A 50,165-nucleotide genomic window follows, 5' to 3' on the forward strand; every position below is an offset into this window, starting at 1 on the left:
GATGATCAGCAAGACCCTGCGCATCCCCAAGCCATGAGCCAGCCCTGCGGAGGCCTGCGATGACCAGCTCGGCCCACGACCCCGGCAGCAGTGATTTCGAGACCCTGGCCCGGCAGTACTTCGGCGCCTGGGGCGACGCGCTGCGTCACGCGTCCACCCCGGGTGCACCGGCCGGTGACGACCCCGGCAGCTGGCGGCGCCTGTTCGACTGGTGGGGCCAGCTGCTGCCCGAGCAGGGACCGGGTGCACCGGAAGATGCCGTGCGCCGCTTCCGCGAACAGGCGGGCAGCTGGTACGGCACCATGCAGGAAGTGGCTGCGCGCTTCGCCGGCCGCGATGCCAGCAGCGCCGAAGTGGCCCAGGCCTGGCGCGAGGCGGTGCAGGGGCAGGGCGATGGCATGCTGCAGTGGATGCTGCAGGGCGCCCGTGGCAGCACCCACGCCGGCGCCGCCGTGCCCGAGTTCGCCGCGTGGCTGCAGCAGTTCCAGTTGCAGGCCGGCCCGTGGCTGCAGAGCCCGGCGTTCGGCCCCGGCCGCGAGCACCAGGCGCGCTGGCAGTCCCTGCTGCGTGCGCAGGATGAATACCAGCAGCATTCACGCGCCTACGTCGATCAGATCAAGCAGGCACTGGACGAGGCCTTTGCGCTGTTCGAGCAGCGCTTGGCCGAGCACGAGCAGCCGGGCAGCCAGCTGACCAGCGCCCGGGCGATGTTCGACCTGTGGATCGAAGTGGCCGAGGAGGCCTACGCCAAGGTCGCCATGTCCGAACCGTTCCAGCAGGTGTATGCCGCGCTGGGCAATGCACAGATGCGCCTGCGCGCCGGCCTGCAGCGCGAGGTGGAACAGATGAGTGAACGAATCGGCCTGCCGACCCGCAGCGAGATGGACGCCGCACACCGCCGTATCGCCGAGCTGGAGCGCAGCCTGCGCCGCCTGCAGGCACAGGTGGCGGTGCTGGCCGGTACCGCCGAGGTGGATCCGGTGGCGCAACCGGCGCCGGCGAAGGTGAAGCCGGCCGCGCGCAAGGCTGCGAAGAAGACGGTGCCCGCAAAGAAGGCGCCTGCGAAAAAGTCGTCTGCGAAGAAGGCCGCACCTCGTACTTCCACTCGGGCGCGTGACCGATGAAGGGGCCGCTGGGTTTCAACGCCGATGACCTGATGCAGGAAACCTTGGCCATGCAGCGCAAGCTGATGGAAGGGCTGAAGCTGCTGCCGCAGGTCGAAGATGTTGATTACGGCGTGACAGCCCGCGAGGAGGTCTGGCGCGATGGCAAGGTGGTGCTGTACCGCTTCGTCGGCGAACAGGCGCCGACCCGGCGCACGCCGCTGCTGATCGTCTACGCGTTGGTCAATCGGCCGTACATGGTCGATCTGCAGGCCGACCGTTCGCTGGTGCAGAAGCTGCTGGCGCTGGGCCAGGACGTGTACGTGCTGGACTGGGGCTACCCGGACCGCTCCGAGCGCTTCCAGACCCTGGAGGACTACCTGCTGCGCTACATCGATGGCGCGGTGGATGCGCTGCGTGCGCGCAGCGGCGGTCCGGTGGACATGCTGGGCATCTGCCAGGGCGGCGTGTTCGCACTCTGCTACGCCGCGCTGCGCCGGCAGAAGCTGGGCAAGCTGATCACCATGGTCACCCCGGTCGATTTCCACACCGCCGACAACATGCTTTCGCATTGGGCACGGCAGGTGGATGTAGACCTGCTGGTGGATACGCTTGGCAACATCCCGGCTGATCTGATGAATGCCAGTTACCTGATGCTCAAGCCGTTCCGCCTGAACGTGCAGAAGTACGTCGGCCTGCTCGACATCCTCGATGACAAGGCGGCGCTGGAGGATTTCCTGCGCATGGAGAAGTGGATCTTCGATTCACCAGATCTGGCGGGCGAAGCGTTCCGCGACTTCATCAAGCAGTTCTACCAGGGCAACGGGCTGGTGAACGGCACGGTGCGGATTGGCGAGGAGGCGGTGGATCTGTCGAAGGTGACCCTGCCGGTACTGAACATCTACGCCGAGCAGGACCATCTGGTGCCGCCGGATGCCTCGCGTGCGATGCGTGGGCGCTTGGGCACTGACGATTACACCGAGTCCAGTTTCCGCGGCGGGCACATCGGTATCTATGTTTCCGGGCGTGCACAACGCGAAGTGCCGGCGACGATCGATGGCTGGCTGAAAGCGCGCGACGTGTAAGGCTTGCTTCGCTTTTGTAGAGTCGAGCTTGCTCGACTGCCTGGAGAATGATGATGTCGCAACGGATTTCGATGATGCTTGCTGCGCTGCTGCTGGCAGCGCCTGTCGCCCATGCCGCTCCCGGCCCGCAGGCGCAACGGGAGATCGCGCAGCTGATCTCCAGCCTGGACGGCTCCCAATGCCGCTTCCAGCGCAATGGCAGCTGGCACGATGGCAGCGATGCGCGCGCGCACCTGCAGCGCAAGTACGACTACCTGCTGAAGAAGGGCATGGTGGACAGCGCCGAGCAGTTCATCGAGCGTGCGGCCAGCCAGAGCAGCATGAGCGGCAAGCCCTACCGCATCCAGTGCCCGGGGCAGCCTGAACAGACCGCGGCCGCCTGGTTCGGCGCACGCCTGCAGGCCCTGCGCCACCGCACGCCGTAGACATAGGGGCGGTGTAAAGTCGAGCCGTGCTCGACTGCTTTTTCCCGTAGCCCAGGAGAACCGCCATGAACACCACGCCGCGCACGCTGTCGCGTTCATTGAACGACCGCATGATTGCCGGCGTGATGGGCGGCATCGCCCACCGCTTCGGCTGGAACCCCACGCTCGTGCGGATCGTGTTCGTGCTGGTCTCGATCGGCTCGGCGGCCTTCCCTGGCATCCTGGTCTACCTGATCCTGTGGCTGCTGATTCCCAACGAGGCAGATTGAAGACTCCCGTGACGCCCTGGCCGATCTGGCTGCGCGCGCTGCAGGTGCTGGGCGCGGTCTGGACGTCCCCCAATTCCCTGCTCGGCGTGATCGGTGGCCTGGCCGGCATGCTCGGTGGCGCGACATTACGCTGGAGCGGCCGTGACTGCGCACTGGTGTTCGACCGCTGGCCGTGGGGACCAGGCGGGGCGATCACCCTGGGCAACGTGATCCTGCATACCGGTCATGACCTGGGCATCTCCTGCCGCACCTATGCGCATCAGGCGGGGTGGGGCGTGGAGCCGCTGATCCGGCTGGATGACCACGAACGCGCGCACGTCTACCAGTACATGGTGCTGGGGCCGCTGTACCTGCCGGTATACCTGCTGTGCGGCGGGGTGAGTGCGCGCAACCCGTTCGAGCGCGCGGCCGATCATTTCGCCCGGTTCGGGCACGGCTGGTGGCCGTAGTTTCCAGCCAACGGCGCAGCCCCTCGTGGGCGGTGATGCTCGGTCGTCAAATACAAAACCCTCGCGCTGGTCGGTCGGGTTGGGTTCACGGCGTCCCCGCCAGCCCCACCCACCCGGCCAGCTCACAGGAAACCGGCTTTCCGCGATCATCCCAAACCAACCACGAGGGGCTGCGCCGTTGGCTGGAAACCCCCGATTCGTTAGTCGGAAGTTAAAGATCCGTAAGCATTCTGCTGCGATCCCGCAGTCATCTGCATGCAACCGATCGTCATTAGCCTTCGTGACGTTCCAGTCAGGTTCGACGCGGTAAGCTCTCTCTCGATGAGCTCGCAGCATCGCTCATCGAGCGCAGTACGCAGTAGCAATTTGGAGGAAGACATCACATGGCAATCGTTCTTTATGTCGGTGGTAGCAAGGATGGCGAGAAGGGCGTGGTGCCCTACGGCTTCAGCAAATCCCGCGCCGACACCGCGCTGGGGCCGGAGTTCTACACGGAGCGGTTCATGGAACTGCAGGGTGTCGGCAAGGTCCGCCTGATGGCCCTGGAAAGCATGCGTGACGAGATCGTCATGCAGCGTGCCGCCCGCCACTACCGCTGACCTTCGCAACATGCGGCAGGGCGCGCCCACCATCGTGCGCCCGCGCCGGCATCCCAGCCCAGGGCCAGTCCGAGCCCTCTCTTTGCCAGGATGCCGGCGTCCAATCCGGTCCCGCCGCTGAACCTCGCCCCCTGTCAATGCCTTGTCCGGCTCCGTCGTGGATTGCCAGAATGGGGTCTTCCCGTATCGCGGCACAGACCTGAAGCAATGCACGACGCCAAGAACGCCCAGAGCGCGCTCGCCCAGCAGATCGCCCAGACCATCGCCGACGAGATCGGTGCCCAGTCCACCCAGGTACACGCCGCTGTCGGCCTGCTCGACGAGGGCGCCAGCGTCCCGTTCATCGCGCGCTACCGCAAGGAAGTGACCGGAGGCCTGGACGACACCCAGCTGCGCAACCTGGAAACCCGCCTCACCTACCTGCGTGAGCTGGAAGACCGCCGCGCCGCCGTGTTGTCCAGCATCGGCGAGCAGGGCAAGCTCAGCGACGAGCTGCGCAACGACATCCTGGCCGCCGATACCAAGAGCCGGCTGGAAGACCTGTACCTGCCGTACAAGCCCAAGCGCCGTACCCGTGCACAGATTGCCCGCGAGGCCGGCCTGGAACCGCTGGCCGATGGCCTGCTGACCGACCCGACGCAGGACCCGCAGGTTTTCGCCGCCACCTTTGTCGACGCCGACAAGGGCGTGGCCGACACCAAGGCCGCGCTGGAAGGCGCGCGCGCGATCCTGATGGAGCGCTGGGGCGAAGACGCCGCGCTGGTCGGTGAACTGCGTACCTGGCTCGGCGAAACCGGGGTGATCCGTGCCCGCGTGGCCGAGGGCAAGGAAACCGAAGGCGCCAAGTACCGCGATTATTTCGAACATGCCGAAGCGCTGGCGAAGATTCCGTCGCACCGCCTGCTGGCACTGTTCCGCGCACGCCGCGAGGAAATCCTGTTCCTGGAGCTGGACCCGGGCAGCGATGCCGAGGCTGGCCACCAGTACGCGGAAGGCCGCGTGGCGCGCAAGGCCGGCATTGCCGACCAGGGGCGCGCTGGCGACCGCTGGCTGCTGGATGCCTGTCGCCTGACCTGGCGCGCCAAGCTGCATACCCATCTGCTGCTGGACCTGTTCAACCAGGCCCGCGAAAAGGCCGAGGCCGAAGCCATCGCGGTGTTCGGCGACAACCTGAAGGACCTGCTGCTGGCGGCTCCGGCTGGCCCGAAGACCGTGCTCGGGCTGGACCCGGGCATCCGTACCGGCTGCAAGATCGCCGTGGTCGATGCCACCGGCAAGCTGGTCGCCACCGACACCATCTACCCGCACGAACCCCGCCGTCAGTGGGAGCAGTCGCTGCAGACCATCAAGCAGCTGTGCGCCAAGCACAACGTGGAACTGATCGCGATCGGCAACGGCACCGCCAGCCGTGAGACCGACAAGCTGGCCGGAGAGGCGATCAAGGCCGCGGCCAACCCGAAGCTGCAGAAGGTGGTGGTCAGCGAGGCCGGTGCTTCGGTGTACTCGGCCTCGGAGTTCGCGGCCAAGGAATTCCCGGGCCTGGACGTGTCGCTGCGCGGTGCGGTGTCGATCGCCCGGCGCCTGCAGGATCCGCTGGCCGAGCTGGTGAAGATCGAGCCCAAGGCGATCGGCGTTGGCCAGTACCAGCACGACGTGGATCAGTACCGCCTGGCACGGGCGCTGGACGCACGCGTGGAGGACTGCGTGAACGCGGTTGGCGTGTACGTGAACACCGCTTCGGCCGCGCTGCTGTCGCGCGTGTCCGGCTTGTCAGCGACGGTGGCCGAGAACATCGTGCGCCATCGTGACGACAACGGCCCGTTCAAGCGTCGCAAGGACCTGCTGAAGGTCGCGCGGTTGGGCGAGAAGACCTTCGAGCAGTGCGCCGGCTTCCTGCGCATCGCCGATGGTGACCAGCCGCTGGATGCCTCGGCGGTGCACCCGGAAGCCTACCCGGTGGTCGAGCGCATCGTTGCCAGCACCGCGCGCCCGATCAAGGCGCTGATCGGTGATGGCAGCTTCCTGCGCGGCCTGAAGGCAGAACAGTTCACTGACGACACCTTCGGCGTGCCGACCGTGCGCGACATCCTCAAGGAACTGGAAAAGCCGGGCCGCGATCCGCGTCCGGAGTTCAAGGCCGCCCGCTTCGCCGAGGGCGTCGAGGACATCAAGGATCTGCGCGAAGGCATGGTGCTGGAGGGCGTGGTCAGCAACGTTGCGGCCTTCGGCGCCTTTGTCGATATCGGCGTGCACCAGGATGGCCTGATCCACATTTCGGCGCTCTCCGATACGTTCGTGAAGGATCCGCGCGACGTGGTCAAGGCCGGCGATATCGTCAAGGTGAAGGTGCTGGAGGTGGACGTGGCGCGCAAGCGCATCGCCCTGACCCGGCGCTTGGACGACACCCCCGGCCAGGCCACCAGCCGCCCGGGCCAGCGCGATGAGCGCAATCAGGGCCAGGGGCCACGTCGTGACGCGGGTGGCCAGAACCGTGGCCCCAACCGCAGCCCGGGCAATGGCGGCCGTGGTGGCCAGTCGGCGGCGCCGGCCAACAATGCCCTGGCAGACGCCTTCGCCCGCGCCAAGCGCAGCTGAGGAGCGTGTCCCCCGTCACGGTTGATCCGGGGCGGGGGACTTGTCGATTTTCCCCGTGATTGCGCACACTTGCGCCTGAGGGGGGCGTGTGGCCTCCCCGCTGTCTCTGGGGAGGGCCATGACGCCAGCACGACCCGTCGTCTTCATTGACGTCTGCAGCGCCCTGCTGCGGCCGGAGGCTGCCTGCGCGTCCCGGGGAACGGGTTGATGGCCGGCCAGGGAAGCAACGGCAACGGGCTGCTGGAGCGGCGCCTGCAGGAGCTGGCTGAAGAACGCCGCCGGCTGGCGATGATCATCGACGGCACCGCCGCCGGCACCTGGGAATGGAACGTGCAGACCGGCGAGATGCGGGTCAACGCGCGCTGGGCCGAGATCGTCGGTTACCGGCTGGAAGAATTGGAGCCGGTGTGCCAGAAGACCTTCCTGACATTGGTCCATCCCGACGATATCGCCCTGTCCGATGCGGCGCTCGAGGACCATTTCGAGGGCCGCAGCGACAATTACGTCTGCCTGTTGCGCATGCGCCACAAGAACGGCCAGTGGATGTGGATCCACGACCGTGGCCGCGTGTTCGAATGGGACGGGCAGGGGCGGCCACTGTGGATGGCCGGTGCGCATGCTGATGTGACCGAACTGCAGCAGGCACGCCAGGATGCGGCCGAGACCCGGCAGCGACTGCAGGCGGTGGTCGACGCCTCCGACGAGGTTGCGGTGATCGCCACCGATATCGACGGCACCATCACCCTGTTCAATACCGGCGCACAGCGCCTGCTCGGCTACGCCGCCGAGGAGGTGGTTGGCCATCGGCGCCTGGATGCGTTCCATGACCCGGACGAGCTGAGCGCCTGGCTGCAGCCGCTGGCGGGCGACGACGGCGAGGTACCTGGCGTGTTCGAGGCGCTCAGTGCCCGTGCCGATGGGCAGACCTATTCGCGGCAATGGACGCTGCGCCGCAAGGACGGCCAGTCACGCCAGGTCCGCCTGTCGATCAGCCGCATGGATGGCGCCGACGGCACGCGGATCGGCTACGTCGGCATGGCGATCGACATCACCGAGATCCTGCAGGCGCGCGCCGAAGCACGGCTGTCGGCGGAGAAGTTCGCCGGTGCGTTCACCTCGGCTGCATTGGGCATGGCACTGGTGTCGCTGGAAGGGCGCTGGCTGGACGTCAATGACGCGCTGTGCCGGATCCTCGGCTATCCACGCGAAGAACTGCTGCAGGTTGATTTCCAGCGCCTGACCCACCCCGATGACCTGCAGACCGACCTGGCTCTGGTGCAGGATCTGCTGGCCGGGCGGCGCAGCCACTACCACCTGGAGAAGCGTTACCTCGATCGCGACGGCAAGGTGATCTGGGCGCGGCTGTCGGTTTCGCTGGTGCGCAGCGAGCGTGGTGAGCCTGTGCATTTCGTGTCGCAGATCCAGGACATCAGCGCCCAGCGCAGCAGCGAGCAGCGCTTGTTCGAAAGTGAGCAGCGCAGCCGCATTACTCTTGATGCGGTCGCCGACCTGGTGCTCAGTGTCAGCCTCGATGGCCGCATCGACTATGCCAATGCGGCCGCGGTGCGTACCTTGGCCGGTGATGGTGCGCTGTCGCTGGCCGGGCACAAGGTGCAGGACGTGCTGGCGTTGACCACCGAGTACGCGCCTGGATCGGTGCTGGATGTCTCGGTGCTGCTGGATCCGGAAAGCAACGCAGTGGACCTGCATGCCGACCTGCTGTTGCGGCTGGGCACGGCGACCATACCGGTGGACCTGACCCGCGCCTGGCTTCGCGATGACGAAGGCCATGTACGCGGTGCGGTGTGGGTGCTGCGCGACGATACCCAGCAGCGTGCACGCCAGCGCGAGGCGCGACACCTGGCCGAAATCGACCCGTTGACCGAGCTGAGCAACCGCCGCGGCTTCGAGGTGCACCTGCAGCAGGCGATCACCCGTGTCGAGCGCACGGGCCAGGCCGCGTCGTTGATGTACATCGACCTGGATCGCTTCAAGCCGGTCAACGACACCTGGGGCCATCTGGCCGGTGATGCGGTGCTGTGGGCGGTGGCCAGCGTGCTGCGCCATGGCGTGCGTGATTCGGATGTGGTGGCACGGCTGGGGGGGGATGAGTTCGCGGTGATCCTGTCCGGCTGTACGCCGCGGCGTGCCGCGCGTATCGGCGGCGAACTGCTGCATACCCTTGCGTCGCTGTCGATTCCGTGGGACCAGGACCGCCTGCATGTCGGGGCCAGCATCGGCATCGCGCCGCTGGCGGGCGGCATGAGCGTGGACCAGGCGGTGGCCGCCGCCGACGCCCAGTGCTACCGGGCCAAGGCGATGGGACGCAACAACGTGCAGGTGCAGGGTGAGGCCAGTGAGCTGCCCGGCGACGACGCGGATGCGGCCGAAGGCTGATCTCAGCCTGTGAGAGGACACGCGCGAATACTGCGCGCACATCCACTCATGCAGGTGATCCCATGAAGGTCTGGAACCCGGTTGCGATGCGGGCCTACGCCCCGGCGATGGTTGGCTGGTGCCTTGCGCTGGCGGCCTGCCTGCGTCTGGAAGAAGTGCGCGACGATCTGCACGCGCAGGCATTGCTGCCGGTGCTGCAGGGCGGTGCCATCGCCCTGCTGGTGTTCACGCTGTCCTGTATCGGCGGGGCCAGCATCGTGTTGTGGCGGGCGGGCCGGAAGGAGGTACCGCCTCATACTCTTGATGCTCAGGCCCATGCTTCACGGGAAGGCGCAGAGATCACCTGAAGGCAAAGAGATGTTACCTGTCGATAGAACGCCTGCAACACCACCCTTTGCATTGATGCCGTTGCAGTTTCCAACACCCAAGCGACGATTCTGAATGAACCGGTTGGAGCGGAATGTGGCCGTGGTACCGCCCGATGTCTCAAACACCGCCCCACCATAGTTCGCACCGCTTACAGCATTGTTTTCTGCAAGAAAGCGCTGTGAACCCTGTACGACGTCGATACCCCATTCACCAGGGCGTTCGATCACCGAGTTCTTGATGGTGCAGTCGACGCAGTTCACCAGATAGATGGCGCTGGCGCCGGAGTCGATGACGCGGGCGCCATCAATCATGACGTTGCTCGAGTTGTAGATGGCCATCTCGCCATCGCCCCCCGGGCCATCCTTTCGGCCGGTCAGCTGCCCATAGAGAATGGTGACGTCGCGGGAATCTGTGATCCACAGATTTGGGTCCGCCACATTGTTGCCTGCTATGCCGTTGGCACGCATGAAGGTGTCCCATATATCCACACCTTTCCCGCCCACGACACCAGTGCTGATCTGGAAGCCGACGATATCGAGGCTCCAGATGATGATGCGGTCCTGATGATAGGCCAGTACACCGAAGTTTCCGCCTGCACCGGTGGACAACGTGAAATTGTGCAGCATGGTGCCGCTGCCGAGCCCGATCGCCTTCTGTGGGGAGCCATGGGCGGAGATCAAGACGTCGGCCATGCTCGCACCCAATCCCTCGATGGTCGTGCCAGAGGGAACTTCCAGTGGTGCAGGGCCAGTGACGTAGGTGCCAGGCCGCAGGCAGATTTTCTTGCCAGGTGCGGTGGCCACTGCGGCAGCAAGGTTACCACCACTGTCGAGAGTGAGATCGCATGCCGAGGCCTGCGCGGCACCGGCCAGGCCTATGGCAAAGAGTACGGCGGAAATGCGTTGTTTCATTATGGGTTCCTTCCGTGGAGTGGTTGAAGTTGCATCCAAGATACCGCAGCCGACCGGCTTGACGTCAACGCAGCACTTCATCCGAACTGATCAGCTGTACGTCGTGCATCAGGTTGAGATAGGCCTCGTAGTAGCCCTTGTGCGAGGCACCGACGATGGTCAGCATGCGGGTACCCGGCTGTTGGCCGAGTACGTCGCGCATGTTGGCGACCATGCGCAGGTTGCGGGTTTCCCAGTAGCCTACGTAGTTGCGGCCGAAGCCTTCTGGCGAGGGCTCGACCAGCGTCGCGCCGAAGTCGCTGTTGTAGGCCACCATCGCGGTCTCGGGTGTGTTGTAGGCGCGATACATCGCGAGCAGTCCGTCCGGTTGGGCAAGATTGGCTTCGAGCCGTTCATCAGCCGCCCTGCGTGCCTTGACGACGGGATTATCCCAGGCGCCCCGGATGGCCGCTGCATAGGCCTTCTGCTGGGATGCCGGCGTCGGCGAATCCGCAGTGTGGTCGTCGACCGACCACACGCGCTCCAGCCCCAGGCGTGCGGCAAGGACCCCGGCCACCAGGCCGGCCTCGTTGCGGCGGGCCATGCGCGTGTCGAGGAACTGCACCAGCTCCGGTGTCAGGCTGTCGGAGGCACGTCGCTCTTCCTTGGGCAGCCGCAGCCATTGGACGACTGCCGAACTGCTTTCGCCCGCGGCCAGGAACACTGCAGCCAATCGGCGCCGCTGGGCAGCGGTTGGCGCCTTCGGCCAATCTGCAAGCAGGCGTTCCATTTCCACGTTGGCGCTGGGAACGTCCAGGCCGGTGGCGGCCTGTGCCGGCGCCGGATCGACGCAGTAGTCCGCTACGCTCTCTGCGTATCGGGCCGGATTGCGGCGCATGAAATCGCACTGCAGGCCGGAGAGGTTCTCAACCGCGATCGCGGTGGGCTGCCAGGCCTCCAGCCGCTTCAGCAGTGGCTCCAGCATCGCCGGTTCGAAGGTCTTCGGCAGGCTGGACAGATGCGGGCTGCCCAACACCAGCACCTCGTTCGGGCGCCCGGCGGGTGGGCCCTTCAGCTGGTCGGGATGGAAGGTCGGCCGGTAGCTGGCATCGGCAGCCAGGGCGCCGGTACTGCACAGGCCCAGGAAGAGGTAGCTGGCCAAGCGTGGAAGCATGTTGATCTCCGTGTCCGTGAACGTCCTGCAGGTCACTGCATGCTGGCCGTTTCCCTGTATCCGGGGACCTCCCGTTGGTCATGTAAACCCTTTTGCCTTGCGCTGCATCAGTCTGCTGGGCGAGGCTGTGCTCAATGGACAGGTGGTGCATGACATGACATCCGGCAACTGGATGATAGATAGCGCGCGGTTGCGCCTTCGGCCTTTCACGGCCGCGGATGCGGATGAGGCATTCGCAGCGATCACGCCGGGGCTGACCCGTTACATGGCGTTCGAGCCGCCGCCGTCGAAGGAGGCCTTCGCTGTGGTCTGGCAGGCGTGGTTGCCAACCATCGCCTCGGGCACGGACATCACCTTCGTCATCCGCCGGCGTGACGATGGCGCCTTCCTTGGCTTGGCCGGCCTTCATCGCAGCAGAGACGCCGAGCCCGAACTCGGCATCTGGATCAGCGAGGCGATGCATGGGCAGGGCTACGGCCGGGAAGCCGTCTCGGCGGTGTGGTCGCGGGCCTCCGCGCATCTGCGATGCGCGGCATTCCGCTACCCGGTGGCGGAGCAGAACGCGCCGAGCCGGCGCCTGGTCGAATCGCTTGGCGGCGTGCCTGCCGGGCGTGAGCAGGGCGTGAAGTACACGGCGATTGTCTACCGCATTCCTGCGGCAAAGCATGGAGATGCGACGGGCGTCGCGGAATCCGGTTAAAGCCGCCGACTGCATCGCCGATATCCCCTCTGGATCCCGCTCCAGTCACCCGCTGCAGGACCCCCGGCTGCCCCCGATGGGCGGCCTGCGCCGTGTGTTCCGCCGCTCCCAGATGCTGATCGCGCCCGCACCAGACGTTCTTGCCAGCCGCTCGAGGGGTGCCAGCCGGCACCTGTAGTCCCAGGCAACTGATGTTGCCGCCGGGCATCCCGCCCGTCGGATCGCAACCGCTTACCGGACACCGAGGATCAGACAATGCTCATTCCAGGCTTCACGGCGGGCGCGCAGGCGCCGGCCGAGCTGCATACCCGTTGGTCTCCCTGGCGCGCGCTGTTGGGTGCGTTGGCTCCCCGGCATCGGCCCAGTACCGAGCTGGCGGCGAACGACCGCGCCGAGCTTGAGGCGCAGGTCGCGGCGCTGCACCGCGTGCAGGCGGTCATCGAGTTCGGGCTCGACGGCACCATCCTGCAGGCCAACGACAACTTCCTGCAGGCAATGGGGTATCGGCTGGAAGAGATCCAGGGCAAGCATCATTCGTTGTTCGTCGATCCAGAGCACGCCGGCAGCACCGAGTACCGCGACTTCTGGGCGCGGCTGGGGCGCGGCGAGTATGACGCCGGGCAATACCGGCGCTTCGGCAAGGGCCAGCGTGAGATCTGGATCCAGGCCTCGTACAACCCGGTGCTGGACCGTCAGGGACGCCCCTACAAGGTGGTCAAGTTCGCCACCGACATCACCGCGCAGAAGCTGCAGGCGGCGGACTCCGCTGGGCAGCTGGCGGCGATCGGCAAGTCGCAGGCAGTGATCGAGTTCAGCATGGATGGTCGCATCCTCTCGGCCAACGACAATTTCCTCGCCACCACCGGTTACAGCCTGGACGAGGTGCGTGGGCAACATCACTCGTTGTTCGTCGAGCCCGACCACCGCAGCAGTGAAGCGTACCGGCAGTTCTGGCAGAAGCTCGGACGAGGCGAATACGATGCCGGGCAGTACCGGCGCCTGGGCAAGGGCGGGCGCGAGGTCTGGATCCAGGCGTCCTACAACCCGATCCTTGACCTCAACGGGAAGCCGTTCAAGGTCGTCAAATACGCTACGGACATCACCGCGCAGGTACATGAAAACCAGGCCATGCAGCGGGCGGTGGCGCAGACCCGTGAAGTGGTGGCGGCGGCCAAAGGCGGCGATCTGACCCAGCGCGTGGCCACGGCCGACAAGCGTGGCCCGATCGCTGAGCTGTGCGAGGGCGTGAACTCGCTGGTCGAGGCAATGGCGGCCATCATCGGCCAGATCAAGTTCGCCGCCGACACCATCGCGGTGGGCGCGACCGAGATCGCGCAGGGCAACAGCGACCTGTCGCAGCGTACCGAGCAGCAGGCGGCCTCGCTGGAGGAAACCGCGGTGTCGATGAAGGGGCTGGCCGAGACCGTGCAGCGCACTGCCACCAATGCGCGGCAGGCCAGCCAGCTTGCCGGTGGTGCTGCCGATGTCGCGGCGAAGGGCGGCAGCGTGGTGCATGAAGTAGTCGAGACCATGGCGGTGATCAACACCTCGTCGCGGCGCATCGTCGATATCATCGGCGTGATCGACGGGATCGCCTTCCAGACCAACATCCTGGCGCTCAATGCAGCGGTGGAGGCTGCACGTGCTGGCGAGCACGGCCGTGGCTTTGCCGTGGTCGCCACCGAGATCCGCGAGCTGTCGCAGCGTTCGGCCAGCGCGGCCAAGGAGATCAAGCACCTGATCGACGAGTCGGTCGCCAACGTCGGCGCTGGTACCGCCCAGGTCGAGAGTGCCGGCCGGACCATGGACGAGATCGTGGTCAACGTGCGTCGGGTCAGCGATCTGATGACCGAGATCAGTACCGCCGCGCAGCAGCAGAGCGACGACATCCAGCAGATGAACCATGCGGTCGACCTGATTGATCAGGGCACCCAGCAGAACGCAGCGCTGGTCGAGGAGGCGTCGGCGGCGGCGCGCAGCATGGAGGAGCAGTCGGCGCAGCTGCTGCACACCGTGGCCGGTTTCCGCGTGCAGGGCGCGGCCGGGCATCTGCACGGGGCAGCGGTGCTGCGCGCGGTCTAGGCGCGCCGGTCGGGCCGTTCGCTCCCGGCCGTGGCGGCCGGGGCGCCGTGCACACGGTTGCGCCCGGCGTGCTTGGCCCGGTACAGGGCCTGGTCGGCGCGGTCGACCAGGTCGCGCGGATCGCCGTTCTCGCCGGCGGCCTGCCAGGCCACGCCGATGCTGATGGTGACGACGGCTTCGGCCGCCGGCAGGCCAGCGGCTTCGACTGCCGCGCGCAACCGTTCACCCAGGCTCAGGGCATGAGCGATATCGGGCGAGGGCAGGGCGGCGATGAACTCTTCGCCGCCATAACGGGCCAGCAGGTCGTCACCGCGTTGCAGGCAGCCATCAAGGATCCCGGCCACCGCGCGCAGCCGGCGGTCACCTTCCGGGTGGCCATAGGTGTCATTGAGCCGCTTGAAATGGTCGATGTCGATCATCAGCACGGCCAGGCCCAGCCCTTGGCGGCGTGCGCGGCGATGGGCACTGCCGAGGGATTCGTCGAAGTTGCGCCGATTGCCCAACCCGGTCAATGGATCGCGCCGGGCCAGTGCTTCCAGTTCGTCACGCTGGCGCTGGATCTCGACCTGGGTCAGCACGCTGCGCAACGCGTAACCCAACATGGCGCCGATGAAGCCGACGATCGCCAGTGTTGGATGCAGGCGTGAGACCAGCAGTGCCACCATCATCAGCAACAGGGGCAGCATCAATGGAACACCAGCATCGACGACGCGGCGCAGATTGCGCGACACCACTACCGCAGGCGGCCGCCATGGGCTGCCTGCCATCACTGCCAGCAGTACGAACAGGCCACTGATCAGCAGGTCGCCCCAACCGCCGTCGGGCACCTGGGGCTGGTAGTGATTGATGTAGAACGCGAGCAGAAAATAGCCCAGCGCATAGGTCGTCAGGGTACGGAAGAAGTCACGCCGATCGGCATTGTCTTCGGCCAGGAAGCGGATCAGCGCGAAGCAGAATACGAGACCGTTCTGCACGGTGCTCATCGCGTTCAGACCCTGCATCCACAGGGCTGCATCCAGGTGCGCCAGCGCCCGCGTGTGTACGTAGTACAGCAGCCAGAGCAGGGCAATGATCGACAGGTCCACGGCGCGCACGTAGCGGTTGCCGCCCCCAGGGCTGGCCGCCACGTAGGTCAGCGGTATCCGGTAGAACACGTAGAGGATCAGCGACGACAGTGGCATCTGTGCCTGCCCGCCGCCATCCGCGATGCGATACAGCTGGGCCAGCAAGGCGATCGAGAACAGGCCGACGGCGAAGCCGAGCAGCCGCCACTTGCAGGCGGCCCGGCTGTCGCGGGCACGCCGCACACATGCCAGTGCCGCCAGCAGGGGAGCAGCCATCAACAGCAGGAAGGAACCTATCGGGTCCTGAGGGCCGATCAGAGCAATGACAAGCGCGTGCGTGACCAGAAAAAACAGTGCAGCACGCAACGTCATGCATTCCCCCGCCCCCAGGTCCGGCTGCCCTCAAGATAGGCAGATGCACGTGAGGCTTGCAAGAAAAGTGTGCGCTGCGTCCATTGGCAACGTTGTCAGTGGTTGCTGTTGTGTTTCAGCACGATGACGCGGTGTTCTCGATGTGCGCGTACATCCAGAAGTCAGCGGCCTGGCCGCGGACCTGGCGATAAGCGCGGAGCAGTCCCTCGCGCTGCATGCAGATGCGTTCCAGCACGGCGATCGAACGGGTATTGCTGTCCAGCACCGTGGCCTGGATGCGGACGAGCGCCAGTGTAGTGCGTCCCCAGGCCAGCACGGCACGCGCCGCGTTCGTGGCCAGTCCCTGGCCCTGCCAGCGGGGATCGAGATCGTACGCGAGCTCGGCGCGGCGATGCTGAAGATCGATTCCGTTCAGGCCTACGGTGCCGATCAGCAGGTTGTCTGCATCGACCAGTGCCCAGCGCCGGTCGACCGGCGAGGCTGCGTAGCTGTTGATCAGGTGGCGTAGTGCTTCTGGAGAAACGTCACCCCAGCTGGTGTGTTCGGTCACGCCTGGCAGCGAAAGATAGCGCGACCAGGCGACAGCATCATCCGGCTGCAACGAGCGCAGGCGCGTGGGCGGGGTGTCGGGAGGCGAGGGGTGCAAAGGGGCGGGCATGGCTGCCAGTGTCGGCGTTCCAAACCCGGAAATGCAAAAAGGCCAGGTCGGAGACCTGGCCTTTGATGCAGTGGTGCCGGTGAAAGGCACTACGCAACATTTCCCGCTCAATCCCGGTAAGACCCGAACAGAGACTATATCCAACGGATTCAGTGGCTTGCGCGCGCTGCGCGGATTGCTCTAATCACGTGTTGGCCCGTGCCTTCCCGATAGCGTTACGCCTGAATTACGCCGAACATTGGCGGCATGGCATCTATCCAACGACGCGGCACCTCCTGGCGTGCCGAGATCTACAAGGACGGTCGACGCGAGTCGAACACCCTCCCCACGAAGGCGCAGGCGGTCCAGTGGGCGCTAATGCGCGAGGCCGAGCTGACGGGTGCGCGCCTCCCAGAGAATACCGTGAAGGACGCCCTGCGCCGCTATGCCGATGAGGTGGCGCCGAAGCACAAGGGTGCGCGGTGGGAGCTGGCCCGGCTGGGATTGCTGGAGCGGGATCCCCTGGCGCTCGTGCGCCTGCCCGCTCTGCGGCCGATCCACCTGGCCGAATGGCGCGAGCGCCGCTTGGGCCAGGTCGCACCCGCCTCCGTGCGGCGCGAGATGAACCTGCTGCAGTCGGTGTTCAAATCCTGCCGGAAGGATTGGGGGTGGCTGAATGGTGACCCGATCAAGGACGTGGACCGGCCGCAGGCGCCGGCCAGCCGGAAACGCAGAGTGGCTCAGGAAGAGATCGACCGGCTGACGCTGGCGCTGGGATATGACGGTGGCGCGCCGAAGACGGCTCAGCACCGGGTCGCGTTGTGCTTCATGTTCGCCCTGGAGACGGCCATGCGCGCTGGCGAGATCTTGGGCATGAAGTGGACCGATGTGTCCGCCAAATCCGTGACCTTGCCGAAGACCAAGAATGGCGACGTTCGCCGTGTGCCAATGTCAGCCCGCGCGCGGGAGATAATCAGCCTTCTGCCGCAGGACGCAGATAGCGTCTTCGATCTGGATCCCGGCACGCGAGACACCCTGTTCCGCCGTGCGCGGGACGCCGCTCAGATCGAGAACCTGCACTTCCACGACAGTCGCGCTGAGGCGATCTGGCGGCTGTCGAAGAAGCTGGACGTGATGGAGCTGGCCCGAGTTATTGGCCACCGGGACCTGAAGAGCCTCTTGATTTACTACCAGACCGACGCCGACGAGCTGGCTGACCGGCTCGGTTAGCTTGGCGCCAGGCCAGCACCTCGCCGGCAATCCATGTCGCAGGACGCATGCTGATCCGGACGGGGAAGTCCGGCCTGCAAGCGACGGTCTCCAGCACGGTTCGCGCAGCCAGGCCGAGCAGGGTGCCGACTTCTTCGGCACCGATGGCTCGCAGCTCGAATGGGATGTTCTCGGCAGCTCCCATAATTCCTCCTTCAGATCGACGCCAGCGCCGCGCGCTGGGTCTTGGGTTTGCGCTCGGCCAGGCCGAGCTGGAACTGCAGGACGTTGTCGACCGATGCAGGCACCGCTGCCGGCCGCGCGCTGCGCGCGGGACGGTTGAGCCTGCGCCATGCAGCAATGGCCGCGTCGGACTCCGCGTGCTTGCTGGTCGACCTACAGGCGCACTCGACCAGGTGACCACCGCCGGCGGACGCGCAGCGCTTGTCGTGGATGTGGCGCGCGCGGTGGCCGGCGGCGCAGTTCGGCAACCCTTCCGGGTGGCTGATATGTTCCTGGGTCATGGCTTGTTGCACTCCTCGATGTGGGCTTCGAGCTTTTCGATGAGGAAGGTTGCTTCGGTGGCCCGTCGGCGGCGTTCGTGCGTGCTGACCGGCGCGGGACCGGCGTCCCGGATCCACCTCAGCGGTTCAAGGAGCCAGCTCGCCTCAACCGGGAGCCTGGTGCGCGGGTCGACTTTCTGGATCAGCGGCTCACAATCCGGCCCGGCCCAATCCTCGCTGTCACCGCAGCGGACGCACACGCGCCCCCGGAACTCGTGCAGCTTCTCCGGCTGGATTACGCGAGGTGTCTCGAATAGGGCGCGGACAACGAGCCCACGCCGGTGGGCGGCGTACACGTGCCCTGCATCGGCCTGGACCCAACAGCCTGGCGCGAAGTCGTCCTTGCGCCGGTACTCCCAGCGCACAGGCTGCGCGCTGTAGAGCGCTTTCAGGAGGGTGTCGGCCCAAGCGTGCACCTGGTTGGCGGCAACGGCGCCGCCGGCGGGATCGACACGCCGCATGGCAGCGACGACCGCAGCGACAGGCGACGACGCTTTGGTGGCCTCGACAACGGTGGCCGGGGAAATGGGAAGTGGTGCGGTCATACGAACAGGTCCAGTTGGGCCGGCAGTGCCGGCGGTGGCGCGGGTTCACCACGCAGTAGGTCTGCCATGCGGAACGTCACGGCCCACGCGTCGGTATGTCGGATCAGGTACTGGTTTTCCTGGCACACCGAGATCTTTCCAGCGGAAATCAGGTAGCCGGCGTGCGCAGGCCCCGTGAATCCTTCGTACTCGATTCGCAGGATTTGGTCCCGACGCCACCCGGCGCGCAGCTTGCGGTCCAAGATCGAACGGGCGAAGGCTCGAAGCTGATCAGGGCTCATCGCGGCTTTCCTTGGGCGGAATCGGCCCGGTGTGGCGGTAATCGCGCAGCGGGTCGACGACGAACTTGCCGTTGTCCTGGCGCCGCACGGTGTATTCGGGGAATGCATCTGCTGGCAGGTGCGAGTGCGCCTCTTTCATCAGCGCCACGAACTGCTGCTGCCATTCCAGTGGCATGGATTGCAGAGTTCGGCGAGGGACGACGAGATAAGACGCACGGGTGAGCCCGAAAGCGTCCCACACTGGGCCGTGGTAGTAGGGGCACTCGACGGGCTCGGATGGGTCCTGTGCAGCGGTGAGCAGCTGGTCAGCCATTGCGCACCGCCGTGTCGGTGGTGATCGCCTTGATGGACGCCACGCCCACGATGCGAACGCCTTCCTTTTCCAAGACGCGACTCAGCTTGCCGAGCGCGCTTGCGGCCGCCTGCCGATACACCTGGTCCAGCTGGCAGCCCTCGCCCCACGAACCGGCGCGAACCTCCACGGTCACCTGTACGAGGGCGGATGTGGACGTGCGGATGGTCGGTTTAGCCATTGCCCACCGCCTTTGCTTCGCGAGCGGCGAGTCGTCCATGCAGTTCCTTGACGAACCTTGCGGACACGTCAGCCCACCCGCAGGTAGCGATAGCAGACAGCGCCGCCATGGCCAGGTCGTCGGAACTGGCCAGCGGCGCGCCCGGCACCACAGTGACCACGCTGGCGGGATCATCCGCCTCGACAGCGACGATCCCGGCCTCGGCCATGCGTTTGCGGTCTGCGGCGGTCAGCTGCCCGCGCGGGAAGACGATGATCTGGCTCATTTGCCCACCGCCTGGCTGTCGAGAACGCGCCGCGCAGCCTGCAGGTCCACGTCGTTTGCTTCCATCACATCGACCGGATCGCAGGTGCCGCCAAGGTCGATGATGCGATCCCGGCCAGATTCCAACAGGCGGACGTAGGCGCGATATAGGGCCTTGAAGTCGCCCAGGTCCACGGCCTGCACTGTCTGGCCGATCAATGCCACCGCTTCTTCCATGACGGCGATCCCCTCGCGGTAGATACGCACATCGTTGTTATAGTCGTGCTCGCCATTGGTCTCGATCTCACGGGTTCCAGGTGCGCCCGGATCGGCGGGCAGGTGCGAGCGCCAATGCTCAATCCGTCGCTGCAACAGTGCATGCACCGCACCCAGGTCCACGGCCTGCGCGGGCGGGGCGGCGTAGAGCTTGGAGCCAGGACGTAGGCCGTTCCGCTCCACCAGCGGAGCAATCGGACCGGAGCCGATCCAGAACAGGTCGAAGTCGGCGCCGACGACGGCCACCGGCTCCCCCACCGGCTGGCGGTCGGCGAGTGCGGCGTTCCATGCCTCCATCCAGTGAGCCAGCTTGGTCGCCTTTTCACGTTCAAGCGCGACTTCTTCATCGCGTGCCAGCTTGACGCCTTCGACGTTGGCCGTGTACTTGGCCCAGAACACCTCGAACTGCGCACGCGCATCCTGACCACCCGGGGAGGGCTGGGCGGAGAGGGCGGCGCGGGCGTAGTCCCGCATCTGCTGGGCGGTGTAGCCCTGAACCCGTACGCTGGCGTGGTTTGTAGTGTTGATGCCAAACTCAGGCAGCAGCGGTAGCCCATCCCCCAGCCTCACCCTCCCACCGGGCTTCACGTCGGCCAGGGTCTTGTCAGTGCTCATGCTGATTCTCCTTTGACGCGGGATACTGCCGAACCAAGTCGATCCCACATATCGGATCGGTCTATCAGCGACGTATCGTTATGGTCTACTGCCACGTAGTCGCTGAACTCCATCGCGATCTGGATCAGCTCGGCGACTGCGGCGCGGGCAGCCTGAGCATCTTCAATGTCAAGAAGGTGGTCTTCTTCCGACCGGGCTTCTCGATTGAGGCTCATGTAGGTTTCAATCGCACTATCCATAACCGCCAGCACATCGACAGCCAGGGTCTTGTTGTCGGTGGTCATGCGTGTTGCTCCTTGCGTTCGGTGGTGGCGCGCGCGCTGTGCGCGGCGAGGTTGTCCCAGCGTTCGGCCTCGCCGAGGTAGTGAGCGGCACGGGCCTCTCGCTCTGCCTCGGTGAACTGCACGTCGTGCAGCGCGTGGTCAGCAGCGGCTCGATTGGCCGCTGCCATGCGAGCTGGGTCGTGATCGAAGCTGTCGAGCTGGTTACGCACGCTGGACTCCTGGAATGGGTTACCGGCGAGTGGAAGTCCGGCCGGCGCGGAGCCCGGTCACCCGGGCGGGCGGTTGCTCAGTGGGTGTCGTCAGCGGCCAGCGGTACGCGCTGCCGCTCATCGCGGCGGCGCTGCATCTCGGCCTTGAAGGCTGGCCAGCTGGTCTGGAGGTCTTCCCAGCAGCGCCATGCGAAGAACACGGCGCCGATGGCGCAGGCGAGGGCGACGGGTTCGACCTGGTTGCGCAGCGCCCAAGAGAGCGTGGCGAGGAGCAGGCCGACGACGACGGCGCAGAAGAAGGGCAGGGCCAGGTGGCGCATCAGGCGGCTCCGTGTTGCTTCAGGGCGTGCTCGACTGCTTCGCAGTCGTCGCATACCTGGTGGTTTTCGTGATCGCACTCGCAGCGGTGCGCTGCTGGCGCCTGGGGCGGGGTGATGGTCGGGATGCCGACGGCCATGGCGGCGAAGAAGTCGTTGTCGGTCACGCGGAACCGCCTTTGATGCGGAGGAGCGCGGCATCAAGTTCGGCAGAACGTGCGTGGATGATCGAATCCGGTCCACGCATGTGCTGCAGGGACGTGCGTGTTGCCTGAGCCGCCTCGATCAGATCGGCAAGCGCGTCCGCGACCTCCCGCAGCTCCTCAGTGCCGAAGCCTTCCTCTTCCAGGTCTGAAATCGCGACCCGGATCGCCTGTTGTGCGTCTACGAAGAAGCTCATTCGGCACCACCTTTGACGCGGATGCTGGGCTTGCCGTCGACTTCGACCGAGGGATAGAAAACTCGGTACTTGCCGGTTTTCAGGTTCTTCGTGCGCACATTGATTGACGCCCAGGGCTTTCCGTTGACGGTGAGGTGCAGGTGGACAGTGGTGCCAACGATCAATGCCTCGCGCTCGACCGCTGGGTGGCCATAGCGCTGCGAGCGAACGATGCAGTGCGCACCTGGCGGGTATGCGTCCCAGCCGGCGTCAAACGCGTCCATTGCCGCGCCTTCCAGAGCCGAGAGACGAGCGTCCAGAGCCGGGTGATCGTCGCGATACTGACGGCTCATGCAGCACCGCCTTTGGTGCGCATGTGGCGTGCGGCCTCGTTCAACGCCTCGACCATGTCGCTGATGGCGCGTGCAGCGCTGCAACGGCCCTGGAGGAAGTCGCGGCGGGCGATGATTGCTACGAAGTCGGCGTTGTGCGGGTGAAATCCTAGGCGAAGGGCGGCCAGGCGGACGGCCTGGGCGACAGCGGCGGCACGCACACGGCGGGTAGGGAAGTAGAGGATGACGGCGCTCACGCGGCCACCGCCTGCTGGAGGGCCAGCGGCTTGCTTCGACCGATGGTGGCGACTTCGGTCGCGCCTTCGTCGATTGCGTCGGCGCATTCGGCCAAGTGTTCGGACAGTTCGCGCGCCTCGGCCGAGGTCAGGCTGAGTAGGGAGGCTTCGCCTACCTGGACGACGATAGTTCCGGCGCGGGGCCGGGATTCGACGCGGGCAGCGCCGCGGCTGGTGGTGGTGATCGCGGCCATGGCTCAGGCCTTCCTGCTGCTGACGCAGCTGCTGAAGGCCTCGCCGAACGCGGCAGCGAAGGCGGCGGCGATCGGGCGGAGGGTGGCCCAGAGGGGCCGGGTCGAGGTGCGCATGCTGGTCTCCGGCGCCCTGCCTCTGCAGGGAGGCTTCGTGGGCGGCTGACCACAGTAAAGCGGCGCTTTAGTCCAATGTCAAGCGATGCTTTAGGTCAATTTTCACGCTCCCACGAAAAAGCCCCGCGAAGCGGGGCTTATCTGCAGTGACGGGAGGAGGCGACTCAGGGGTTCTTGAGGCGGTTTGGATCAAATCCGCTTACGTCGAACTCCCATGCCGGAGAGCCTTGTCTAAACACATTTGCCTGGATCCGGACAACGTCCACGTCCTTCATGCGCCTTGCGAAATCTGAATAGCCTTGGATGAAGATCGTCTCACTTGAGTTATCCGCTGGCCCAAGAGCGTGGTATCGCTTTGGCTCGCCATCGCCGAACCGTACTAGTACATCACAGCCCGAGTAGCTACTGCATTGCAGTTGCCCCCTCTCGATTCGCATGAACACATCGTTTCCGTGCTGCGGATGCCTCCGCAACGATAGGGTGGCGTGTTGAGCGCCTGCGTAAGGAAAATCGAACGTGTGGGTATTGCTGCTCTGCACGTCGGCGCCAATAGACATCTTGCCCGTCATCGAATCGTTGTCCGACCAGTATCGCCACTGCCTGCCGAGGTTTGCCTTCCGGATCTTTTCTTCTAGCGCCGCGGCAAGCGCCGCTGCGTGCTTGCCAGCCTCGCTGCTCCCATTGAAGGCCACCAGTTGCTTCGCGGCCGCGAGCCTCGCCTCGTCCGTGCGCTGTTCATCGTTTACTTCGGCCAATAGGCGAGCCTGCTTCTGCTCCGCGCTTTCTGCTGGCATGTCCTGAGCGCCAGGGCTGGTGCCGCCCGAGTTGCCACTGTCCCGGGTGGGCATGCAGGTGGCCACGACAGCCAGGATTACCACCAGGAGAATGATCAGCGCACACCCGGTGTTGGTCTTCGATGCAGGCTTAGGTTGGTATGCGGGAACAACTGGGGGAGTGGCCTTAGCTCGGATCGGATGGCCGCAGTTCGGGCACGCCTCCGCTTGGTCGCTGACCTGCCGGCCACATTCCACACACGCAATCAAGGCCATATTCCCCCCCTGCCTGTCTGTTCCATCAGTTGAGTCGGTCAATCCTGTTTCGCAAGTACACCTTGCCGCCGATCAAAGTATTTCGTGGCATTGCAAAAGCGGGATACAGCCCGGCATTGGCGCTGACCACGTACACAGCATCGCCACGATCTTGGAGAGCCTTTACTTGCTGCCCGTTACCCGTGTTGATCAGGTAAATGCCATCACCATCGAAGGACGTTACCCCTGTGTCGACCATCAGTGACTCGCCCGGGTTGATAACGGGAATCATGGAGTCCCCGCGCCCGGTGACCAGTACCAATCGGCCGGGGGCTGGCACGTAGCCAACGATTGACCTTATGTAGGTGGGAGCGAAGTCCATGGCCCTAACGATATCGGGGAAGTCATCATTGATCCGTCCATCTCCCATATCCGCCTCTCCATCTAGCTGTTGGACGCGAACATAGCTGCGGTTAGTCGCAGAACTAGAGACGACCTCTACTGCCTCTCCCATCCCGAAGTGGGACAGGGGCTTGCCGGTGAGTTGTGCCAGCTTCGGCAGCTTGCGCTTATCCACCTTCCCCGTGCGAAGCCAGCCCGAGACAGCCTGCTCGGTTACTCCAAAGGCATCGGCAATCCCCTTCTGGGTGAGCGAGGAGTCTTCAATGGCCGAACGAATGGCGGCCGCCATGGCTGAATTGTCAAGCATTGCTTGATTGTCCATTGGCGTCATCGCGATTGTAAGAAAGCATCGCTTGACTATGAACTAAAGCGACGCTTAAGCTGGGGGCATGAACGCTATCGCGACCGCAGTTCAGAAGTACGGATCCGGCCAGGCGGGCTTGGCCCGCCTGCTTGGCGTCACCCCGCAGGCCGTAAACCAGTGGGTGAGCGGCAATCGGCCAGTGCCATCCCGACATGTCCTGGGGATCGAGTCTGCCACCGGCGTCTCCCGCCATCTGCTCAGGCCAGACGTGTTTGGCAGTGCCGATGGGGATATGCCGATCGCTCGCATTGGTCCCGAGATCGATTGCCGCATGAGCAAGCGCGCGCTGCGCGCCCGGCTTGGCCTGTCGACGGACAAGCAGCTGGCAAAGGTGCTGAAGCTGCCGACCGAGCAGGTTGAGGGCTGGCCGGAAGAGGGCGTTCTGCCGGCGCTGCCGCAGATCCATCGCCTGCTGGGCTTCCAGGAACAAACGCAGGCGCAGCCCGCGCCGCACGACCCCGACGAGAACCGTTACGCCCCCCTGGAGGTGGCCTGAGATGCGCGCGCTGTCCGACAAGTGGAATCCGCGGCTGTGGCTGCGTGATTGGCTGGCCAAGCCTTCCGAAGAGGAGGTGAGGCAGGCGGAGCGAATCAAAGCCGGCATGCGAGAAGCCACCAGGATTTGGCATGCGAATCGCAATCGATCTGACGAACTCGCCCGAAGGATGATCGAGTCCAACCTGGACAGTTTTCTCAGTCCTGTGGCAGCACGCTCCGAGCGTAATCCATCCATCCCTGAGCCTTCTGATCGAACTTCGTGTGGGCAATGCGGCCCATCAGATCTGTCGCCCTTGTCGAGCTCAGTGAGCGAAGCAGTCCCAACTGCTGCTCCATCTCCGAAAGAAGTTTCTCCGGCTCTGGGTGCGCCCTGATGGCAGCCATACAGACCATCTCCAGCACTTGTACCTGCGCGAACAGGTCGGCGAAAGCCGGGTTGTCCTTGAGTTCCATGTCGCCCTCCTTGCGGGCTGCTCGTGTGGAAACGCCAGCGTAGCGCAGGGAGGGCGACGCCCGTCGTCCGTGAGTTGTTGATGTCCATGGCGCACATGTTGCGCCGCAGTAGTGCCCACGTATCCATTCGAGTCCCTATCCCATGAATGTCACCGATGCCGCTTACGACACGGTCCACCAGTACCCCGGTGGCAGTGAGGCTTTGGCGCCCAGGCTGGGCATGTCGGCCGCGGTCCTTCGCGGCAAGGTCAATCCGAACACCGACCGCAACCTGCTGAGCCTGCAGGAAGCGGACGCGCTGATGGCGCGCACCGGTGACTTCCGCATCCTGCACGCGCTGTGTGCGCAGCACGGCTTCGTGGCGCAGCGCAGCGATGCCCCGGAATCTGGCTCGCTGATCAGCGCACTGCTGCAGGCGGCTGCTGCGAAGGGCGATTTGGCCGAGTTGGTTTCGTCAGCGCTGGATGACGGGCGGATCTCGCCGAACGAGGCAGGCGCGATCGCACGCGGATGCGCGGCGGTGATGTCCAGGCTGGTGCAGGTGAGCCAGCACGCCGAGGCTGCGGCCGAGCGGGGTGCGGCATGAGCGCCATCAACCATCCGGCCAGGGCGAACGACCTGAGCACCAGCCACGACGCGGCGCACTACGTGGTCGCCAGCGGCCTGCAGGCGCATCAGCACGACCAGAGCGCCAAGGCTGTGACGGACAACCCGGGCATGACCAGCAAGGAGCTGGCGCAGGCCACCGGGCTGGACCGATACATGCTGGCGCGCCGACTTCCTGAGCTGATCAAGGAAGGTCGCGTGTACCGCGGCCAGAGCAGGCGCTGCAAGGTCAGTGACCGTTCGGCGTGCACCTGGTGGCCGGTGGCCCCGGGTCAGAACCTGTCGCTGGGGATCTGACGTGGCAGCACGAATGACAGGCATGGTGTTCGAGCGCTACCCGTGTGGTGGCGGCGAGCTGTTGCTGGCTCTAGCCCTTGCCGACAACGCTCACGACGATGGCACCCGCATCTTCCCGTCGGTCGCCACGCTGGCCGTGAAGTCCAGGCAGTCAGAGCGCTCGGTGCAGTACCAGCTCCGGAAGATGGAGCGCATTGGCTGGCTGGAGGTCGTCAGCGAGGGCGGTGGTCGCATGAAGGGCTACAAGTCCGGCGGCCGTCCGCGTGAGTACCGGATCAGCCCGTACTGGATCGCCGGTGGTGATCTGGCCATGGATGGGGACGCTGGAGAACAGCCCGAAAATTCAAAGGGTGCAAATTCTGCACCCTTTGCAAAGGGTGCAAAACAGAGTCGGAAAGGGTGCAAAACGACGCAGGAAAGGGTGCAACCAGACGTCGAAAAGGGTGCAACAGCTATTGCACCCGAACCTAAAGCAACCAAAAGCAACCAAGAGCAACCCTCACACCGCGAGTGTGAGCGCGAGGCCGATCCGCTGGCGTTGACCGCTGAGCAGGTCGACCGCGAGCTGGCCGGATTCGGTAGCACGCCACACGGCATCGACCGCGAGCAGCTGGCCCGGTTCGTCCGACACCGCTCCGCGATCCGCCGCCCGCTGTCGGTCCAGGGCTGGCTGCAGGTCCGCCAGCAGCTGGTCGACCTGATGGCCGCCGGCCATGACCCGAACCAGTCCCTGATGCAGACGATGGCCGCCGGCCTGTCGCTGCCCGTGATCCCTGTCGCCCAGCAATCCGTAGGAGCAACCCATGCAAGCCCTCAACACGGTTCTGCCGACCGCACCGAACAGCTCGAGCAGCAGTTCTACGCCGCACGCGGAGGCGGTGGCCACGGTGGAGGCGCTGGGTTCGAGCTTGGCGATGTCGTCGACGCCGAGTTTGCCGTCGTCGGCTGAGCCGGTGAGCGACCACGCCACGGCCTACCTGTGGGAGTTTTGGAAGCAGATGACGGCGATGTTCCCGGGCAAGTGGGAGCGCGAGAACGGCGCGGCGCCGGTGAAGAGGGACGGCAGCCTGACCATCGCGGCCGGCACGTGGTTCCAGGTGTTGAAGGGCCGCAGCCGGGCGCAGCACGCGCGTGGCATGGCCTGCTGCCTGACCGAAGGCCGGGAGTGGCCGCCGAACCCGCCACGGTTCCTGACGATGTGCCTGGACATTCCGGTCATGGCAGCGGTGGAGCGGGAGATGGCGCCGGGCCGGCCGCAGAGCGGATTCACGGTGCTGGTGCGTTCGCTGCTGGACCTGCACGTCTACGCCACGGCAGAGAACGGGTTCCAGCAGCGCCGAATGCTGGAGGAGGCCTACACGCGCGCTGTCCAGCACGTTGTCGACGGGAATCCGCTGCCGCAGCCGGTGCTGACGATCGAGCAGGAGAAGCACGGCGTGCACCCGGTGCGCGATCGCGAGGCCGCACGCGCGGCCATGGCGCGCGCTGCAGTAGACCTTGGGTTTGGGGAGGGCGCGTGAGCAAGCACGACACGGTTCGACTGCTGTACGCCGAGCGCTGCAGCGTTGCGGAGATCGCTCTGGCGGTGAACTGGCGCCCCTGCAACGTCCGCTGGTTCATCCGGAACTGGATCGACACCGATGGTGACTGAGGCCGAGCTGGCCCAAGCGGAGCAGGCCGGGCGCTGGGCGCGCGACTCCTGCCGCAGTCGGGAATCGGCACCGCGGTACGAGATGGGGCAGGACGGTGTGAGGCGGCGCCGCCGCTGGCAGGCCGGGTGGGACAAGCGGGACCAGGAACTGAGCGCGGCACGCCGCAGCACCACGAGGAACAGACGCTGATGGACTTCACCAAGTACAGCACACGCAGCAAGTTCTCCAAGGAGATCAACGCCGGCTACTCGGCGCGGCTGAACGGCCAGCTCCTGAGCGACAACCCGCACCTGGTCTGGATCGAATGCGAGGCCGAGGACGGCGCCAACCGCAGGGCGGGACCGCTGAGCGAGAAGGCGGAAGCCTGGCAGCACGGCTGGTGGCTGGCCGACCAGGGCGCGCGCTGATGAAGGGGAGGGCACTGCTTCAGCAGTTCACGACTGACGAGCTTCTAGAGGAGCTTGTTCGCCGGCGGACGCAGAAGACCAAGAACCTTGAGGGCGTGCCGAGCTGCGAGGACTGCAAGCACTTCAAGTTCTGGACCAACACGGGCGATGCACCCCGGTCCTACAACCCCTGCGCCAAGAAGATGCAGATGAGCTTCGACATGCCGGAAGAGTGGGAGGGGCCACATGCCGGCATCGGCTACTACCGCCGGGTTTGCCAGCACCGAGCAGCGGTAGAGGAGGCGCGCTGATGTGGTCGAAGGCACCGCCGCCGACGAAGGAAGAGGGCGTCCGTATCCAGTTGGCCAAGACAGGGCCGTGCATGGCCTGCCTGGTGCTGCTGGAGCAGCAGCTGCTGGAGCCGGAGCTAGTGGTCTATGGCTGCGACTACAACCACGCGAAGAGCGGGAACCTGCGGCGCGGCCACATGTTCGGCTACGCGCTCTGCAAGTGGCACCACATGCGGCATCCGCTGGAGGGCAACACCTTCGCGACGATGCGCCAGATCTACGGCCCGAGCCTGATGGATGGCTCGCGGACCTTCCACGAGACGTACGGCTCGGATGACGAGCTGATTGCGAACCAGACGTACATCAACGAACTGAGGAATGGCACCAATGGCTAACACCGGAATGGCAGACAGGGTGCGCGGCGTGTTCGAGACGCGCAAAGCTGAAGCGATTGGCCACGCGCAGCTGTTTGAGGTGCTGGGGCTGTCCGCCGCGTGCCTTAGCGCCGAGCGAAACGCCGTGCGGGACCAGCTGAAACACCTGGTGAATTGCGGCTATCTGACGAAGACGGGACACCGGTCGACGGCAGCGTATCGATACAGCGGACAGGGCATGCGTTTCCAGAAGGCAACGGCAGAAGAACTTCGCGAGCGGCGCCTCGAGCGTGGCCGCGCCTACCGAGCAAAGAATGCCGCACAGCCGAAGGCGCCGCGGGTGGACAAGATGACCATCAACCGGTCGCGTGTGGCGCTGCTGGCGGACCTGGCGCCGGCCAAGCCGTGGGGCAAGGAGAAGGACGGCCAGCGGCCGGCCGAGACGGTGGAGCAGTTCGAGGCACGCGGCGGGCAGGTGCAGCGCCTGACGGCCAGCTGGGAGCAAGCAGCATGAACTCGCCAACGTTGAAACCATGCCCTTTCTGCGGTGCACCTGGCCAGATGCTCGGCAGCGCCGACAAAGGTTGGCACGTCTGGTGCACGGGTGATGAAGAGGCTTGCAGCCCTAGCCCGATGACGCATATCGCTTGGTCTCCGACCGCAGCCGCCGAGTACTGGAACAAGCGGGTGGCAGCCACAGTGGACTGGAGGCCGATCGCGGACGCTCCGCAGGACGGCACGCGCCTGATGCTGTGGGACTCGGTGAGCAAGCGGCCGGTGTTCGGGAGCTGGCGGGGTGACAACCCGGCGATCACGCACTATGCGGCCCAGCCGGCCGGCCCGGGGGTCCCATGAGTCAGCAACCCGCCGATCACCACCACAACCGCGAGCCCGGCTGGCCGGCTTGGGGCCGGCAGAACCTCACGCTTACTGCCGCGCTGCGGATGGTCCGCATGTACGGGGACCGCATTCCGTCGGTTGCACAGCTGCGCGCGGACTTCGGCGTCAGCCGTGCGACGGCATTCCGTTGGCGCGCGGCCTTCCGCGATGCTATCGAGCAGAACGAGGCCGCCCATGCAGGCTGACAGCGCGCTGGAGTTGGTGCTTCCCTGGCCGAGCAAGGATCTTTCGCCGAACGCTCGCGTGCACTTCCTGGTAAAGGCCCGGGCTACGAAGCTGGCCCGGCAGACGGCGGCGGTGCTGGCGAACGAGGCGGGCTGGCGCGGAATGGTGCTCCCGCCAGGCCGGCTGCACCTGTGGATCGACTGCTACCAGGCGCCGGGCAAGAAGCTGCCTGACGACGACAACATGACCGGCCGCTGCAAGCCATACCGCGACGGAATCGCCCAGCTGCTCGGGATCGATGACGGGCGGTTCCAAGGGCATCTGTCCGTGCATGAAGAACGGCGGCCTCGCGGTCAGGTCGTGGTGCGGATTACGGGCGGGCCGGCGGCGGCCGGCCACTCAACGACAGGGGAACGGGCATGAATCCACGAGAGACGATGGCGCGGCTGGGGCCAACCACGGTGAAGTTCGACATCGGCCGGGGAGGCGGGAAGCCCGACCTGACGAACCAGGACATCGCCGCTGCGCTTGGGATGGTGCCGGCCGGGCTGGGCCGAGAGCTGCTGGAGGCTTGCTGGTGGCCGGATGGCGCTGCGCTGCGCCGGCACAAACTGCGGGACGCGGTGATCGCGCTGGTGACGCCGGAGCTGCAGCGACAGCAGCGCCGGCTGGCTGAGGCCCGGACGGATGTCGGCCTGGCCGAGGTGTGCATGGGGTGGGGCGGCGCGGCGACGGCGGAGCAGCGGGCCAACCGCGACGCTGCCCAGCAGCGGCTCGGCCGGGTGAAGGCGCAATGCTGGCCGATCAGCACCTTGGAGTCTCTGCCGACCCTGGCGGCGGCGGTGATCAGCGAGATTGCCAAGCGGCCGCATTGCGCGGCCTGCGAGGGCAGGGGCCAGGCGATGCTTGGGGAACTGCTGGTGCCGTGCAAGGTGTGCGGCGGGTCGGGGCTCGGACAGGTCAGCGATCGCCGCCGAGCGGCCGCTATCGGCCGGGATGAGTCCACCTACCGAGCGAAGTGGCGCGGCGTCTACGAGTGGCTGCTGCAAAAGATGACCGAGGCGGAGCAGGAGGCCGCCTGGGCGCTTATGATTGCTCTCGACAGGGGGGATGGAGCTGCAGCCTGATGGATACCAGGATTAACCGCCGCAGCTTGGCGGTGTTCATGCTTACCGGGGCCATGTGGGTCTTTGTCAGGAGGCCGATCGTGGTCTTGACGGCTGCGATCTTGTGCTATCTGAACTGGCAGCACTGGTTCGGGGTTAGGCCATTGCGGCTCTATGAACTGCTGGATGTATTGGGGAGCAAGACGGAGGCTACTATCGCGGCGGCTGGTCTCCTGGTTGCAATCGCATCGATAACCGCTTTCCGTCATGTAAAACGCCTCGACCTCGAGCTTGCTGCAGCTGCAGCCATTACGGCGATAATCCGCGATGCCTCCGCCGTCTTCTCGAGGATTAGGCTCTATTGTGATGCTCTAGTGGAGGCCAAAGAGGCCTATCTGGAAGTGGTCGATGCGACTGGAAAGACGCCCATCCAGTCGCAGCGCGACCGCGAGAAACTTAACTTGGCGTGGGCGATGGTCATGAAGCGTGTCGAGAAGATGCGTGAGGATCAGGAAGCGGTGTGGGAGATCGCTCGCCGCTTGATCGATATGAACGACCAGCATGGCGCGATTATTCGGACAAAGGTCCTCACGCCTTGGTTGCTGGAACGCGCGCTGTATCATGCGGAGACGCTGGCTAGTGGGATGGTGTTTCCAATGCCAAACCAGGGCGAGTCAGCGCGGACCTTTATTCCCTCGTATTTTTTGATCGGCGCCAAGCAGGTCGCGGATTACATCGCGTTGGATGAGAAGCACCGCATGAGGCTGTTGGGCTTCTTAGGGGGTGCATCAGCCATAGGTTCCTCTTCAGTAGCGCCGGTATCTCTGATAACGGCCCTTCGAACTGCGGGCCAGCTATGGCGATTGTGAGTGCGGGATTGCTACTCCCGCACTTTTGAGGCTAGATTCACTACCATCGCGCACGACCCGACCCCGGCTACCCAGCTGGGGTTTTTCATTTCCGGACCCGCCATGATCCTGACCGCCTTGACAATCCAGCAGGCGGTCGGCTGCAGTGCCGCCGTCGCCGCCCAGTGGGCGCAGCCCCTGACCGACGCCTGCACGGCGTTCGGCATCAGCACCCCGAAGCGAGTGGCAGCGTTCCTGGCGCAGGTCGGGCACGAGTCGGCGAGCCTGACCAGGACCGTCGAGAACCTGAACTATGGTGCGCAGGGCATGGCCGACACTTGGCCGAGCCGCTACGCCGTCGACCCCAAGGCCAAGCCGAGGAAGCCGAACGACCTAGCGCGCGCGCTGGAGCGGAAGCCGGTCGCGATCGGCAACAACGCGTATGCCAACCGGCTGGGCAATGGCTCGGAGGCGAGCGGCGATGGCTACCGTTACAGGGGCCGTGGTCCGATCCAGAACACTGGCCGCGCCAACTACGCGGCGATCCGTGATGCGCTTCGCGCCATGGGCATCAATGGCGTGCCTGACTTCGAGGCCCAGCCTGAAGCGCTGGAGCAGCCGAAGTGGGGTGCCTTGGCAGCAGCGACGTTCTGGGATTCTCGGAACCTCAACAGGCTGGCGGATGCCGGCCGATTCGACGAGATCACGGCCCGGGTGAACGGTGGCCAGGTTGGAGCGGCGGACCGGCGTTCGCGGTACTACCGCGCGCTGAAGGTGCTTGGGGCATGACGATGGAAGCCCAGCCGAGCCAGGACGGCCGCACCAAGATCTCCCTGGGACCGGTGGAGCGCTGGATTGCACTGGTCATCGCCGGTGCCATCGTCAGCATCGGTTACTGGCTGGTGGGTTCAATGCAGTCTGTTCTAACCCAGCAGCAGGTAACGAACCAGCAGATCACCGGGCTGCAGCAGCAGCTGCAAATCATGAACACCCAGTTGGCGGACGTGCCGGCGCTGAAGCTGGAGTTGGCCAAGCAGGCCGTGCAGGTAGAGCAGAACAAGGCAGACATCCGCGAGCTGAAGCAGCTCAGGGGGCTGAAGTGAAGAACGTGAAACTCACCAGCGACCGGCGCCATTTCTGGCGATTCTGGTCGGTTCGTCTGTCGCTGCTGGCCGGCATCATCAGCGCCACCGCGCTGGGCATCATCGGCGCCTATGTGCTGCTGCCTGCGGATTGGCTGCCGGTGGTGCACGACGGGTTCAAGCAGGCCGTGGCTTATTCCGCCCTGGCATCGGCCGGCGTCACCTCGTTCCTGGCTGCGGTGTCCCGCATCTTCGTGCAGCCCAAGCTGAGCAACGGCGATGCTGATCCCTGACCCGCTGCGGCCCTACGTGGGCCTGATCCGCGTGGCGCTGTGGGTTGCCGCACTGGGCGCTGTCCTGCTGATGGGCGCCCGGCTCGGGTCGGACTACCGGGCCAAGAAGGACCAGGCCATGATCGCTTCCGCCGAGAGGCAGCGCGACAAGGCCCAGGCCGATGCCGACGAGAACCTGCGCGCAGCCAACGCCTGCGGCCAGCTGCTGCAGGAGGTCAACCGCCAGACCCAGCGAGCGATCGACGAGGCCACCCGCCAGCAGCAGGCAGCCAAGGAGGCCGCACGCCTGGCCGAGGCTGCAGCAGCACAGAGCAAGCGCCGCGCCACCCAAGCCGAGCAGACCCTGCAGGCGGCCAAGAACCAGCCGGGTTGCCGGCAGCAGTTGGAGCAGACCCTATGCGACGCCATTCCGTTGCTGTGATCGTGGCCACGGCCTTGCCGCTGTGCGGGTTCGGCAGCTGTAGCAAGGTCCAGAAGGCGGACATCCCGCAGACCGTGTACGTCACCGTCGAGCGCACCGTGGCTGTGCCGGCGGCGCTGACCGCCCGCTGCCCTGTGAAGCGCGCAACGCAACGCACCATCGAGAGCGTGGTGTCGGCCTACAACGCCAACGTGGCCAGCCTGGAGCAATGCAACGGGCAGCTGGGTGCCATCGAGAAGCTGGCGCCTGCCGGTGACCAGCAGCGGGTGAAGCCATGAGCATTCGGCCTTGGAATCCTGAGTCGGCCGCCCGGCTGATGCGTGTTGAAGAAAAACTGGACTCCCTCATCGATGCGCTGGCCGCCGAGGGTGAGGAAGAGCAGGACGAGCCGCTCCGCAGCCTGGACGGTGAGCTGGTGCCCGGTGAGCGCGACCAGTCGCAGAGCCTCGGCTGATGGGCACGCGCGAGCACATTCACTGCCGAGACGATGGCCGAGGCCGGCGCAGGGTGCTGGTAGACGGTCAGGTTGTGGAGCAGGCGTTCTACGCGGATACCCGCAAGGGTGTGGTGCGCTACTACGTGAAGCCCCTGCGTGTGCACAAGCACGGCAAGCGAGCCATCAGCAGGACCCTTCGCGGCAAGGTCGAAGTGGAGTTCCCTGATGGCTAGGTTCCCAGGTCGCCACCGGCCGATGCCCCAGTTGGCGCCGGTGCATGTGGCTCAGTCCGCGCCTGAGAACTATGGCAAAGGACGCGGCGGTCGGCCCTGGCGTCGCAAGCGTGAGGCGGTGATGGCGCGAGACTTGTACCTGTGCCAGCCGTGTCGCGCCGCCGGTCGCATCCGTCAGGCGGAAGAGGTCGACCACGTTGTGCCGCAGGCAGAAGGCGGCACGGATGCGTTGGACAACCTGCAGGCGATCTGCTGCGAATGCCACGGCACGAAGACCAAGGCAGAGGCAGCACGAGGCGCGAATCGTTCTCATCCATTCCTCTCGAAGCGATGAATGCGAGCGATTCGCATCGCATACCCCGGGGGGAGGGGAAAAAGTTCGAAGCGTTCCCCTCGGACACCGGCCGCTCAGTCGTTTTTTTGCACCGTCAATTCAGAAAATTCAGTTTTTGAGGCCTGTCTATGTCCCGCCCCCGCAAGCCGACAGCGCTGAAGGTGGTGGCCGGCACAGACCGGCCGGACCGAGAAGCGCCAGCCGCGGCTGAACTCCCCCTGGTGTCCGACGTTCCACCGGCACCGGACTGGTTGCCCAACGCACACGCACACAAGGAATGGGAGCGACTTGCACCAATCCTCCATGCAAACAAGCTGCTGACCGAGGCCGGCCTGTCTGCACTCGGCCAGCTCTGCGCCCTCCATGGGAAGACTGTCCAGCTGTACGCCGCCGGCGAGGCACCGGTTGCATCGATGGTTGCCCAGCTGCGCGGGCTGATGAATGACTTTGGCCTGACGCCGGTGGCGCAGGGAAAGGTGAAACCGAATGGCGACACGGCAAAGCCGAGCAACGCGTTCGCCGCGCTCGGAAAGCCCCGCGCCGCCGGAAAATGACTACGTCGATGTCGCAATCGCGTATGCGAAGGCGGCTGCCGCAGATAGGGGAGGCAGGTTCGGCAGGCTGATTAAGCTGGCTGCGAAGCGATTCCTGGACGATCTGAAGCGCGCCAAGAGGAAGGGGGCACCGTTCACTTTCTCGCGCGATCACGCCAATCACGCCTGCAGCTGGATCGAACTGCTCCCACACGTGGAGGGCAAGTGGGAGACGCCGGAAATCCGGCTTCACCCGTCCCACGTGTGGTTCGTGGTTCAGTTGTTCGGGTTCCGCAAGCCGGATGGAACACGCCGATTCACGTCTGCACTGTTTGCAGTCGCGCGCAAGAACGCGAAGTCGACGCTGTCGGCAGCCATCCTGCTGTACTGCGAGTGCTGTGAGGAGGAAGAGGGCGCTCAGGTCATTTCGGCAGCTACCACTGGCAGCCAGGCGCGGATCATCTTCAACGTGGCCAAGCGAATGGCCGAGAAGAAGGCGGACCTACGGGAAGCCTACGGGCTTGAGTGCTGGGCCAATGCGATCAGTCGCGTCGAGACCGGTGCGACGTTCAAGCCGATCAACGCCAAGGCGTCGACGCAGGACGGCCTGAATCCGTCCCACGTTGGTCTCGACGAGATCCACGCGCACAAGACGCCCGATCTGCTGAACGTCTTGCAGTCGGCGGCCGGCGCGCGCCGGAATCCTCTCTGGTTGTTCACGACCACAGAGGGTTACGCGAACCCCGGTCCATGGTCGGAAATACGGCAGTTCGCCACACAGTTGTTGGAGGGCGTGTTCGGCGACGCCGCCGATCACTTCCTGGCCATCTTCTTCGCGGTGGACAAGGACGACCGCGACTTTGACGAGAAGGCTTGGCACAAGGCCAATCCGTTGATGGACGTGAACCCCCATCTGCTGGCGGCGATCAGGAAGGAGTCGATCGAAGCCAAGGCGATGCCTTCGAAGCTCGCCGAGTTCCAGATCAAGCGGCTGAACCGTCCAGCTGCGGCAGCGAATGGCTTCATCCTGCTGCCGAAGTGGAACGCATGCCACGGCGTGGTCGATCTGGACGCGCTGAAGGACGTTCCCTGCTGGGGTGGGCTTGACTTGGCCAGCACGCGCGACCTTGCATCGCTGCGGTTGGTCTGGCGCTTGGACGACAAGATCATCACTTGGGGCCGCCGCTGGGTGCCTGAGTCGGCAGTGGCGCAGCGCACCGAGCGCGGCACTGTCCCGTATGCGGGCTGGGTCGCGGCCGGGTTGCTGGAGCAGACCGGGGGCGAGGTCACCGACTACGCGGTGATAGAGCAGGCGGTTCTGGACGTGCACGAGCGCTTCAACCTGCAGTCGCTTGCGTTCGATCGCTGGAATGCGACTGAGATGGTCAGCCGGCTGGTAACTGCAGAGGTTCCGCTGGTTGAGTTCATCCAGGGCACGAAGTCCTACCACCCGGCAATGGTGGAGCTGGAGCGCGCCTATATCGCCAAGCGGTTGGTGCACGACGGTGACCCTGTGCTGGCCTGGTGCGCGGCCAACTTGGTCGCTCGCAAAGACGTGAACTTGAACATGGCGCCGGACAAGCGCCGGTCCGCGGACAAGATCGATGACATGACCGCGTTGCTGATGGCCCTCGGTGTGAGTCTTACCACCAGCACTGAGCAGCCGATTGACGATTTCCTAAATAGCCCGGTGATCGGATGAAAATGACGAAGAAGCCAGGGCGCCTGCGCGCTGCTGCGCTCAAGTGGCTCGGCGTTCCGATCCACCTCACTGATGGCGACTTCTGGGCTGAGTTCTTTGGATCGAGCTCGGCGGCCGGTGTGGCGGTGAATCATCAGACCGTGCTGAAGCTTTCGGCCGTATGGTCATGCGTTCGGCTGATCTCGGAGACTATTTCGACGCTTCCGCTCTCGATGTACGAGAAGACGAGTAGCGGTAAGCGAGTGGCCAGCCAACACCCTCTGCAGTTCATCTTGCACGATCAGCCCAATGCAGACACGACCGCTGCTGTCCACTGGGAGGCGAGCGTGGCGGCCATGTTGCTGCGCGGTAACGCGCGCTGCGAAAAGCTGATGATTGGTGGCCGGTTGGTGGGCCTGCAGTTTCTGCATCCGGACCGGCTGACCTGGTTCCGGCGCGACGGGGTCAAAGTATGGAGGTACACCGACGAGAACGGCCGACAACGGGAGATCCCGAACGAACGCGTTTGGGGCATTCCGGGGTTCTCCCTGGACGGTAAGGAGGGCGTCTCAGTCATTGGCTACGGTGCAGAGGTATTCGGCGCCGCCATCGGCGCTGACATGGCGGCAAGCTCAACGTTCTCCAAGGGGTTGATGCCGACCACGGCCATTTCCTACCCGAGCACGCTTAAGCCCGAACAGCGAAAAGAGGCGAGGGAAACGCTGGAAACGCTGAGCGGGGCCGTGAATGCTGGGCGACCAGTCATTCTGGAAGCGGGGTCTGATATCAAGACGATTGGTATCAACCCGGCCGACGCCCAGCTGCTCGAATCACGTGCGTTCTCGGTAGAGGAGATCTGTCGCTGGTTCCGTGTTCCTCCGTTCATGGTTGGTCACGCCGAGAAGTCGACCAGTTGGGGCACCGGAATCGAGCAGCAGATGATCGGCTTTCTGACATTCACGCTTGGCCCTTGGCTCCGCCGGATTGAGCAGGCGATTAGCAAGGACCTTTTGACACCCTCAGAGCGCACCCGGTACTACCCGAAGTTCGCAGTCGAAGGGCTTCTGCGCTCCGACAGCGCTGGGCGCGCTTCCTTCTACGCGGCCATGGTCAACAACGGGATCCTGACGCGCGACGAAGTCCGCGAGTTGGAGGATCGTGAGCCGATGGGTGGCAATGCTGCGGTGCTGACGGTGCAGACCGCCTTGGCGCCGCTGGACAAGCTGGGGCAGGCCGAAGACGGCAACGCAGCACGCGCGTCGATGCGCGCCTTTCTTGGCGTCTCCGACGCCACCACCAAGGAGTAACCGATGACCATCCGTGCAACCCCGGGCGTTCCAAGCGGACGGCCGCAGATGGATGTGCGCAGCTATATCGCACCCTCCGCGTTTGAGCGCTGGGATTCCAGCATCCGCGCTGCGGCCGACGATCAGGAAGACCGGACTATCGGCATCTACGACGTGATCGGTGAGGACTGGTGGACCGGCGGCGGCTTCACTGCGAAGCGTATGTCTGCGGCACTGCGCTCGCTGGGCAAGGGGCCGGTCACCGTTGCCATCAACTCTCCGGGCGGCGACATGTTCGAAGGCTTGGCGATGTACTCGATGCTCCGTGAGCACCCCGGAGAGGTAACCGTAAAGGTGATGGGCATTGCCGCCTCAGCTGCTTCTATCGTCGGCATGGCCGGCGACAAGATTCAAATCGCCAGGGCTGGATTCCTGATGATCCACAACTGCTGGCTTCTTGCGGCCGGGAACCGTCACGAGCTGCGCGAAATCGCTGACCAGCTCGAGCCGTTCGATCAGGCGATGGCCGACGTGTACGCGGCCAGGACTGGCGAAGACGTCAAGGCCATGCAAAAGCTCATGGATCGCGAGTCCTACATCGGCGGCAGTGCTGCTGTTTCCCAAGGCTTCGCCGATTCGCTGCTCGATTCCGACGAGATCGGAAAGGCCGACGACAGCAAGAACGCATCTGCCGTCCGCCGCATGGAAGCCGCGCTGCGGGCCTCTGGAATGCCCAAGTCGGAGGCCATGCGGCTGATCAGCCAGTTCAAGTCCAGCGCGGGTGATCCCGCTGGCAGCGGTGAGGGCGAGCCCACCGAACACGGTCAGCGTGACGCTGCCGGCTTCACGACCACTGCGGCATTGGCCGCCAACCTCACCACCATCCTGTAAGGAGAGCCTCCATGGCCCAGATCGACGACGACATCAAGAACATCAACGCCAGCCTCGGGCAGGTGAACGAGCAGCTGAAGAAGCACGCCGAGCAGGCGAAGGCCGATATCAACGCCCACGCGCAGCTGTCCGAAGAAACCAAGGCCAAGGTCGACCAGCTGCTGGTCTCCCAGGGTGAGCTGCAGGCCAATCTGCAGGCCGCCCAGCAGGTCATCGCCAAGCTGGAGCAGGGCGGCGGCGTCCCAGCCAAGGCCCTGACCATCGGCGAAGTGGTTGCCTCGTCCGATGCCTGCAAGAGCTTCAACCCGGGTATGCAGGGCAGCTTCACCGTCAAAGCAGCCATCACCCGCGACGACGCGTCGGCCGGCACGCTGATCCAGCCGCAGCGCGTTCCGGGCATCGTGGCGACCCCGAACCAGCGCCTGTTCCTGCGCGACCTGCTGACCTGGGGCACCACCACCTCGGACAGCATCGAATACGTCCGGGAGACCGGCTTCACCAACAACGCGGACGTGGTGGCCGAGAACCCGACCAATCCGAAGCCGGAGTCGGATCTGGCGTTCGAGCTGGACTCGGCCAAGATCACCACCATCGCCCACTGGATCCGCGCGTCCAAGCAGGTGCTGCGTGATGCCGGCCAGCTGCAGGCCTACATCAATGGCCGTCTGATGTACGGCCTGAAGCTGAAGGAAGAAGCGCAGCTGCTGAAGGGTTCGGGCGTCGGTTTGAACATCAACGGCCTCTACACCCAGGCCACGACCTATGCGAACCCGGGTGTGACCGTGCAGAACGAGACGGCCATCGATCGTCTGCGCATCGCCATGCTGCAGGTAACCCTGGCCGAGTACGAAGCCGATGGCATCGTGCTGAACCCGATCGACTGGACCACCATCGAGCTGTCGAAGACCACCGAGAACGCCTACCTGTTCGCCACCCCGCGTGGCCTGGCCGTCCCCGGCCTGTGGGCGCGCCCGGTGGTGGCCACCAAGGCCATGGATCTGGGCGACTTCCTGACCGGTGCCTTCAAGATGGGTGCTCAGGGCTGGGACCGCGAGCAGGCGAACATCACCGTCTCCAACCAGGACCGCGACAACTTCGTCAAGAACATGGTCACCATCCTCTGCGAAGAGGACGTGGGCCTGACCGTGTTCCGTCCCGAGGCCTTCGTGAAGGGTGGCTTTGACGGCCTGCCTGTCACCGATGGCGCTGGTGCCGGCGGCTGATACCACGCGGCGCCCGGTACAACCGGGCGCTGCCCCTGACGAAGGATTCAGATAATGGCCAAGGTCATTGCGCTCACCTCGTTTGAACACCACGGGAGCCGCGGACGCGGCGCGGAGTTCGGTGTATCCACCCAACACGCGGACTTGCTGGTCAAGCGCGGACTCGTGAAGCTGGCTGGACAGGCCGCGGCTGCCGGCGGTGACTCGACCGCGGCGACTGGCAGGACCAGCGAAGGCGCTCAGCTCGTCCGCCAGAAGGCTGCCGATGCGATCGCGGCGATCGCGGCGGTGACCGACCTCGAACTGCTGGCCGCTGCCCTGAAGGCGGAGACTACCAAGGGTGATAAGGCCCGCGCTACGGTGGTCGAAGCGATCGAAACTGGCATCAATGCCGCCACGCTGGCGCAGGCCTGAGCCATGCAGTTGATCACCATTGAGCAGGCCCGGCAGCACTGCCGGGCCGATAGCGCCGACGACGCGATGCTGGAGTTGTATGGTGGCGCAGCCGAGGGCGCTGCACAGCAGTTCCTCAACCGTTCTGTTTTCCCTGACGCAGGCTCCATGGCCGCTGCCGTTCTAGCCGGCACCGCTGGGATCGATCCCATCCTAGTAAACGATTCTATCCGCGCCGCCATTCTTCTGATGCTGGGGCACTTGTACCGGACAAGGGAAGACGTGCAGGGCGGTGATGGGGCGACGATCCAGGTCCCGATGGGCGCGCACAGCCTGCTATGGCCGTATCGCATCGGACTCGGGGTCTGACATGAGCCTGGCAGCGGGAAAGCTCCGCCACCGCGTGCTGATCCAGCAGCAGGTGACCACCAAGGACGAAGACGGCGTGCAGACCACGACGTGGGTCGACGTGGCCACGGTGTGGGCTTCGGTTGAGCCGCTCTCGGCCCGCGAATTCATCCAGTCCGGGCAGACCCAATCGGCGGTCACGGCGCGCATCACCATGCGCCACCGCGATGGGCTGCTGCCGTCGATGCGCCTGATCCACCGCGGCGACATCTTCAACATTGCGGGCCTGCTGCCTGACAAGGCGTCTGGGCTGGAGTACATCACGATCCCGGTTTCGGCCGGCGTCAACGACGGGCAGTAGTCGACATGAAGGTCGAGTTCAACATCACCGGCATACCCGGCATCATCCGCACGCTGAGCAGCCTGCCGGCCGAGGTCGTGAGCAAGAAGGGCGGGCCGGTGAAGCTGGCGCTTGCCAAAGGAGCGCGATTCCTGCGCGACAAGGAGCGCCAGAACCTTCAGGCGGTGCTGGAGCCCGGCGACGAGTCCACCGGACTGCTGGCACAGAACATCATCGCCACGCGCGGCAAAGCGCCCAGCGACGGCAACGGTGAGCGCTACCTGGTCCGGATCAAGCGGAGGATGTATCCGGGCCGAAAGGGTGAGCAGGTCAGCACGCTGAAGTCGGCGCAGCTGAAGGAGTATGGCTCGGTGCGCCAGCCTGCGCGCTCATTCATCCGTCGAACGGTGAACGAGCGTGGCGAGGAAACGATCAACCTCGTGGTCGGCGACCTGACCGTAAGGATTGACCGACTGGTGGCGAAGTTGGCCCAGCAGAATCGGGGAGGCCGCTGATGTTCCCGAAGGTGTTTCGGACCATTCACACAACTTCCGTAGCCGGAATTGTCGGGGATCGCATCGGTCGCCACGGCTTTGTGGCACAGACCGAGAGTCGACCCTACATCACCTGGCAGATCATCAGCGGCCAGCCCTACGACAACCTCAGCAGCGCACCTGGTGGCGACGTCACCACAGTGCAGCTGGACTGCTACCACTCGACTGATGCCGGCGCCGAGCTGCTGGCGCTGGCTGTGCGCGAGGCGCTGGACGCCGGCCTGATCTGCAACCGGGTCGTGCTGAACAGCCGCGATTCTGAAACCAAGCTCTACCGGGTCGGCATGGAAGCCGACTTCATCGACCAGCGCTGAGCCGCTGGCACCACCCCCAACCAGCCGCCGCAAGGCGGTTTTTCTTTGACCAGAGGACTTTGCAATGACCGATGGCGTCATCAAAACCCAGGGGTCCGAGCTCTTCACCGTGGACAAGCTGAGTGCCAGCACCGCCTCGGTCCTGAAGTTCGAGTGCCCGACTGGCATCACCGGCCTGGGCGGCGCAGCCGACCAGATTGAATCCACCTGCCTGAGCACTGTCGGCGACAAAGAGTATGAGGGCGGGCTGGGCAATCCCGGCCAGGTCAGCGTGCCGTTCAACTTCATCCCGCGCAGCGGATCCCATCAGATCCTGTTCGATCTCAAGGAATCGCGAGAGGTCATTCCGTGGCTGATCGGTCTGAGCGACGGCGTTGCTGCCCCAACTCTTGGGACGAATGACGCCCTGGTGGCCCCGGCATCGCCGACGCGCACGTCCATCGGATTCGCTGGCTACGTGGCGGATCTGAACATCGACATCGCCACGAACGAGATCGTGCGCGGGACGCTGACCATCCAGCGCAGCGGCAGTGTCACTCCCCACTGGAACGGGCCGTACTCGGCCTGACGGCTCACACGTACACCTTTGGGGTGCCCGGCTCTGCGCGCCCAGCCGTCGCGTACCCGGCCCCCACCTACTGAGAACGGCTGATGGACAAGAGCAAGATCCTGACGAGCAATGCCCCCGTCGCGCGCGAGGTGAAGTTCAGCGACGGCACCACCGAGACCGTGCACTTCCGCCAGGTCAGCGCTGGCCAGATGCGCCGCTGGCGCGCAGCGGAAGCTTCCGGCAACGAGGACGAAACCTGCTTTGCCATGCAGCGCCTGGTGGCGGCCAGCCTGTGCGACGCTGACGGGAAGCTGGTGCTGAGCGAGGCTGAGTCGCAGAACCTGACGGCAAACGGCCTCACCGACCTTTTCCCCCACGTCATGGCTGTGGCCGGCATCGGTGATGACGCAAAAAAGTCCTCGCCGAGCGTGGACGCGAATACTTCGCCTGCATCCTAGGCCTCGCGCTCGGCAAGACGCTGGGGGAGATCGATGATCTCCCTGAGCCAGAGTTCCAACGGTGGCTGGCCTTCTACCAGCTCTATCCCTTCGATGACCTTCACCGCTATCACCGACCTGCGGCACTGATCGGCGCCAGCTTCGGCGGATCGTTCCAGAAGAACCTCGACTTCCTGCAGCCGGCGCCGGTTGCCCATGAATTCCCCGACGCCGACCTGCGCACCCTCGCAGCGTTCGGCTTGAAACCCCCGAGAGGCTGATCACATGGCAACTGCCGGCTCCATCGTCATCGACCTGCTGATGAAAACCGGGTCGTTCGTGACGGACACCCAGCGGGCCGAGAAGTCCATGAAGTCGATGGAGCGGACTGCGGCTGGCGTCAGCAAGGGCATCGTTGCGGGTTTCACTGCCATCGGTAGCGTGATCGGCGGAGCCCTCGCGGCGTTCGCAAGTGTGGACGCCGCAATCACTGGCCTGAGCAATGCAATCAACGCGGCCGACCGCATCGACGAGCTGTCGGCCCGGTTCAGTATCTCGACGGAGACGCTGTCAGGGTGGGGCTACGCCGCCAAAATGACCGGGTCGGACCTGGAAAGTCTGGTTGGCATCATTCCGAAGTTCAGTAAGAACATCGCGGATGCCTCGAAGGCTGGCAGCGACGCGGACAAGACCTTCAAGGCACTCGGGATCTCGGTCAAGGACCAGGCCGGGAACCTTCGGAGCTTCGAGGACCTGCTGCCCGAGGTGCAGAATCGCTTCGCTGGGATCAGCAACGAGACCACGAAGACGGCGCTGGCCATGCAGTTGTTCGGCAAGTCCGGTGCCGAGTTCCTGGAGTTCCTGAGCCTTGGCGCCGATGGTATGCGCTCCATGGAGGAGCGTGCGCGCTCCCTGGGGATCGTAATCGACTCGGACACTGCCGGAGCTGCGGCCGAGTTCAATGACCGCCTGGATGACCTGCGCGCGGCAACGCAGGGCTGGTTCACCCAGTTGGCCAGCGAGCTGCTACCGACGCTTACGGACCTGACCTCGCAGCTCGTTGAAGTGGCCAAGGAAGGCGGCGGTGTTCGTGACGTGGCGCATGGCATCGCCTCGGCCTTCCGCGAGATCGGAAAGGCGGCAGAGATCTTCGGGGTGGTCGAGAACTGGCTGGACCGCCTGCGCGGCGGCTTGGTGGCCGTCGAGAAGCAGGGTAATGCGGTCATCAAGCTGGCCACCGGCCAGTACAGCGGACTGTTCGGCTCGCAGGGCGGTGGCTGGGATGCGTTCGCCAAGGATTACCTGGCTGGAACAGCCTATGCCGACAGAGGCTGGGCTGCGATGCAGGGTGGCGGATCCGGCATCCCGGATGGTGCAAGGAGCGGCCCCCGCGGTCGACGCACGCAGGCAACAGCGGAAGAGATCCAGGCCACCAAGGACCAGACAGAGCAGCTACGCCGGGCAGCAGAGTGGGAATCTAAGCTGCAGGCTACTTGGGCCGAGGGGGAGAAGAAGAGGGCTGCTGGCGCGTCCCGGCAGGACAAGCAGGCGAAGAAGCTGCAGGATTCCTACCGCTCAACCAACGATCAGCTGGAGCGACAGATAGCGCTGTTCGGCGACAGCTCGGAACTGGGCCGCGTCAATTACGAGATCCAGTCCGGCGGCCTGAAGGGCATCGATGCCGCAGCGCAGGCCGCGATCCGTTCCAGCGCCTCGCTGCTGGACATGCTCGGCAACATCGACGAAGCCGAGTCGATCATGGCCGAGAGCGCTCAGAAGTTCGCCGATGCCTTCGATGGCATGTTCGGGATCGACGACGACTCCAGCTCGGTCGTCGAGGACAAGTTCAGCCAATGGACCGCCTACGCTGACCAGGCTGCCCGCAACATGCAGGACTCGTTTGCCGACTTTCTCTTCGATCCATTCGCCGATGGCCTGGGCGGCATGGCTGCGAACTTCGCCAAGACGCTCCAGAAGATGGCCGCGCAGGTGGCAGCGTCGAAGGTGTTCCAGCTGGTGGGGAGTTGGGCCAATGGTTACACCGGCGCGGGATCCAGTTGGATCAACGCGTTGGGCGGAATCATAGGAGGCACATCAGGCGGTCGCGCAGGCGGCGGCCCTGTGGCTGCCGGCAGCATGTACAGGGTGGGCGAGGGCGGCCGGCCTGAACTATTCGATCAGGGCGGGAAGACGTACCTGATTCCTGGCGATGCTGGCTCTGTGCGGCCGATCACGGCAGGGCTTCCGACTTCCTCGGTCGCTGGTGGTGGCACCTCTGGAAACATCTTCAACACCACGCTCAACGTCACTTCGGATGGCACCAGCACCAGCCAGCAGGGTGCCGGGGCGCAGGGTCAGCAGATCCAGCAGGCTTTCAGCCAGATGATCAACCAATGGGCGGTGCAGCAGTCGCGTGATGGCGGGCTGCTGAACAGGCGAGGGGGCCGCTGATGGCCGACGTATTCACCTGGTGCGTACGCACCGAAATCACCGGCACCGGTGACTTCCTGGTCAAGGAGGCTCGATTCGGCGATGGCTATCGGCAGACATCTGCTGACGGCCTCAACAACGAGAGCCAGCAGTGGCCGATCTCGATCGTTGGCCGTGAGTCCAAGGTTGGGCCGGCGCTTGCATTCTTGCGAGCGCGACAGGGTGCGGTGTCGTTCCTGTGGACACCTCCGCTTGGTGTCCAGGGCTACTACCTCTGCAAGACCTACACCTTGACCCCGCACGGCAATGGCGTCTACACGCTCGCCGCCACCTTCGAACAAACGTTCCAGCCGTAAGGAGAGCCGATGGCCCGCCAGATCATCGATATCGACACCGTCCAGCCGAACGGCAAGAAGGGCGACCCGGCGCGACTGATGTCGCAGAAGGTGAATGGGAACTTCGCGGAGCTATACGGCTTGCTTGGTGGTTTGGCTGCAGTCGGTGGCGTCAACATGCTCATCAACTGCGGCTTGCCGATCAACCAGCGGGTGTTCGCGGGGGGCGCGCTCGCCGCGGGTGCATATGGGTACGACCGGTGGAAGGCCGGTGCCGGCGGTTGCAACGTCACGATCAACGCGACCACCGGCGTGTTCACGCACACCAGTGGCTCGCTGCAGCAGATCGTGGAGGCGCCCGTGCTGGCCTGGGGGCAGCCGCTGACGATCAGTGTGGAGAACCCCAGCGGCAGCATCACGGTAAGCGTAGGCGGGGCCACTGGCACGATCACCTCTGGCACTGGGCGGCGCGGCGTTACCGTGACGCCCTCGGGCAGCGGCAACATGACGGTCCAGCTGACCGCGACCGGGGTCAGCTACAGCCGTCCGCAGTTGGAACGCGGCAGTGCTGCAACAGCATTCGACGCCCGGCCAGCAGCGCTCGAGCTTCTGCTGTGCCAGCGGTACTACGAAACCAGCTTCGAGGATGGAGTCGCCCCATCGCTCGGAGCCGCCAGCGGCTTGTCCATGCAGTCGACTGGATACACATCTGGCCGCGTCCGTCTGGCGTTCGTGCCTTTCAAGGTCAGGAAGCGTGCAGCCCCGGCGATGACGGCGTTCACCGATAGCCTGGCGAATCCACCGCGTGCTGGCGGGTTCGCCATTTACAACGCGTCCAACTATCCGTCGGCGGCTATCGCCTGGGTGGACGTGAACCAAACCGGCTGTGGTGGATTCCTCGACTACAGCTCGGGTATTACGGTGGGCCAGTCGTATTGGACCCGAGGCAATTGGACTGCGGACGCGGAGCTTTGACATGTACCAGCTGACCAATGACCCTGACCGGGTGATCTGCCTGGACACGATGGCTGATATCCCGCGTGGCCACTATTTGTGGGACGCCTATGAGGGATGGATGGCGGAAGGGAACACACCGGCACCCGTACCACCTCCCTACGTCCTTCATAGCCCGCAGCACTACCAAGCGATTCGCTCGGCGGCGTGGGAGTGGATGACCGCGTGGGTGAAGGAGCGTCGCTACGACACTATCGAGACGTGCTGCAGCTACTTCAACAGCAGCGTGCCGCGCTATCGCGACGAAGCCCGGGCGATGGTCGCCTGGCGCGACGCGGTGAATCAGGAGCTGGAAGCGATGGTGCTGACTGCGCCCGCCGGTATCGAGACCTGGGAACAGGTCCGGGCACTGCTGCCGCAGCCGGAGACATTCGACTGGCCGGGTGAGGTTTCCCTGCCGCTGGGCACCGGTGAAACGGCGGTGCTGGAATGATCACCGCGGATGCCCAGCAGCTGGAGCCGGGTGGCCGGGTGACACTGTTCGAGCTGGACGCCAGCAGCGTCGGCGCCGATCAGCTGTACTTTCACCAGCACCTGCAGACCGGCGTTATCTGGTGGCAGGGCCAGCAGTACGGCGCGTGGCCGATTGAGGCGACCGGCTTCGCCAGGACCAGCGACCAGCAACCCGCACCGCGGCTGAGGGTGAGCAACATCGACGGCCGCATTGGCGTCATGTGCCAGCTGTACGGCGACCTGGTCGGCGCGCGGATCATCCGCCGGCAGACGCTGGTGAAGTACCTGGACGCGGCCAATTTTCCTCCACTGAGGAACATGGTTCGAAACAGCAGTTTTGAAGCAAGCGCCAATGCCACATCCATCCCGACAGGCTGGAACCTAGAGCGCATTCGCAGTGACGTTGGCGGTGCTATTTCCTACGTGCCGTCGCCATTACCAGGGGGAGGCCGCGCGGTTCGCCTGGAGTGGAACGCGTTGAACGCCAAGGATTGGGCAGGCATTAACTTGGCGGGGCCGGGCGCAAACTATATCCGTGTGGAGGCGAATGCGGATTACGTCAATTCCTCCTATGTGCGTGGCACACCAGGCTCGAAAGCGCAGATCTACGTGCAATGGCTGAATTCGACCGGGGGAACGGTGCTTGGCACTGTGACCCTGCCGGAAGTGACCATGGACGGCAATTGGATCCGCTTGATCCTTCCCGCCCGCTCTCGGGGCGATGCCGTACTCGGCCGCGTCTACGTTGGGCGGCAGTTTGCCCAATCTGCAGGCTCTCACTTCATCGAAATCGACAACGTGCAGTTCGAACAGGGCACGTCACCAACCGAGTACCAGTTGACAGGCCTTGATCTGGACGCAAGCCGTAACCCGACTGCAGACCCCAACGAGCACTTCCCGGACGAAATCTGGTTCATCGAGCGCAAGGTGGCCGAGACCAAGGAGATGGTTGAGTTCGAGCTGGCCACGGCCATCGACCTCAACGGCGAGGTGCTTCCGGGCCGGCAGATCATGTCCAACGTGTGCACCTGGCTGCTGCGGGGCGGCTACCGCGGCCCCTACTGCAGCTACACCGGATCGGCCTATTTCGACATCAACGACAACCCGGTGGATGACCCGGGGCAGGACGTGTGCGCCGGGCTGGTTCGCAGCTGCAAGCGCCGGTTCGGCGAAAACAACGAGCTGCCCTATGGCGGGTTCCCGGCAGCAGGCTTGGTCCGAACCTGATCCCGGCAGCACATCGATAGCATCCCCACAGCCCGCCTCGCGCGGGCTTTTTCGTGAGCGAACCATGGAACAGAGCACCCTGCAGGCCATCCAGGCGCACGCCATGGCCGAGTACCCGCGAGAGTGCTGCGGCCTGATCGTAGCCACCGCTGCCGGTGAGGTCTACGTCCCCTGCGCCAACACCGCGGCCAAGCCCTCGGACCAGTTCCGCATGCCAGCCGAGGACTATGCCGCCGCCGAGGACCGGGGCGCCTTGCTGGCAGTGGTGCACAGCCACCCGAACGCGTCCGCCGCTGCATCGGATGCCGATCGCGTCATGTGCGAGGCCAGCGGCCTGCCATGGCACATCGTCAGCGTGGGGCAGGTGGTGGGAGAGGATCCGGCCTGCCACGACATCCAGACCATCGCGCCGTGCGGCTATCTGGCGCCGCTGGAGGGCCGCCACTTCGCCCACGGCATCCTCGACTGCTACAGCCTGGTGCGGGACTTCTATGCGCGCGAGCTGGGCATCACGCTCAGCCAGTACGAGCGCGACGACAACTGGTGGGACAACGGACAGGATCTCTACAGCCTGGACCGCCTGCGCGCTGAGGGCTTCGAACTGATCGACGGCGATCCCCAGCGCGGGGACATGATTCTGATGCAGGTTCGTTCGCCCGTGCCAAACCATGCCGGCGTCTACCTGGGCGATGACCTGATGCTGCATCACCTGTATGGCCGGCTCTCCGAGAAAGCCGTCTATGGCGGCATGTGGGCGGAGCGCACCCGGTACATTGTTCGGCATCGCGAGGCACGCCGTGACTGACCGCCTGCGAAAGATCCGGCTTTATGGCCAGCTGGGCAAGCGCTTCGGCCGCGAGCATCTGCTGGCCGTGGCCAACGTCGCTGAGGCCGTGCGTGCGCTCGGGGTCCTGTTCGATGGGTTCCAGCAGTACCTGCTGGAGGCCGAAGGGAAGGGCGTTCGGTTCGCGATCTTCCTCGGTCCGGAGAACCTGAGCCGCGACCAGCTGCTGGACCCGCCTGGCGATGAGGTGATCCGAATTGCGCCGATCCTGATGGGCGCCAAGAGCGGCGCACTGCAGACCATCGTTGGCGGCGTGCTGTGGGGCGTGGCCACCTTCATGAGCATCGGCGCGACAGGCTTCGCGCTGGCTGCGTGGTCGGCGGCAGCAAACGTCGGCATGGCCCTGACGCTCGGGGGTGTATCGCAGATGCTCGCGCCGCCACCGAAGACCGTGGGCAGCAAAGAAAAGCCCGAGAACACCCCGAACTACAGCATGAACGGCACCGTCAACACGCAGGCCGCTGGCGGTCCTGTGCCACTGGCCTACGGCGGCCACGACACCAAGGGCCTGATGGTGGGTTCGGCAATCATCAGCGGCGGCATC

The 50,165-nt window shown here is 65.0% G+C and carries 80 protein-coding genes (2 of these 80 running past the window's edge); 58 read left to right on the top strand and 22 right to left on the bottom strand.

What is annotated here, in order from left to right:
• From DI041_RS03725 to DI041_RS03770, 10 genes are all read left to right on the top strand, one after another.
• Positions 1-37 carry the 3' end of a CDP-alcohol phosphatidyltransferase family protein gene (locus tag DI041_RS03725; protein ID WP_012511419.1) on the top strand. 578 nt of this gene lie to the left of the window's left edge, so 37 of the gene's 615 nt are visible here — the last part of the coding sequence; its start codon lies beyond the left edge, outside the window; it ends in the stop codon at positions 35-37.
• A gap of 22 nt (positions 38-59) precedes the next feature.
• Positions 60-1,124: a class III poly(R)-hydroxyalkanoic acid synthase subunit PhaE gene (gene phaE / locus DI041_RS03730; RefSeq protein WP_136638192.1), complete on the top strand. Its 1,065-nt coding sequence runs from the start codon at positions 60-62 to the stop codon at positions 1,122-1,124.
• The gene (phaC, locus tag DI041_RS03735) at positions 1,121-2,188 is read left to right on the top strand and encodes a class III poly(R)-hydroxyalkanoic acid synthase subunit PhaC (protein ID WP_046986294.1); all 1,068 of its coding nucleotides are present in this window, start codon (positions 1,121-1,123) and stop codon (positions 2,186-2,188) included. The genes phaE and phaC overlap by 4 nt, the downstream gene beginning before the upstream one ends.
• 53 nt (positions 2,189-2,241) lie before the next feature.
• A complete protein-coding gene (locus DI041_RS03740; protein ID WP_136638191.1) occupies positions 2,242-2,613 on the top strand; it encodes a YfeK family protein in 372 nt (123 codons plus the stop codon).
• A 65-nt stretch (positions 2,614-2,678) separates the two neighbouring features.
• Positions 2,679-2,882, top strand: a complete 204-nt coding sequence (locus tag DI041_RS03745; RefSeq protein WP_006374017.1) for a PspC domain-containing protein — start codon at positions 2,679-2,681, stop codon at positions 2,880-2,882.
• Positions 2,879-3,331 carry a hypothetical protein gene (locus DI041_RS03750; RefSeq protein WP_046986295.1) on the top strand — a complete coding sequence of 151 codons (453 nt, stop codon included), beginning with the start codon at positions 2,879-2,881 and terminating at the stop codon, positions 3,329-3,331. The genes DI041_RS03745 and DI041_RS03750 overlap by 4 nt, the downstream gene beginning before the upstream one ends.
• A gap of 383 nt (positions 3,332-3,714) precedes the next feature.
• Positions 3,715-3,930, top strand: coding sequence for a hypothetical protein (locus tag DI041_RS03755; protein ID WP_006374014.1), 216 nt, complete (start codon positions 3,715-3,717; stop codon positions 3,928-3,930).
• A 207-nt stretch (positions 3,931-4,137) separates the two neighbouring features.
• Positions 4,138-6,525, top strand: a complete 2,388-nt coding sequence (locus DI041_RS03760) for a Tex family protein (RefSeq protein WP_046986762.1) — start codon at positions 4,138-4,140, stop codon at positions 6,523-6,525.
• A 207-nt stretch (positions 6,526-6,732) separates the two neighbouring features.
• Positions 6,733-8,922: a PAS domain S-box protein gene (locus DI041_RS03765; protein ID WP_136638190.1), complete on the top strand. Its 2,190-nt coding sequence runs from the start codon at positions 6,733-6,735 to the stop codon at positions 8,920-8,922.
• A gap of 62 nt (positions 8,923-8,984) precedes the next feature.
• Positions 8,985-9,269, top strand: coding sequence for a hypothetical protein (locus DI041_RS03770; protein ID WP_046986760.1), 285 nt, complete (start codon positions 8,985-8,987; stop codon positions 9,267-9,269).
• Here DI041_RS03770 and DI041_RS03775 read toward each other — a convergent pair.
• Both DI041_RS03775 and DI041_RS03780 read right to left on the bottom strand, forming a co-directional pair.
• Positions 9,243-10,202, bottom strand: coding sequence for a right-handed parallel beta-helix repeat-containing protein (locus DI041_RS03775; RefSeq protein ID WP_046986759.1), 960 nt, complete (start codon positions 10,200-10,202; stop codon positions 9,243-9,245). The two genes, DI041_RS03770 and DI041_RS03775, sit on opposite strands and share 27 nt — an antisense overlap.
• Before the next feature lie 64 nt (positions 10,203-10,266).
• Positions 10,267-11,355 carry a DUF5694 domain-containing protein gene (locus DI041_RS03780; RefSeq protein ID WP_136638188.1) on the bottom strand — a complete coding sequence of 363 codons (1,089 nt, stop codon included), beginning with the start codon at positions 11,353-11,355 and terminating at the stop codon, positions 10,267-10,269.
• Here DI041_RS03780 and DI041_RS03785 point away from each other — a divergent pair.
• Both DI041_RS03785 and DI041_RS03790 read left to right on the top strand, forming a co-directional pair.
• Positions 11,354-12,055, top strand: coding sequence for a GNAT family N-acetyltransferase (locus DI041_RS03785; RefSeq protein ID WP_248298420.1), 702 nt, complete (start codon positions 11,354-11,356; stop codon positions 12,053-12,055). The two genes, DI041_RS03780 and DI041_RS03785, sit on opposite strands and share 2 nt — an antisense overlap.
• Before the next feature lie 255 nt (positions 12,056-12,310).
• Positions 12,311-14,137 carry a methyl-accepting chemotaxis protein gene (locus tag DI041_RS03790; protein ID WP_100468853.1) on the top strand — a complete coding sequence of 609 codons (1,827 nt, stop codon included), beginning with the start codon at positions 12,311-12,313 and terminating at the stop codon, positions 14,135-14,137.
• Here the strand turns inward: DI041_RS03790 and DI041_RS03795 are convergent.
• Both DI041_RS03795 and DI041_RS03800 read right to left on the bottom strand, forming a co-directional pair.
• On the bottom strand, positions 14,134-15,573 hold the full coding sequence (locus DI041_RS03795) for a GGDEF domain-containing protein (RefSeq protein WP_136638187.1): 1,440 nt from the start codon (positions 15,571-15,573) through the stop codon (positions 14,134-14,136). The two genes, DI041_RS03790 and DI041_RS03795, sit on opposite strands and share 4 nt — an antisense overlap.
• A gap of 115 nt (positions 15,574-15,688) precedes the next feature.
• Entirely contained in the window at positions 15,689-16,231 is a 543-nt protein-coding gene (locus tag DI041_RS03800; protein ID WP_136638186.1) for a GNAT family N-acetyltransferase, read from the bottom strand.
• Here DI041_RS03800 and DI041_RS03805 point away from each other — a divergent pair.
• On the top strand, positions 16,230-16,415 hold the full coding sequence (locus DI041_RS03805; protein WP_136638185.1) for a hypothetical protein: 186 nt from the start codon (positions 16,230-16,232) through the stop codon (positions 16,413-16,415). The two genes, DI041_RS03800 and DI041_RS03805, sit on opposite strands and share 2 nt — an antisense overlap.
• Positions 16,416-16,477: 62 nt before the next feature.
• On the top strand, positions 16,478-17,440 hold the full coding sequence (locus tag DI041_RS03810; protein ID WP_136638184.1) for a tyrosine-type recombinase/integrase: 963 nt from the start codon (positions 16,478-16,480) through the stop codon (positions 17,438-17,440).
• Positions 17,441-17,634: 194 nt separating this feature from the next.
• Here DI041_RS03810 and DI041_RS03815 read toward each other — a convergent pair whose 3' ends face one another.
• From DI041_RS03815 to DI041_RS03880, 15 genes are all read right to left on the bottom strand, one after another.
• Complete coding sequence (locus tag DI041_RS03815) at positions 17,635-17,943, bottom strand: hypothetical protein (protein WP_136638183.1); 309 nt, start codon at positions 17,941-17,943, stop codon at positions 17,635-17,637.
• Positions 17,940-18,527 carry a hypothetical protein gene (locus DI041_RS03820; protein WP_136638182.1) on the bottom strand — a complete coding sequence of 196 codons (588 nt, stop codon included), beginning with the start codon at positions 18,525-18,527 and terminating at the stop codon, positions 17,940-17,942. The genes DI041_RS03815 and DI041_RS03820 overlap by 4 nt, the downstream gene beginning before the upstream one ends.
• Entirely contained in the window at positions 18,524-18,808 is a 285-nt protein-coding gene (locus DI041_RS03825; protein ID WP_136638181.1) for a hypothetical protein, read from the bottom strand. Before DI041_RS03825 ends, DI041_RS03820 begins: the two co-directional genes overlap by 4 nt.
• Positions 18,798-18,983, bottom strand: a complete 186-nt coding sequence (locus tag DI041_RS21185; RefSeq protein ID WP_136638180.1) for a hypothetical protein — start codon at positions 18,981-18,983, stop codon at positions 18,798-18,800. The genes DI041_RS03825 and DI041_RS21185 overlap by 11 nt, the downstream gene beginning before the upstream one ends.
• 130 nt (positions 18,984-19,113) lie before the next feature.
• The gene (locus tag DI041_RS03835) at positions 19,114-19,341 is read right to left on the bottom strand and encodes a hypothetical protein (protein ID WP_136638179.1); all 228 of its coding nucleotides are present in this window, start codon (positions 19,339-19,341) and stop codon (positions 19,114-19,116) included.
• A complete protein-coding gene (locus tag DI041_RS03840; protein WP_136638178.1) occupies positions 19,334-19,606 on the bottom strand; it encodes a hypothetical protein in 273 nt (90 codons plus the stop codon). The genes DI041_RS03835 and DI041_RS03840 overlap by 8 nt, the downstream gene beginning before the upstream one ends.
• Positions 19,603-20,475: a hypothetical protein gene (locus DI041_RS03845; RefSeq protein WP_136638177.1), complete on the bottom strand. Its 873-nt coding sequence runs from the start codon at positions 20,473-20,475 to the stop codon at positions 19,603-19,605. The genes DI041_RS03840 and DI041_RS03845 overlap by 4 nt, the downstream gene beginning before the upstream one ends.
• Complete coding sequence (locus DI041_RS03850; RefSeq protein WP_136638176.1) at positions 20,472-20,759, bottom strand: hypothetical protein; 288 nt, start codon at positions 20,757-20,759, stop codon at positions 20,472-20,474. Before DI041_RS03850 ends, DI041_RS03845 begins: the two co-directional genes overlap by 4 nt.
• Positions 20,756-20,968, bottom strand: coding sequence for a hypothetical protein (locus tag DI041_RS03855; protein WP_136638175.1), 213 nt, complete (start codon positions 20,966-20,968; stop codon positions 20,756-20,758). Before DI041_RS03855 ends, DI041_RS03850 begins: the two co-directional genes overlap by 4 nt.
• A gap of 77 nt (positions 20,969-21,045) precedes the next feature.
• Positions 21,046-21,288: a hypothetical protein gene (locus tag DI041_RS03860; protein WP_136638174.1), complete on the bottom strand. Its 243-nt coding sequence runs from the start codon at positions 21,286-21,288 to the stop codon at positions 21,046-21,048.
• Positions 21,288-21,452: a hypothetical protein gene (locus DI041_RS21190; RefSeq protein ID WP_169050319.1), complete on the bottom strand. Its 165-nt coding sequence runs from the start codon at positions 21,450-21,452 to the stop codon at positions 21,288-21,290. The genes DI041_RS03860 and DI041_RS21190 overlap by 1 nt, the downstream gene beginning before the upstream one ends.
• Positions 21,449-21,685, bottom strand: coding sequence for a hypothetical protein (locus DI041_RS03865; RefSeq protein ID WP_136638173.1), 237 nt, complete (start codon positions 21,683-21,685; stop codon positions 21,449-21,451). Before DI041_RS03865 ends, DI041_RS21190 begins: the two co-directional genes overlap by 4 nt.
• On the bottom strand, positions 21,682-22,017 hold the full coding sequence (locus DI041_RS03870) for a hypothetical protein (protein ID WP_136638172.1): 336 nt from the start codon (positions 22,015-22,017) through the stop codon (positions 21,682-21,684). Before DI041_RS03870 ends, DI041_RS03865 begins: the two co-directional genes overlap by 4 nt.
• Positions 22,014-22,253, bottom strand: a complete 240-nt coding sequence (locus tag DI041_RS03875) for a hypothetical protein (protein WP_136638171.1) — start codon at positions 22,251-22,253, stop codon at positions 22,014-22,016. The genes DI041_RS03870 and DI041_RS03875 overlap by 4 nt, the downstream gene beginning before the upstream one ends.
• Positions 22,250-22,486 (bottom strand): hypothetical protein, encoded by a 237-nt coding sequence (locus DI041_RS03880; RefSeq protein ID WP_136638170.1) that lies wholly within the window; start codon positions 22,484-22,486, stop codon positions 22,250-22,252. Before DI041_RS03880 ends, DI041_RS03875 begins: the two co-directional genes overlap by 4 nt.
• On the opposite strand from DI041_RS03880, the gene DI041_RS21195 reads away from it, so the two are divergent.
• Positions 22,485-22,649, top strand: coding sequence for a hypothetical protein (locus DI041_RS21195; RefSeq protein ID WP_169050318.1), 165 nt, complete (start codon positions 22,485-22,487; stop codon positions 22,647-22,649). The two genes, DI041_RS03880 and DI041_RS21195, sit on opposite strands and share 2 nt — an antisense overlap.
• A gap of 115 nt (positions 22,650-22,764) precedes the next feature.
• Here DI041_RS21195 and DI041_RS03885 read toward each other — a convergent pair whose 3' ends face one another.
• A complete protein-coding gene (locus DI041_RS03885) occupies positions 22,765-23,649 on the bottom strand; it encodes a zinc ribbon domain-containing protein (protein WP_136638169.1) in 885 nt (294 codons plus the stop codon).
• A gap of 25 nt (positions 23,650-23,674) precedes the next feature.
• Positions 23,675-24,337 carry a LexA family transcriptional regulator gene (locus tag DI041_RS03890; protein ID WP_136638168.1) on the bottom strand — a complete coding sequence of 221 codons (663 nt, stop codon included), beginning with the start codon at positions 24,335-24,337 and terminating at the stop codon, positions 23,675-23,677.
• A gap of 82 nt (positions 24,338-24,419) precedes the next feature.
• Here DI041_RS03890 and DI041_RS03895 point away from each other — a divergent pair, with 82 nt between their 5' ends.
• Entirely contained in the window at positions 24,420-24,890 is a 471-nt protein-coding gene (locus DI041_RS03895; protein WP_136638167.1) for a YdaS family helix-turn-helix protein, read from the top strand.
• A 197-nt stretch (positions 24,891-25,087) separates the two neighbouring features.
• Here the strand turns inward: DI041_RS03895 and DI041_RS03900 are convergent, their stop codons facing one another.
• Positions 25,088-25,345, bottom strand: a complete 258-nt coding sequence (locus tag DI041_RS03900; protein ID WP_136638166.1) for a hypothetical protein — start codon at positions 25,343-25,345, stop codon at positions 25,088-25,090.
• 142 nt (positions 25,346-25,487) lie between these two features.
• Here DI041_RS03900 and DI041_RS03905 point away from each other — a divergent pair, with 142 nt between their 5' ends.
• The 42 genes from DI041_RS03905 to DI041_RS04105 all read left to right on the top strand — a co-directional run.
• Positions 25,488-25,931 (top strand): phage regulatory CII family protein, encoded by a 444-nt coding sequence (locus DI041_RS03905; protein WP_136638165.1) that lies wholly within the window; start codon positions 25,488-25,490, stop codon positions 25,929-25,931.
• Complete coding sequence (locus DI041_RS03910) at positions 25,928-26,248, top strand: winged helix-turn-helix domain-containing protein (RefSeq protein ID WP_248298419.1); 321 nt, start codon at positions 25,928-25,930, stop codon at positions 26,246-26,248. The genes DI041_RS03905 and DI041_RS03910 overlap by 4 nt, the downstream gene beginning before the upstream one ends.
• Positions 26,249-26,270: 22 nt before the next feature.
• A complete protein-coding gene (locus DI041_RS03915) occupies positions 26,271-27,197 on the top strand; it encodes a phage replication initiator YdaU family protein (RefSeq protein WP_136638164.1) in 927 nt (308 codons plus the stop codon).
• Complete coding sequence (locus DI041_RS03920) at positions 27,163-27,768, top strand: hypothetical protein (protein ID WP_248298418.1); 606 nt, start codon at positions 27,163-27,165, stop codon at positions 27,766-27,768. Before DI041_RS03915 ends, DI041_RS03920 begins: the two co-directional genes overlap by 35 nt.
• Positions 27,765-27,899 (top strand): hypothetical protein, encoded by a 135-nt coding sequence (locus tag DI041_RS21510; protein WP_282567806.1) that lies wholly within the window; start codon positions 27,765-27,767, stop codon positions 27,897-27,899. The genes DI041_RS03920 and DI041_RS21510 overlap by 4 nt, the downstream gene beginning before the upstream one ends.
• 189 nt (positions 27,900-28,088) lie before the next feature.
• Complete coding sequence (locus tag DI041_RS03930; RefSeq protein WP_136638162.1) at positions 28,089-28,307, top strand: hypothetical protein; 219 nt, start codon at positions 28,089-28,091, stop codon at positions 28,305-28,307.
• Positions 28,307-28,597, top strand: a complete 291-nt coding sequence (locus DI041_RS03935; protein ID WP_136638161.1) for a hypothetical protein — start codon at positions 28,307-28,309, stop codon at positions 28,595-28,597. The genes DI041_RS03930 and DI041_RS03935 overlap by 1 nt, the downstream gene beginning before the upstream one ends.
• Positions 28,597-28,971 carry a Ref family recombination enhancement nuclease gene (locus tag DI041_RS03940; protein WP_136638160.1) on the top strand — a complete coding sequence of 125 codons (375 nt, stop codon included), beginning with the start codon at positions 28,597-28,599 and terminating at the stop codon, positions 28,969-28,971. Before DI041_RS03935 ends, DI041_RS03940 begins: the two co-directional genes overlap by 1 nt.
• The gene (locus DI041_RS03945) at positions 28,964-29,464 is read left to right on the top strand and encodes a hypothetical protein (protein ID WP_136638159.1); all 501 of its coding nucleotides are present in this window, start codon (positions 28,964-28,966) and stop codon (positions 29,462-29,464) included. Before DI041_RS03940 ends, DI041_RS03945 begins: the two co-directional genes overlap by 8 nt.
• A complete protein-coding gene (locus DI041_RS21565) occupies positions 29,461-29,805 on the top strand; it encodes a Lar family restriction alleviation protein (RefSeq protein WP_369407446.1) in 345 nt (114 codons plus the stop codon). Before DI041_RS03945 ends, DI041_RS21565 begins: the two co-directional genes overlap by 4 nt.
• Complete coding sequence (locus DI041_RS03950) at positions 29,802-30,035, top strand: helix-turn-helix domain-containing protein (protein WP_136638158.1); 234 nt, start codon at positions 29,802-29,804, stop codon at positions 30,033-30,035. The genes DI041_RS21565 and DI041_RS03950 overlap by 4 nt, the downstream gene beginning before the upstream one ends.
• A complete protein-coding gene (locus tag DI041_RS03955; RefSeq protein WP_136638157.1) occupies positions 30,025-30,438 on the top strand; it encodes a hypothetical protein in 414 nt (137 codons plus the stop codon). The genes DI041_RS03950 and DI041_RS03955 overlap by 11 nt, the downstream gene beginning before the upstream one ends.
• Complete coding sequence (locus DI041_RS03960) at positions 30,435-31,142, top strand: hypothetical protein (protein ID WP_136638156.1); 708 nt, start codon at positions 30,435-30,437, stop codon at positions 31,140-31,142. Before DI041_RS03955 ends, DI041_RS03960 begins: the two co-directional genes overlap by 4 nt.
• Positions 31,142-31,990 (top strand): hypothetical protein, encoded by an 849-nt coding sequence (locus DI041_RS03965; RefSeq protein WP_136638155.1) that lies wholly within the window; start codon positions 31,142-31,144, stop codon positions 31,988-31,990. Before DI041_RS03960 ends, DI041_RS03965 begins: the two co-directional genes overlap by 1 nt.
• Before the next feature lie 102 nt (positions 31,991-32,092).
• Positions 32,093-32,758, top strand: a complete 666-nt coding sequence (locus tag DI041_RS03970) for a glycoside hydrolase family 19 protein (RefSeq protein ID WP_136638154.1) — start codon at positions 32,093-32,095, stop codon at positions 32,756-32,758.
• The gene (locus DI041_RS03975; protein WP_065427804.1) at positions 32,755-33,072 is read left to right on the top strand and encodes a hypothetical protein; all 318 of its coding nucleotides are present in this window, start codon (positions 32,755-32,757) and stop codon (positions 33,070-33,072) included. Before DI041_RS03970 ends, DI041_RS03975 begins: the two co-directional genes overlap by 4 nt.
• A 5-nt stretch (positions 33,073-33,077) precedes the next feature.
• A complete protein-coding gene (locus tag DI041_RS03980; RefSeq protein WP_136638153.1) occupies positions 33,078-33,344 on the top strand; it encodes a DUF7940 domain-containing protein in 267 nt (88 codons plus the stop codon).
• Entirely contained in the window at positions 33,331-33,765 is a 435-nt protein-coding gene (locus DI041_RS03985; protein WP_136638152.1) for a hypothetical protein, read from the top strand. Before DI041_RS03980 ends, DI041_RS03985 begins: the two co-directional genes overlap by 14 nt.
• Positions 33,741-34,043 (top strand): Rz1-like lysis system protein LysC, encoded by a 303-nt coding sequence (gene lysC, locus DI041_RS03990; RefSeq protein ID WP_136638151.1) that lies wholly within the window; start codon positions 33,741-33,743, stop codon positions 34,041-34,043. Before DI041_RS03985 ends, lysC begins: the two co-directional genes overlap by 25 nt.
• A complete protein-coding gene (locus DI041_RS03995; RefSeq protein WP_136638150.1) occupies positions 34,040-34,219 on the top strand; it encodes a hypothetical protein in 180 nt (59 codons plus the stop codon). The genes lysC and DI041_RS03995 overlap by 4 nt, the downstream gene beginning before the upstream one ends.
• A gap of 53 nt (positions 34,220-34,272) precedes the next feature.
• Positions 34,273-34,434, top strand: coding sequence for a hypothetical protein (locus DI041_RS21200; RefSeq protein ID WP_169050317.1), 162 nt, complete (start codon positions 34,273-34,275; stop codon positions 34,432-34,434).
• 121 nt (positions 34,435-34,555) lie between these two features.
• Positions 34,556-34,768: an HNH endonuclease gene (locus tag DI041_RS21570; protein ID WP_180874299.1), complete on the top strand. Its 213-nt coding sequence runs from the start codon at positions 34,556-34,558 to the stop codon at positions 34,766-34,768.
• 128 nt (positions 34,769-34,896) lie between these two features.
• A complete protein-coding gene (locus DI041_RS04005) occupies positions 34,897-35,322 on the top strand; it encodes a P27 family phage terminase small subunit (RefSeq protein WP_136638148.1) in 426 nt (141 codons plus the stop codon).
• Positions 35,255-37,003, top strand: coding sequence for a terminase large subunit (locus DI041_RS04010; protein ID WP_136638147.1), 1,749 nt, complete (start codon positions 35,255-35,257; stop codon positions 37,001-37,003). The genes DI041_RS04005 and DI041_RS04010 overlap by 68 nt, the downstream gene beginning before the upstream one ends.
• Entirely contained in the window at positions 37,000-38,289 is a 1,290-nt protein-coding gene (locus tag DI041_RS04015; RefSeq protein ID WP_136638146.1) for a phage portal protein, read from the top strand. Before DI041_RS04010 ends, DI041_RS04015 begins: the two co-directional genes overlap by 4 nt.
• Before the next feature lie 3 nt (positions 38,290-38,292).
• Positions 38,293-39,159 (top strand): head maturation protease, ClpP-related, encoded by an 867-nt coding sequence (locus DI041_RS04020; protein WP_136638145.1) that lies wholly within the window; start codon positions 38,293-38,295, stop codon positions 39,157-39,159.
• Between the two features lie 11 nt (positions 39,160-39,170).
• The gene (locus DI041_RS04025; RefSeq protein ID WP_136638144.1) at positions 39,171-40,382 is read left to right on the top strand and encodes a phage major capsid protein; all 1,212 of its coding nucleotides are present in this window, start codon (positions 39,171-39,173) and stop codon (positions 40,380-40,382) included.
• A gap of 54 nt (positions 40,383-40,436) precedes the next feature.
• On the top strand, positions 40,437-40,796 hold the full coding sequence (locus tag DI041_RS04030) for a hypothetical protein (RefSeq protein WP_136638143.1): 360 nt from the start codon (positions 40,437-40,439) through the stop codon (positions 40,794-40,796).
• Between the two features lie 3 nt (positions 40,797-40,799).
• The gene (locus DI041_RS04035) at positions 40,800-41,144 is read left to right on the top strand and encodes a head-tail connector protein (protein WP_136638142.1); all 345 of its coding nucleotides are present in this window, start codon (positions 40,800-40,802) and stop codon (positions 41,142-41,144) included.
• A gap of 1 nt (position 41,145) precedes the next feature.
• Positions 41,146-41,484: a phage head closure protein gene (locus DI041_RS04040; protein WP_211195176.1), complete on the top strand. Its 339-nt coding sequence runs from the start codon at positions 41,146-41,148 to the stop codon at positions 41,482-41,484.
• Between the two features lie 5 nt (positions 41,485-41,489).
• Positions 41,490-41,978 carry a hypothetical protein gene (locus DI041_RS04045; RefSeq protein WP_136638141.1) on the top strand — a complete coding sequence of 163 codons (489 nt, stop codon included), beginning with the start codon at positions 41,490-41,492 and terminating at the stop codon, positions 41,976-41,978.
• The gene (gp17, locus tag DI041_RS04050; protein ID WP_136638140.1) at positions 41,978-42,331 is read left to right on the top strand and encodes a tail completion protein gp17; all 354 of its coding nucleotides are present in this window, start codon (positions 41,978-41,980) and stop codon (positions 42,329-42,331) included. Before DI041_RS04045 ends, gp17 begins: the two co-directional genes overlap by 1 nt.
• Positions 42,332-42,395: 64 nt before the next feature.
• Positions 42,396-42,899, top strand: coding sequence for a phage tail tube protein (locus DI041_RS04055; protein ID WP_136638139.1), 504 nt, complete (start codon positions 42,396-42,398; stop codon positions 42,897-42,899).
• Positions 42,900-42,982: 83 nt separating this feature from the next.
• A complete protein-coding gene (locus tag DI041_RS04060; protein WP_136638138.1) occupies positions 42,983-43,339 on the top strand; it encodes a phage tail assembly chaperone family protein, TAC in 357 nt (118 codons plus the stop codon).
• A gap of 65 nt (positions 43,340-43,404) precedes the next feature.
• Complete coding sequence (locus DI041_RS21620) at positions 43,405-43,599, top strand: hypothetical protein (protein ID WP_440862127.1); 195 nt, start codon at positions 43,405-43,407, stop codon at positions 43,597-43,599.
• Between the two features lie 4 nt (positions 43,600-43,603).
• Positions 43,604-45,769 carry a phage tail tape measure protein gene (locus DI041_RS04070; RefSeq protein ID WP_136638136.1) on the top strand — a complete coding sequence of 722 codons (2,166 nt, stop codon included), beginning with the start codon at positions 43,604-43,606 and terminating at the stop codon, positions 45,767-45,769.
• Positions 45,769-46,104, top strand: a complete 336-nt coding sequence (locus tag DI041_RS04075) for a phage tail protein (RefSeq protein WP_211195175.1) — start codon at positions 45,769-45,771, stop codon at positions 46,102-46,104. The genes DI041_RS04070 and DI041_RS04075 overlap by 1 nt, the downstream gene beginning before the upstream one ends.
• A gap of 9 nt (positions 46,105-46,113) precedes the next feature.
• Positions 46,114-47,058 carry a hypothetical protein gene (locus DI041_RS04080; protein ID WP_136638134.1) on the top strand — a complete coding sequence of 315 codons (945 nt, stop codon included), beginning with the start codon at positions 46,114-46,116 and terminating at the stop codon, positions 47,056-47,058.
• Position 47,059: 1 nt separating this feature from the next.
• Positions 47,060-47,530 carry a hypothetical protein gene (locus DI041_RS04085; RefSeq protein ID WP_136638133.1) on the top strand — a complete coding sequence of 157 codons (471 nt, stop codon included), beginning with the start codon at positions 47,060-47,062 and terminating at the stop codon, positions 47,528-47,530.
• The gene (locus DI041_RS21400; protein ID WP_248298416.1) at positions 47,527-48,777 is read left to right on the top strand and encodes a phage minor tail protein L; all 1,251 of its coding nucleotides are present in this window, start codon (positions 47,527-47,529) and stop codon (positions 48,775-48,777) included. The genes DI041_RS04085 and DI041_RS21400 overlap by 4 nt, the downstream gene beginning before the upstream one ends.
• Positions 48,778-48,841: 64 nt before the next feature.
• Positions 48,842-49,582: a C40 family peptidase gene (locus DI041_RS04100; protein WP_136638132.1), complete on the top strand. Its 741-nt coding sequence runs from the start codon at positions 48,842-48,844 to the stop codon at positions 49,580-49,582.
• On the top strand, positions 49,575-50,165 hold the 5' portion of the coding sequence (locus tag DI041_RS04105; RefSeq protein ID WP_211195174.1) for a tail assembly protein. It continues 21 nt past the right edge of the window; the window shows 591 of its 612 coding nt (coding positions 1-591); the start codon lies at positions 49,575-49,577; its stop codon lies beyond the right edge, outside the window. Before DI041_RS04100 ends, DI041_RS04105 begins: the two co-directional genes overlap by 8 nt.

The organism is Stenotrophomonas maltophilia (assembly GCF_004920835.1).
GTDB lineage: Bacteria > Pseudomonadota > Gammaproteobacteria > Xanthomonadales > Xanthomonadaceae > Stenotrophomonas > Stenotrophomonas maltophilia_AQ.

What these genes read in the sequence shown, in the direction of transcription:
- DI041_RS04055 (WP_136638139.1), top strand. Translation starts at nt 42,396, where the DNA reads ATGACCGATGGCGTCATCAAAACCCAGGGGTCCGAGCTCTTCACCGTG.
- DI041_RS03860 (WP_136638174.1), bottom strand. Translation starts at nt 21,288, where the DNA reads ATGCGCCACCTGGCCCTGCCCTTCTTCTGCGCCGTCGTCGTCGGCCTG.
- DI041_RS03985 (WP_136638152.1), top strand. Translation starts at nt 33,331, where the DNA reads ATGCTGATCCCTGACCCGCTGCGGCCCTACGTGGGCCTGATCCGCGTG.
- DI041_RS04070 (WP_136638136.1), top strand. Translation starts at nt 43,604, where the DNA reads ATGGCAACTGCCGGCTCCATCGTCATCGACCTGCTGATGAAAACCGGG.
- DI041_RS03745 (WP_006374017.1), top strand. Translation starts at nt 2,679, where the DNA reads ATGAACACCACGCCGCGCACGCTGTCGCGTTCATTGAACGACCGCATG.
- DI041_RS04035 (WP_136638142.1), top strand. Translation starts at nt 40,800, where the DNA reads ATGCAGTTGATCACCATTGAGCAGGCCCGGCAGCACTGCCGGGCCGAT.
- DI041_RS03825 (WP_136638181.1), bottom strand. Translation starts at nt 18,808, where the DNA reads ATGAGCCCTGATCAGCTTCGAGCCTTCGCCCGTTCGATCTTGGACCGC.
- DI041_RS03905 (WP_136638165.1), top strand. Translation starts at nt 25,488, where the DNA reads ATGAATGTCACCGATGCCGCTTACGACACGGTCCACCAGTACCCCGGT.
- DI041_RS04080 (WP_136638134.1), top strand. Translation starts at nt 46,114, where the DNA reads ATGGCCCGCCAGATCATCGATATCGACACCGTCCAGCCGAACGGCAAG.
- DI041_RS21565 (WP_369407446.1), top strand. Translation starts at nt 29,461, where the DNA reads ATGAACTCGCCAACGTTGAAACCATGCCCTTTCTGCGGTGCACCTGGC.
- DI041_RS03765 (WP_136638190.1), top strand. Translation starts at nt 6,733, where the DNA reads ATGGCCGGCCAGGGAAGCAACGGCAACGGGCTGCTGGAGCGGCGCCTG.
- gp17 (WP_136638140.1), top strand. Translation starts at nt 41,978, where the DNA reads ATGTTCCCGAAGGTGTTTCGGACCATTCACACAACTTCCGTAGCCGGA.
- DI041_RS03870 (WP_136638172.1), bottom strand. Translation starts at nt 22,017, where the DNA reads ATGAGCCGTCAGTATCGCGACGATCACCCGGCTCTGGACGCTCGTCTC.
- DI041_RS03965 (WP_136638155.1), top strand. Translation starts at nt 31,142, where the DNA reads ATGGATACCAGGATTAACCGCCGCAGCTTGGCGGTGTTCATGCTTACC.
- DI041_RS03950 (WP_136638158.1), top strand. Translation starts at nt 29,802, where the DNA reads ATGAGTCAGCAACCCGCCGATCACCACCACAACCGCGAGCCCGGCTGG.
- DI041_RS03770 (WP_046986760.1), top strand. Translation starts at nt 8,985, where the DNA reads ATGAAGGTCTGGAACCCGGTTGCGATGCGGGCCTACGCCCCGGCGATG.
- DI041_RS03915 (WP_136638164.1), top strand. Translation starts at nt 26,271, where the DNA reads ATGGTGTTCGAGCGCTACCCGTGTGGTGGCGGCGAGCTGTTGCTGGCT.
- DI041_RS03790 (WP_100468853.1), top strand. Translation starts at nt 12,311, where the DNA reads ATGCTCATTCCAGGCTTCACGGCGGGCGCGCAGGCGCCGGCCGAGCTG.
- DI041_RS03885 (WP_136638169.1), bottom strand. Translation starts at nt 23,649, where the DNA reads ATGGCCTTGATTGCGTGTGTGGAATGTGGCCGGCAGGTCAGCGACCAA.
- DI041_RS04030 (WP_136638143.1), top strand. Translation starts at nt 40,437, where the DNA reads ATGGCCAAGGTCATTGCGCTCACCTCGTTTGAACACCACGGGAGCCGC.
- DI041_RS03945 (WP_136638159.1), top strand. Translation starts at nt 28,964, where the DNA reads ATGGCTAACACCGGAATGGCAGACAGGGTGCGCGGCGTGTTCGAGACG.
- DI041_RS21195 (WP_169050318.1), top strand. Translation starts at nt 22,485, where the DNA reads ATGGCTCAGGCCTTCCTGCTGCTGACGCAGCTGCTGAAGGCCTCGCCG.
- DI041_RS04025 (WP_136638144.1), top strand. Translation starts at nt 39,171, where the DNA reads ATGGCCCAGATCGACGACGACATCAAGAACATCAACGCCAGCCTCGGG.
- DI041_RS03910 (WP_248298419.1), top strand. Translation starts at nt 25,928, where the DNA reads ATGAGCGCCATCAACCATCCGGCCAGGGCGAACGACCTGAGCACCAGC.
- DI041_RS04020 (WP_136638145.1), top strand. Translation starts at nt 38,293, where the DNA reads ATGACCATCCGTGCAACCCCGGGCGTTCCAAGCGGACGGCCGCAGATG.
- DI041_RS03785 (WP_248298420.1), top strand. Translation starts at nt 11,354, where the DNA reads ATGTTGATCTCCGTGTCCGTGAACGTCCTGCAGGTCACTGCATGCTGG.
- DI041_RS03780 (WP_136638188.1), bottom strand. Translation starts at nt 11,355, where the DNA reads ATGCTTCCACGCTTGGCCAGCTACCTCTTCCTGGGCCTGTGCAGTACC.
- DI041_RS04040 (WP_211195176.1), top strand. Translation starts at nt 41,146, where the DNA reads ATGAGCCTGGCAGCGGGAAAGCTCCGCCACCGCGTGCTGATCCAGCAG.
- DI041_RS04060 (WP_136638138.1), top strand. Translation starts at nt 42,983, where the DNA reads ATGGACAAGAGCAAGATCCTGACGAGCAATGCCCCCGTCGCGCGCGAG.
- DI041_RS03970 (WP_136638154.1), top strand. Translation starts at nt 32,093, where the DNA reads ATGATCCTGACCGCCTTGACAATCCAGCAGGCGGTCGGCTGCAGTGCC.
- DI041_RS03815 (WP_136638183.1), bottom strand. Translation starts at nt 17,943, where the DNA reads ATGACCCAGGAACATATCAGCCACCCGGAAGGGTTGCCGAACTGCGCC.
- DI041_RS03895 (WP_136638167.1), top strand. Translation starts at nt 24,420, where the DNA reads ATGAACGCTATCGCGACCGCAGTTCAGAAGTACGGATCCGGCCAGGCG.
- DI041_RS03800 (WP_136638186.1), bottom strand. Translation starts at nt 16,231, where the DNA reads ATGCCCGCCCCTTTGCACCCCTCGCCTCCCGACACCCCGCCCACGCGC.
- DI041_RS03805 (WP_136638185.1), top strand. Translation starts at nt 16,230, where the DNA reads ATGGCTGCCAGTGTCGGCGTTCCAAACCCGGAAATGCAAAAAGGCCAG.
- DI041_RS03795 (WP_136638187.1), bottom strand. Translation starts at nt 15,573, where the DNA reads ATGACGTTGCGTGCTGCACTGTTTTTTCTGGTCACGCACGCGCTTGTC.
- DI041_RS03845 (WP_136638177.1), bottom strand. Translation starts at nt 20,475, where the DNA reads ATGAGCACTGACAAGACCCTGGCCGACGTGAAGCCCGGTGGGAGGGTG.
- lysC (WP_136638151.1), top strand. Translation starts at nt 33,741, where the DNA reads ATGCGACGCCATTCCGTTGCTGTGATCGTGGCCACGGCCTTGCCGCTG.
- DI041_RS03900 (WP_136638166.1), bottom strand. Translation starts at nt 25,345, where the DNA reads ATGGAACTCAAGGACAACCCGGCTTTCGCCGACCTGTTCGCGCAGGTA.
- DI041_RS03880 (WP_136638170.1), bottom strand. Translation starts at nt 22,486, where the DNA reads ATGGCCGCGATCACCACCACCAGCCGCGGCGCTGCCCGCGTCGAATCC.
- DI041_RS04100 (WP_136638132.1), top strand. Translation starts at nt 48,842, where the DNA reads ATGGAACAGAGCACCCTGCAGGCCATCCAGGCGCACGCCATGGCCGAG.
- DI041_RS03835 (WP_136638179.1), bottom strand. Translation starts at nt 19,341, where the DNA reads ATGGCTAAACCGACCATCCGCACGTCCACATCCGCCCTCGTACAGGTG.
- DI041_RS03960 (WP_136638156.1), top strand. Translation starts at nt 30,435, where the DNA reads ATGAATCCACGAGAGACGATGGCGCGGCTGGGGCCAACCACGGTGAAG.
- DI041_RS03955 (WP_136638157.1), top strand. Translation starts at nt 30,025, where the DNA reads ATGCAGGCTGACAGCGCGCTGGAGTTGGTGCTTCCCTGGCCGAGCAAG.
- DI041_RS04015 (WP_136638146.1), top strand. Translation starts at nt 37,000, where the DNA reads ATGAAAATGACGAAGAAGCCAGGGCGCCTGCGCGCTGCTGCGCTCAAG.
- DI041_RS21185 (WP_136638180.1), bottom strand. Translation starts at nt 18,983, where the DNA reads ATGCCACTGGAATGGCAGCAGCAGTTCGTGGCGCTGATGAAAGAGGCG.
- DI041_RS03820 (WP_136638182.1), bottom strand. Translation starts at nt 18,527, where the DNA reads ATGACCGCACCACTTCCCATTTCCCCGGCCACCGTTGTCGAGGCCACC.
- DI041_RS21400 (WP_248298416.1), top strand. Translation starts at nt 47,527, where the DNA reads ATGATCACCGCGGATGCCCAGCAGCTGGAGCCGGGTGGCCGGGTGACA.
- DI041_RS04005 (WP_136638148.1), top strand. Translation starts at nt 34,897, where the DNA reads ATGTCCCGCCCCCGCAAGCCGACAGCGCTGAAGGTGGTGGCCGGCACA.
- DI041_RS03775 (WP_046986759.1), bottom strand. Translation starts at nt 10,202, where the DNA reads ATGAAACAACGCATTTCCGCCGTACTCTTTGCCATAGGCCTGGCCGGT.
- phaE (WP_136638192.1), top strand. Translation starts at nt 60, where the DNA reads ATGACCAGCTCGGCCCACGACCCCGGCAGCAGTGATTTCGAGACCCTG.
- DI041_RS03975 (WP_065427804.1), top strand. Translation starts at nt 32,755, where the DNA reads ATGACGATGGAAGCCCAGCCGAGCCAGGACGGCCGCACCAAGATCTCC.
- DI041_RS03930 (WP_136638162.1), top strand. Translation starts at nt 28,089, where the DNA reads ATGGACTTCACCAAGTACAGCACACGCAGCAAGTTCTCCAAGGAGATC.
- DI041_RS04075 (WP_211195175.1), top strand. Translation starts at nt 45,769, where the DNA reads ATGGCCGACGTATTCACCTGGTGCGTACGCACCGAAATCACCGGCACC.
- phaC (WP_046986294.1), top strand. Translation starts at nt 1,121, where the DNA reads ATGAAGGGGCCGCTGGGTTTCAACGCCGATGACCTGATGCAGGAAACC.
- DI041_RS03760 (WP_046986762.1), top strand. Translation starts at nt 4,138, where the DNA reads ATGCACGACGCCAAGAACGCCCAGAGCGCGCTCGCCCAGCAGATCGCC.
- DI041_RS03840 (WP_136638178.1), bottom strand. Translation starts at nt 19,606, where the DNA reads ATGAGCCAGATCATCGTCTTCCCGCGCGGGCAGCTGACCGCCGCAGAC.
- DI041_RS04010 (WP_136638147.1), top strand. Translation starts at nt 35,255, where the DNA reads ATGGCGACACGGCAAAGCCGAGCAACGCGTTCGCCGCGCTCGGAAAGC.
- DI041_RS04085 (WP_136638133.1), top strand. Translation starts at nt 47,060, where the DNA reads ATGTACCAGCTGACCAATGACCCTGACCGGGTGATCTGCCTGGACACG.
- DI041_RS03740 (WP_136638191.1), top strand. Translation starts at nt 2,242, where the DNA reads ATGTCGCAACGGATTTCGATGATGCTTGCTGCGCTGCTGCTGGCAGCG.
- DI041_RS03920 (WP_248298418.1), top strand. Translation starts at nt 27,163, where the DNA reads ATGTCGTCGACGCCGAGTTTGCCGTCGTCGGCTGAGCCGGTGAGCGAC.
- DI041_RS04045 (WP_136638141.1), top strand. Translation starts at nt 41,490, where the DNA reads ATGAAGGTCGAGTTCAACATCACCGGCATACCCGGCATCATCCGCACG.
- DI041_RS03810 (WP_136638184.1), top strand. Translation starts at nt 16,478, where the DNA reads ATGGCATCTATCCAACGACGCGGCACCTCCTGGCGTGCCGAGATCTAC.
- DI041_RS03865 (WP_136638173.1), bottom strand. Translation starts at nt 21,685, where the DNA reads ATGAGCTTCTTCGTAGACGCACAACAGGCGATCCGGGTCGCGATTTCA.
- DI041_RS03935 (WP_136638161.1), top strand. Translation starts at nt 28,307, where the DNA reads ATGAAGGGGAGGGCACTGCTTCAGCAGTTCACGACTGACGAGCTTCTA.
- DI041_RS03850 (WP_136638176.1), bottom strand. Translation starts at nt 20,759, where the DNA reads ATGACCACCGACAACAAGACCCTGGCTGTCGATGTGCTGGCGGTTATG.
- DI041_RS03995 (WP_136638150.1), top strand. Translation starts at nt 34,040, where the DNA reads ATGAGCATTCGGCCTTGGAATCCTGAGTCGGCCGCCCGGCTGATGCGT.
- DI041_RS03890 (WP_136638168.1), bottom strand. Translation starts at nt 24,337, where the DNA reads ATGCTTGACAATTCAGCCATGGCGGCCGCCATTCGTTCGGCCATTGAA.
- DI041_RS03940 (WP_136638160.1), top strand. Translation starts at nt 28,597, where the DNA reads ATGTGGTCGAAGGCACCGCCGCCGACGAAGGAAGAGGGCGTCCGTATC.
- DI041_RS21570 (WP_180874299.1), top strand. Translation starts at nt 34,556, where the DNA reads ATGGCGCGAGACTTGTACCTGTGCCAGCCGTGTCGCGCCGCCGGTCGC.
- DI041_RS03755 (WP_006374014.1), top strand. Translation starts at nt 3,715, where the DNA reads ATGGCAATCGTTCTTTATGTCGGTGGTAGCAAGGATGGCGAGAAGGGC.